Annotated in this window: 51 protein-coding genes and 3 pseudogenes (2 of these 54 only partly in view); 37 read left to right on the top strand and 17 right to left on the bottom strand. The window is 72.8% G+C overall.

Going from position 1 to position 56,212, the window contains the following annotated elements:
- A protein-coding gene (locus tag VKK44_RS17850; RefSeq protein ID WP_343442232.1) for a HAMP domain-containing sensor histidine kinase crosses the window boundary here: on the bottom strand, positions 1-1,233 show its 5' portion. The gene continues 156 nt to the left of window position 1, outside the view; only the first 1,233 of its 1,389 coding nucleotides appear in the window; it begins with the start codon at positions 1,231-1,233; the stop codon falls past the left edge of the window.
- A 29-nt stretch (positions 1,234-1,262) separates the two neighbouring features.
- A complete protein-coding gene (locus VKK44_RS17845; RefSeq protein ID WP_018784999.1) occupies positions 1,263-1,952 on the bottom strand; it encodes a response regulator transcription factor in 690 nt (229 codons plus the stop codon).
- A 73-nt stretch (positions 1,953-2,025) separates the two neighbouring features.
- Here VKK44_RS17845 and VKK44_RS17840 point away from each other — a divergent pair, with 73 nt between their 5' ends.
- Entirely contained in the window at positions 2,026-2,955 is a 930-nt protein-coding gene (locus tag VKK44_RS17840; RefSeq protein ID WP_343442231.1) for an ADP-ribosylglycohydrolase family protein, read from the top strand.
- 296 nt (positions 2,956-3,251) lie between these two features.
- On the opposite strand, the gene VKK44_RS17835 is transcribed toward VKK44_RS17840, so the two are convergent.
- Positions 3,252-4,211 (bottom strand): DUF1775 domain-containing protein, encoded by a 960-nt coding sequence (locus VKK44_RS17835; protein ID WP_343442230.1) that lies wholly within the window; start codon positions 4,209-4,211, stop codon positions 3,252-3,254.
- A 200-nt stretch (positions 4,212-4,411) separates the two neighbouring features.
- Here VKK44_RS17835 and thrS point away from each other — a divergent pair, with 200 nt between their 5' ends.
- Both thrS and VKK44_RS17825 read left to right on the top strand, forming a co-directional pair.
- Positions 4,412-6,430 carry a threonine--tRNA ligase gene (gene thrS / locus VKK44_RS17830; RefSeq protein WP_343442229.1) on the top strand — a complete coding sequence of 673 codons (2,019 nt, stop codon included), beginning with the start codon at positions 4,412-4,414 and terminating at the stop codon, positions 6,428-6,430.
- A gap of 62 nt (positions 6,431-6,492) precedes the next feature.
- Positions 6,493-7,041, top strand: a complete 549-nt coding sequence (locus tag VKK44_RS17825; protein ID WP_343442228.1) for an HIT family protein — start codon at positions 6,493-6,495, stop codon at positions 7,039-7,041.
- Positions 7,042-7,051: 10 nt separating this feature from the next.
- On the opposite strand, the gene VKK44_RS17820 is transcribed toward VKK44_RS17825, so the two are convergent.
- Complete coding sequence (locus tag VKK44_RS17820; protein WP_343442227.1) at positions 7,052-7,648, bottom strand: hypothetical protein; 597 nt, start codon at positions 7,646-7,648, stop codon at positions 7,052-7,054.
- Between the two features lie 23 nt (positions 7,649-7,671).
- On the opposite strand from VKK44_RS17820, the gene VKK44_RS17815 reads away from it, so the two are divergent.
- Positions 7,672-8,316: a CG0192-related protein gene (locus VKK44_RS17815; RefSeq protein WP_343442226.1), complete on the top strand. Its 645-nt coding sequence runs from the start codon at positions 7,672-7,674 to the stop codon at positions 8,314-8,316.
- A gap of 433 nt (positions 8,317-8,749) precedes the next feature.
- Positions 8,750-9,808 carry an aldo/keto reductase gene (locus VKK44_RS17810; protein ID WP_343442225.1) on the top strand — a complete coding sequence of 353 codons (1,059 nt, stop codon included), beginning with the start codon at positions 8,750-8,752 and terminating at the stop codon, positions 9,806-9,808.
- 115 nt (positions 9,809-9,923) lie between these two features.
- On the opposite strand, the gene VKK44_RS17805 is transcribed toward VKK44_RS17810, so the two are convergent.
- On the bottom strand, positions 9,924-12,086 hold the full coding sequence (locus VKK44_RS17805) for an elongation factor G-like protein EF-G2 (protein ID WP_343442224.1): 2,163 nt from the start codon (positions 12,084-12,086) through the stop codon (positions 9,924-9,926).
- A 252-nt stretch (positions 12,087-12,338) separates the two neighbouring features.
- Between VKK44_RS17805 and pgsA the strand changes: the two genes are divergently transcribed.
- From pgsA to pdxT, 6 genes are all read left to right on the top strand, one after another.
- Complete coding sequence (gene pgsA / locus VKK44_RS17800) at positions 12,339-12,959, top strand: phosphatidylinositol phosphate synthase (RefSeq protein ID WP_343442223.1); 621 nt, start codon at positions 12,339-12,341, stop codon at positions 12,957-12,959.
- Positions 12,956-13,891, top strand: coding sequence for a phosphatidylinositol mannoside acyltransferase (locus VKK44_RS17795; protein ID WP_343442222.1), 936 nt, complete (start codon positions 12,956-12,958; stop codon positions 13,889-13,891). The genes pgsA and VKK44_RS17795 overlap by 4 nt, the downstream gene beginning before the upstream one ends.
- 9 nt (positions 13,892-13,900) lie before the next feature.
- Positions 13,901-15,061: a glycosyltransferase family 4 protein gene (locus tag VKK44_RS17790; RefSeq protein ID WP_343442221.1), complete on the top strand. Its 1,161-nt coding sequence runs from the start codon at positions 13,901-13,903 to the stop codon at positions 15,059-15,061.
- Positions 15,062-15,143: 82 nt separating this feature from the next.
- Positions 15,144-15,647 (top strand): hypothetical protein, encoded by a 504-nt coding sequence (locus tag VKK44_RS17785; protein ID WP_343442220.1) that lies wholly within the window; start codon positions 15,144-15,146, stop codon positions 15,645-15,647.
- A 197-nt stretch (positions 15,648-15,844) separates the two neighbouring features.
- Positions 15,845-16,693, top strand: a complete 849-nt coding sequence (pdxS, locus tag VKK44_RS17780; RefSeq protein WP_458351679.1) for a pyridoxal 5'-phosphate synthase lyase subunit PdxS — start codon at positions 15,845-15,847, stop codon at positions 16,691-16,693.
- Positions 16,694-16,766: 73 nt separating this feature from the next.
- Positions 16,767-17,372 carry a pyridoxal 5'-phosphate synthase glutaminase subunit PdxT gene (gene pdxT, locus VKK44_RS17775; RefSeq protein WP_343442218.1) on the top strand — a complete coding sequence of 202 codons (606 nt, stop codon included), beginning with the start codon at positions 16,767-16,769 and terminating at the stop codon, positions 17,370-17,372.
- An 18-nt stretch (positions 17,373-17,390) separates the two neighbouring features.
- Here pdxT and VKK44_RS17770 read toward each other — a convergent pair whose 3' ends face one another.
- The 3 genes from VKK44_RS17770 to VKK44_RS17760 are packed head-to-tail and all read right to left on the bottom strand — an operon-like array spanning position 17,391 to position 20,246.
- Complete coding sequence (locus tag VKK44_RS17770; protein ID WP_343442217.1) at positions 17,391-18,773, bottom strand: type IV secretory system conjugative DNA transfer family protein; 1,383 nt, start codon at positions 18,771-18,773, stop codon at positions 17,391-17,393.
- A 10-nt stretch (positions 18,774-18,783) separates the two neighbouring features.
- The gene (locus tag VKK44_RS17765) at positions 18,784-19,323 is read right to left on the bottom strand and encodes a hypothetical protein (protein WP_343442216.1); all 540 of its coding nucleotides are present in this window, start codon (positions 19,321-19,323) and stop codon (positions 18,784-18,786) included.
- Positions 19,320-20,246: a hypothetical protein gene (locus VKK44_RS17760; RefSeq protein WP_343442215.1), complete on the bottom strand. Its 927-nt coding sequence runs from the start codon at positions 20,244-20,246 to the stop codon at positions 19,320-19,322. Before VKK44_RS17760 ends, VKK44_RS17765 begins: the two co-directional genes overlap by 4 nt.
- Before the next feature lie 484 nt (positions 20,247-20,730).
- On the opposite strand from VKK44_RS17760, the gene VKK44_RS17755 reads away from it, so the two are divergent.
- Positions 20,731-21,480: a YebC/PmpR family DNA-binding transcriptional regulator gene (locus VKK44_RS17755; RefSeq protein ID WP_343442214.1), complete on the top strand. Its 750-nt coding sequence runs from the start codon at positions 20,731-20,733 to the stop codon at positions 21,478-21,480.
- Between the two features lie 102 nt (positions 21,481-21,582).
- Here VKK44_RS17755 and VKK44_RS17750 read toward each other — a convergent pair.
- The 3 genes and pseudogenes from VKK44_RS17750 to VKK44_RS17740 all read right to left on the bottom strand — a co-directional run.
- Positions 21,583-21,822, bottom strand: a pseudogene (locus tag VKK44_RS17750) (hypothetical protein); the annotation flags it as partial.
- A complete protein-coding gene (locus tag VKK44_RS17745) occupies positions 21,819-21,995 on the bottom strand; it encodes a hypothetical protein (RefSeq protein WP_343442213.1) in 177 nt (58 codons plus the stop codon). The pseudogene VKK44_RS17750 and the gene VKK44_RS17745, both read right to left, overlap by 4 nt.
- Positions 21,992-22,180 carry a hypothetical protein gene (locus VKK44_RS17740; protein WP_343442212.1) on the bottom strand — a complete coding sequence of 63 codons (189 nt, stop codon included), beginning with the start codon at positions 22,178-22,180 and terminating at the stop codon, positions 21,992-21,994. The genes VKK44_RS17745 and VKK44_RS17740 overlap by 4 nt, the downstream gene beginning before the upstream one ends.
- Positions 22,181-22,375: 195 nt before the next feature.
- On the opposite strand from VKK44_RS17740, the pseudogene VKK44_RS17735 reads away from it, so the two are divergent.
- From VKK44_RS17735 to VKK44_RS17725, 3 genes and pseudogenes are all read left to right on the top strand, one after another.
- Positions 22,376-23,168, top strand: a pseudogene (locus VKK44_RS17735) (helix-turn-helix domain-containing protein).
- Positions 23,159-23,350, top strand: a complete 192-nt coding sequence (locus VKK44_RS17730) for a DUF397 domain-containing protein (RefSeq protein ID WP_343442211.1) — start codon at positions 23,159-23,161, stop codon at positions 23,348-23,350. Before VKK44_RS17735 ends, VKK44_RS17730 begins: the two are co-directional and overlap by 10 nt.
- A 65-nt stretch (positions 23,351-23,415) precedes the next feature.
- Positions 23,416-23,976 (top strand): GNAT family N-acetyltransferase, encoded by a 561-nt coding sequence (locus VKK44_RS17725; protein ID WP_343442210.1) that lies wholly within the window; start codon positions 23,416-23,418, stop codon positions 23,974-23,976.
- A 60-nt stretch (positions 23,977-24,036) separates the two neighbouring features.
- Here VKK44_RS17725 and VKK44_RS17720 read toward each other — a convergent pair whose 3' ends face one another.
- A complete protein-coding gene (locus VKK44_RS17720; RefSeq protein ID WP_343442209.1) occupies positions 24,037-24,981 on the bottom strand; it encodes a permease prefix domain 1-containing protein in 945 nt (314 codons plus the stop codon).
- A complete protein-coding gene (locus VKK44_RS17715) occupies positions 24,978-25,319 on the bottom strand; it encodes a PadR family transcriptional regulator (protein WP_107161211.1) in 342 nt (113 codons plus the stop codon). Before VKK44_RS17715 ends, VKK44_RS17720 begins: the two co-directional genes overlap by 4 nt.
- Positions 25,320-25,508: 189 nt before the next feature.
- Between VKK44_RS17715 and dnaE the strand changes: the two genes are divergently transcribed.
- From dnaE to VKK44_RS17690, 5 genes are all read left to right on the top strand, one after another.
- A complete protein-coding gene (dnaE, locus tag VKK44_RS17710) occupies positions 25,509-29,042 on the top strand; it encodes a DNA polymerase III subunit alpha (protein WP_343442208.1) in 3,534 nt (1,177 codons plus the stop codon).
- 38 nt (positions 29,043-29,080) lie between these two features.
- The gene (locus tag VKK44_RS17705; RefSeq protein WP_343442207.1) at positions 29,081-29,977 is read left to right on the top strand and encodes a hypothetical protein; all 897 of its coding nucleotides are present in this window, start codon (positions 29,081-29,083) and stop codon (positions 29,975-29,977) included.
- Between the two features lie 46 nt (positions 29,978-30,023).
- Positions 30,024-31,202 (top strand): YncE family protein, encoded by a 1,179-nt coding sequence (locus tag VKK44_RS17700; RefSeq protein ID WP_343442206.1) that lies wholly within the window; start codon positions 30,024-30,026, stop codon positions 31,200-31,202.
- Between the two features lie 59 nt (positions 31,203-31,261).
- The gene (locus VKK44_RS17695) at positions 31,262-32,650 is read left to right on the top strand and encodes a cation:dicarboxylate symporter family transporter (RefSeq protein ID WP_343442205.1); all 1,389 of its coding nucleotides are present in this window, start codon (positions 31,262-31,264) and stop codon (positions 32,648-32,650) included.
- Between the two features lie 548 nt (positions 32,651-33,198).
- A complete protein-coding gene (locus VKK44_RS17690) occupies positions 33,199-34,236 on the top strand; it encodes an aminotransferase class V-fold PLP-dependent enzyme (RefSeq protein WP_343442204.1) in 1,038 nt (345 codons plus the stop codon).
- 315 nt (positions 34,237-34,551) lie between these two features.
- Here the strand turns inward: VKK44_RS17690 and VKK44_RS17685 are convergent.
- A pseudogene (locus tag VKK44_RS17685) lies at positions 34,552-35,725 on the bottom strand (acyl-CoA dehydrogenase family protein).
- 138 nt (positions 35,726-35,863) lie between these two features.
- On the opposite strand from VKK44_RS17685, the gene VKK44_RS17680 reads away from it, so the two are divergent.
- The 7 genes from VKK44_RS17680 to VKK44_RS17650 all read left to right on the top strand — a co-directional run bounded on the left by VKK44_RS17680 (position 35,864) and on the right by VKK44_RS17650 (position 42,557).
- Positions 35,864-36,940, top strand: a complete 1,077-nt coding sequence (locus tag VKK44_RS17680; RefSeq protein ID WP_343442203.1) for an alcohol dehydrogenase catalytic domain-containing protein — start codon at positions 35,864-35,866, stop codon at positions 36,938-36,940.
- Between the two features lie 286 nt (positions 36,941-37,226).
- Positions 37,227-37,988 (top strand): ABC transporter ATP-binding protein, encoded by a 762-nt coding sequence (locus VKK44_RS17675; RefSeq protein WP_343442202.1) that lies wholly within the window; start codon positions 37,227-37,229, stop codon positions 37,986-37,988.
- Entirely contained in the window at positions 37,975-38,667 is a 693-nt protein-coding gene (locus VKK44_RS17670; protein WP_343442201.1) for an ABC transporter ATP-binding protein, read from the top strand. Before VKK44_RS17675 ends, VKK44_RS17670 begins: the two co-directional genes overlap by 14 nt.
- A 44-nt stretch (positions 38,668-38,711) precedes the next feature.
- Complete coding sequence (locus tag VKK44_RS17665) at positions 38,712-39,968, top strand: ABC transporter substrate-binding protein (protein WP_343442200.1); 1,257 nt, start codon at positions 38,712-38,714, stop codon at positions 39,966-39,968.
- Between the two features lies 1 nt (position 39,969).
- A complete protein-coding gene (locus VKK44_RS17660) occupies positions 39,970-40,851 on the top strand; it encodes a branched-chain amino acid ABC transporter permease (RefSeq protein WP_343442199.1) in 882 nt (293 codons plus the stop codon).
- Complete coding sequence (locus VKK44_RS17655) at positions 40,848-41,858, top strand: branched-chain amino acid ABC transporter permease (RefSeq protein ID WP_343442198.1); 1,011 nt, start codon at positions 40,848-40,850, stop codon at positions 41,856-41,858. The genes VKK44_RS17660 and VKK44_RS17655 overlap by 4 nt, the downstream gene beginning before the upstream one ends.
- Positions 41,859-41,933: 75 nt before the next feature.
- Positions 41,934-42,557 (top strand): transcriptional regulator, encoded by a 624-nt coding sequence (locus VKK44_RS17650; protein ID WP_343442196.1) that lies wholly within the window; start codon positions 41,934-41,936, stop codon positions 42,555-42,557.
- An 85-nt stretch (positions 42,558-42,642) separates the two neighbouring features.
- On the opposite strand, the gene VKK44_RS17645 is transcribed toward VKK44_RS17650, so the two are convergent.
- Positions 42,643-43,200 carry a TetR/AcrR family transcriptional regulator gene (locus tag VKK44_RS17645; RefSeq protein ID WP_343442195.1) on the bottom strand — a complete coding sequence of 186 codons (558 nt, stop codon included), beginning with the start codon at positions 43,198-43,200 and terminating at the stop codon, positions 42,643-42,645.
- Positions 43,201-43,255: 55 nt separating this feature from the next.
- Between VKK44_RS17645 and VKK44_RS17640 the strand changes: the two genes are divergently transcribed.
- From VKK44_RS17640 to VKK44_RS17630, 3 genes are all read left to right on the top strand, one after another.
- Entirely contained in the window at positions 43,256-44,317 is a 1,062-nt protein-coding gene (locus VKK44_RS17640) for an FAD-dependent monooxygenase (protein ID WP_343442194.1), read from the top strand.
- A 307-nt stretch (positions 44,318-44,624) separates the two neighbouring features.
- Entirely contained in the window at positions 44,625-46,190 is a 1,566-nt protein-coding gene (locus tag VKK44_RS17635) for an MFS transporter (RefSeq protein ID WP_343442193.1), read from the top strand.
- An 11-nt stretch (positions 46,191-46,201) separates the two neighbouring features.
- Positions 46,202-46,810, top strand: coding sequence for a TetR/AcrR family transcriptional regulator (locus tag VKK44_RS17630; RefSeq protein WP_343442191.1), 609 nt, complete (start codon positions 46,202-46,204; stop codon positions 46,808-46,810).
- A gap of 44 nt (positions 46,811-46,854) precedes the next feature.
- Here the strand turns inward: VKK44_RS17630 and VKK44_RS17625 are convergent, their stop codons facing one another.
- Together VKK44_RS17625 and VKK44_RS17620 are read right to left on the bottom strand one after the other, a co-directional pair.
- Positions 46,855-48,774 (bottom strand): helix-turn-helix domain-containing protein, encoded by a 1,920-nt coding sequence (locus VKK44_RS17625; RefSeq protein WP_343442190.1) that lies wholly within the window; start codon positions 48,772-48,774, stop codon positions 46,855-46,857.
- Positions 48,775-48,788: 14 nt separating this feature from the next.
- The gene (locus tag VKK44_RS17620; RefSeq protein WP_343442189.1) at positions 48,789-49,571 is read right to left on the bottom strand and encodes a 3-hydroxybutyrate dehydrogenase; all 783 of its coding nucleotides are present in this window, start codon (positions 49,569-49,571) and stop codon (positions 48,789-48,791) included.
- A gap of 184 nt (positions 49,572-49,755) precedes the next feature.
- Between VKK44_RS17620 and ruvC the strand changes: the two genes are divergently transcribed.
- From ruvC to VKK44_RS17585, 7 genes are all read left to right on the top strand, one after another.
- Positions 49,756-50,286, top strand: coding sequence for a crossover junction endodeoxyribonuclease RuvC (gene ruvC, locus VKK44_RS17615; RefSeq protein ID WP_343442188.1), 531 nt, complete (start codon positions 49,756-49,758; stop codon positions 50,284-50,286).
- On the top strand, positions 50,283-50,885 hold the full coding sequence (gene ruvA / locus VKK44_RS17610; protein WP_343442187.1) for a Holliday junction branch migration protein RuvA: 603 nt from the start codon (positions 50,283-50,285) through the stop codon (positions 50,883-50,885). The genes ruvC and ruvA overlap by 4 nt, the downstream gene beginning before the upstream one ends.
- A gap of 22 nt (positions 50,886-50,907) precedes the next feature.
- Positions 50,908-51,972, top strand: coding sequence for a Holliday junction branch migration DNA helicase RuvB (ruvB, locus tag VKK44_RS17605; protein ID WP_343442186.1), 1,065 nt, complete (start codon positions 50,908-50,910; stop codon positions 51,970-51,972).
- 138 nt (positions 51,973-52,110) lie between these two features.
- Entirely contained in the window at positions 52,111-52,455 is a 345-nt protein-coding gene (gene yajC / locus VKK44_RS17600) for a preprotein translocase subunit YajC (protein ID WP_107161256.1), read from the top strand.
- Between the two features lie 224 nt (positions 52,456-52,679).
- Positions 52,680-54,608 carry a protein translocase subunit SecD gene (gene secD, locus VKK44_RS17595; RefSeq protein WP_343442185.1) on the top strand — a complete coding sequence of 643 codons (1,929 nt, stop codon included), beginning with the start codon at positions 52,680-52,682 and terminating at the stop codon, positions 54,606-54,608.
- Position 54,609: 1 nt separating this feature from the next.
- Complete coding sequence (gene secF / locus VKK44_RS17590) at positions 54,610-55,797, top strand: protein translocase subunit SecF (RefSeq protein WP_343442184.1); 1,188 nt, start codon at positions 54,610-54,612, stop codon at positions 55,795-55,797.
- A 98-nt stretch (positions 55,798-55,895) separates the two neighbouring features.
- Positions 55,896-56,212, top strand: the 5' portion of a protein-coding gene (locus tag VKK44_RS17585) for an adenine phosphoribosyltransferase (protein WP_343442183.1). 250 nt of this gene lie beyond the right edge of the window; the window shows 317 of its 567 coding nt (coding positions 1-317); its start codon is at positions 55,896-55,898; its stop codon lies off the right edge, out of view.

Raw genomic sequence — 56,212 nt, 5'->3', positions numbered from 1 at the left:
GCTCACCGAGCCGTTGGCCTGCAACGCGACCCGCTTGGCGATGTCCAGCCCGAGCCCGGTCGAACCCTGGTCGCTCTCGCCCCGGCGCAGCGCCCGGTCCGGGTTGGCGATGCCCGGCCCGGCGTCGTCGATCCGGATCGCCACCCAGCCGTCCCGGCGGCTCACCGCCACCTCGAACGCGGTGCCCTGCGGCGTGTAGCGGAACACGTTGCCGATCACCGCGTCCAGCGCGGCGGCCAGCTCGGCCCGGGGCACCGGCGCCGGGATACGCAGTTGCGCACCGACCACCCGGTGCGGCCGGTTCTGGTCGCCGGCCAGCGCCGACCAGAAGACCATCCGGTCCCGCACCACCTCGCTGACGTCGCAGGACGCCGGCGCCGTCTCCTGGCTGACCGCCTTGCGGGTCGTCTTGATGAGCTGGTCGACCTCGCCCTCCAGCGTGACGATGGCCTGCCGGATCCGCCGGATGCCGCGCCGCCGGTCCAGCTCCGCCTCGCTGAACGTGCCGATGCTGGTGTCGTCGGACTCCAGGGCCTCCGCGTCCAGCCGCAGCGCGGTCAGCGGGGTCCGCAGCCGGTGCGACAGGTCGGCGACGAGTTCGTGCTCGTCGGCGCGGAGCGCCACCAGCCGCTCCGCCATCCGGTTGAACGCGTGCCCCGCCTCGGCCAGCTCCCGCGGGCCGGCCGGCTCGACGCGTACGCCCAGCTCGCCGTCGCCCACCGCGAGCGCCGCCTTGACCAGGTCGCCGGTGGCGTCCACGGCTCGGGCCGCCACCCGGTCGACCACGATCACCGCGGCGCCGACCAGGGCCAGCGCCACCGCGAGCAGCAACAGCCACCGCCCACCGCTGCCGTGGTCGAGCACCTCGTCGGGGACGAAGACCTCCACCACGGCGACCCGGTCACCGAGCACCACCGGGTCCAGCCGTAGCACACCACCGTCCACCTCGGTCACCACCGAGCGCCGTTGCGCCGCGGCGTCCGCCAGCGCGGACGCGTCCGCGCGACCGGCGGACTCGTCGGCGTCGATGCCGTGCACGACCGGCCGCAACGCCGGGTCGTCACCGCTGGCCGCCACCGCCCGCCGGACCACCTCCGGGTCGGTGCTGACCGCCAGCGCGCCGGTGACCAGCGCGCCGCGCCGGGCGGCGTCGGCGAGCTTCTCCTCGCGGGACTGGTCCGACAGCGTGATCCCGAGCGGGATGAGGAAGGCGAGCGCGACCAGGCTGCACATTCCGGCGGTGAGCCAGGCCAGCGCCGTCCTCAGTCCGGTGCCACCAGCCGGAAGCCGACCCCCCGCACGGTGCGCAGGTAGCGCGGCTTCGCCGCGGACTCGCCCATTTTGCGGCGGAGCCAGTACAGGTGAACGTCGATGGTCTGGTCCTCGCCGACCGATGGCTGCCGCCATACCTCCTCCAAGAGTTCCCGCCGGGACACTACCCGGCCGGGACGCGCGGCGAGATACGCCAGCAGGTCGAATTCCTTGCGGGTCAGGGCCAGTGACTCCCCGTCCAGCACCGCGCTGCGCTCGCCCACGTCCACCCGCAGGCCGCCGACGGTGTGCACGGCCGGTTGCACGGTACGGCTGGCCCGGCCGGCCCGGCGCAGCACGGTGGTGATCCGGGCGTCCAGGTGCGCGCCGGTGAACGGCTTGACCATGTAGTCGTCCGCGCCGGCCCGCAGCAACCGGACCACCGACTGCTCGTCGTCGCGGGCGGTGGCGATGATGATCGGCACGTCCGTGATGCCGCGCAGCATCCGCAGCGCGTCCGAGCCGTCCAGGTCCGGCAGGCCCAGGTCGAGCACCACCAGGTCGGGCGTCTCCGCGGCGACCCGGCGCAACGCGTCCAGCGCCGTGCCGACCGCGTGCACCGCGTGGCCCCGGTCGGTCAGCGACCGCAGCATCGCGCCGCGCACGACGTGGTCGTCTTCGACCAGCAGGACGGTTGCCACGTCAGCACCGTACTCGGCGTGGCAAGTCGGTCGCGTTGCGGCAGGCTGGTGAACCGGGCAAGCTGGAACGGCGATGACGTTCACCCTCTTTCCCGACACCCGCCTCACGCTCGCCCGCGACGCGCTGGCCGGCCTGTCGGTGGGCGACGCGCTCGGCTCCCAGTTCTTCGTGCCCGGCCGGCACCCGGCCGACCTCGCCGCGGGCCGGCTGCCCGCGCCGCCGTGGGAGTGGACCGACGACACCGAGATGGCCTGCTCCGTGGTGGCCGAGCTGGCCGGCGCCGAGCGGATCGACCGGGACCGGCTGGCGCTGGCGTTCGCCGAGCGCTGCGAGCCGTACCGGGGTTACGGACCGGGCGCGGTGACCGTCCTGCGGCTGATCCGCACCGGCACGCCGTGGCCGGTGGCCGCCGCGTCGGCGTTCGACGGGCAGGGCTCCTGCGGCAACGGCGCGGCCATGCGGGTGGCCCCGCTCGGCGCCTGGCACGCCGACTCCACCCGACGCGCCGCCGACCAGGCCCGCGCCTGCGCCGAGGTGACCCACGCCCACCCGGAGGGCGTCGCCGGCGCGGTGGCGGTGGCGGTGGCCGCCTCGCTGGCCGCCCGGGCCCGCCTCGACGGCGACCGGCCCGAGCCGGCCCGCCTGCTCACCGCCGTGGCCGGCGCGCTCGACCCGGCCGGCGAGGTGCACCGGGGCGTCCGCCGGGCCGCCGCGCTGCTCGGTCACCCGGTCGCCGACGTGGTCGACGCGGTGGGCAACGGCTCGCGGACGACCGCGCAGGACACCGTCCCGTTCACGCTCTGGGTCGCCGCCACGCTGCTGGCCGACTACCCGGCCGCGATCCGCGTCTGCGTCGAGGCGGGCGGCGACGTGGACACCACGGCCGCGATCGTCGGCGGCGTCGTCGCCGCGTACACCGGGGTCGGCACGCCCGGCGGCGTCCCGGAGGGCTGGCTGACGGCGCGCGAGCCGCTGCCCGGCTGGCTCACCGCCCCGGCCTGACCCCGCCCCGTCGGCGCTCCGGCGAGGCGCGCCCGGCGCCGATCCGCGCCCGTCACGCTCCTCGCACCCAATGTGCCGCCCGCGCCCGTCACGTCCGCTGTGCCGCCCGCGCGTGGTGCCGCCGGCGGCTGCCGCCAGCCCTACCATCACCGTCAGTGACGGGCCGGTGGGGCATGGTGCGACGAAGCGATATACCTCAGCGTCATAATTATGACGCTGAGGTATATCGCTTGGCGGACTTACTATCCCCGCGGCGCGACACGCCGACGAATCGCCGTCCCGACACGCCCGCGCGTTCACGCGGGCGGGCGCGCGCCGCCGACCGGGACGGGCTCGACCATGGTCACGCCGTCGCCGTCGCCGTCGCCGTCGCCCGTCGCGCTCCGGTGCGCGGTACCGGCCGGGGGTGCCTCGGCGGTGGGGGAGTCGGCTCCGGGCGACAGGGTCATGGTGCCGCTTCGGCGGCGGCTGAGCAGCCAGCCGATCACCCCGCCGCCGGCCAGGCCGGCGAGCAGGCCACCGCCGAGCAGCAGGTCCGCGCTCGGCCCGTCGTCGGCTGCCGGCGCCGCGGCGGTCACGTCGGCCGGCGCCGGGTCGCCCGGCGTGCCGTGGCCGCCGTGCGCGCCACCGACCGCACCGGCGCCACCGACCGCACCGGCGCCACCGACCGCACCGGCGCCACCGACCGCACCGGCGCCACCGCCGTGCGGGGCGGTGCCCGGCAGCGGCGGCAGCAACGCGACCGTCGGCGCCGGGTGCGCGCCACCGGCCGGGTCCGCCCAGCGGACCACCGTGCCGTCGGCGTACGTCTGCACCACGGTGAAGGTCAGCCGGTCGGTGGCCGGCATCGGCCCCATGCCCAGCGACAGCCGGGCCGCCCCGGTGCCGCCACCGGGCACCCGTAGCCACGTCACCGCGTGGGTCACCTGGTTCAGTTCGGCGGCGTGAATGCCGGCCACCGGCTGGTCGAGCGTGCGGGTGGTGATGGTCGGCGCCCAGTCCGGCACGGACAGCGGGTAGACCTCGCCGATCGGCGCGTCCGCCGGCATGGTCAGCTCGACCTTGCTGGTCCGGGTGCCGGGCCGGTCGGCGGGCACCACCACCGACAGCTCGATCGCGTCGCCCTGGTGCACCTCGCCGGGGGAGGTCGTGACGCTCACGCCGGCGGCGGCGGCCGGGCCCGGCCCGCTCACCGCTCCGGCCAGCGCGGCGGCCAGCAGCGCCGCCGCCCACCGGCCCTGACGGGTCATCCTCATCGTCGTCCCCATCCTCGTCGACGGGGGTCGGTTCCGGCTCCGCCCCCACCCGGTAGTTCGGCCGGGACGACGGAAAGGTTCAACGCGGCGCGGAACTCGTCACCGGCGGGCCGGCGTCGGCGACGGCGTGGTCCGGCTGACCGATAGCATCGCAGGGGCCGGTCCCCGGCAGATCCGCACCGTCGACGACAGGAGTCACCGTGTCCGCACCCCGTACCCCCGCCGTGGCCGACCCCGTCGTCGTCGCCGCCGGGACCACGGCGGCCGACGCGGTGGCCGCGGCCGGCCTGCCCACGAGCGGGCCCAAGGCCGTCGTGGTGGTCCGCGACCCGCGCGGCCAGCTCCGCGACCTGGACTGGGTGCCCGCCGAGGAGACCACTGTCGAGCCGGTGGCGCTGAACAGCCCGGACGGCCTGGAGGTGCTGCGGCACTCCACCGCGCACGTGCTCGCGCAGGCCGTGCAGGACGTCTTCCCCGAGGCGAAGCTCGGCATCGGCCCGCCGATCGAAAACGGCTTCTACTACGACTTCGGCGTCGACAAGCCGTTCCAGCCCGACGACCTGGCGAAGCTCGAGAAGCGGATGCAGGAGATCGTCAAGTCCGGCCAGCGGTTCCGCCGGCGTCGCTTCGCCAGCCTGGACGAGGCCCGGGCCGAGCTGGCCGCCGAGCCGTTCAAGCTGGAGCTGATCGAGGTCAAGGGCGAAGGACTGGACTCCTCCGAGGTGATGGAGGTGGGCGGCGGCGAGCTGACCATCTACGACAACCTCGCCGCGAACGAGGAGAAGGTCTGCTGGTCGGACCTGTGCCGTGGCCCGCACCTGCCGAACACCCGGCTGATCGGCGCGTTCAAGCTGATGCGCTCGGCCGCCGCGTACTGGCGGGGCTCGGAGAAGAACCCGCAGCTCCAGCGCGTCTACGGCACCGCGTGGCCGACCCGCGACGAGCTGAAGGCGTACCTGAAGCTGTTGGAGGAGGCGGCCCGGCGCGACCACCGCAAGCTCGGCGCTGACCTCGACCTGTTCAGCTTCCCCGACGAGATCGGCTCCGGCCTGCCCGTCTTCCACCCCAAGGGTGGCGTGCTCAAGCGGGTGATGGAGGACTACGTCCGCACCCGCCACATCGAGGAGGGCTTCCAGTACGTCGGGACGCCGCACATCTCCAAGGAAGGTCTCTTCCACACCTCGGGACACCTGCCCTACTACAAGGACACGATGTTCCCGCCGATGGAGATGGAGGGCAGCGACTACTACCTCAAGGCGATGAACTGCCCGATGCACAACCTGATCTACCGGTCGCGCGGGCGGTCCTACCGGCAGCTCCCGATCCGGTTGTTCGAGTTCGGGTCGGTCTACCGGTACGAGAAGTCGGGCGTGATCCACGGGCTGACCCGGGTGCGGGGCTTCACCCAGGACGACTCGCACTCCTACTGCACCCGCGAGCAGGCACCGGCGGAGATCAAGCACCTGCTGGGCTTCGTGCTCAGCCTGCTGCGTGACTTCGGCATCGACGACTTCTACCTGGAGCTGTCCACCCGCGACGACACCCGGCCGGACAAGTTCGTCGGCACCGACTCCGACTGGGCGACGGCCACCGAGGTCTTGGAGCGGTGCGCGCTGGAGACCGGCCTGGACCTGGTCCCCGACCCGGGCGGCGCGGCGTTCTACGGCCCGAAGATCTCGGTGCAGGCCAAGGACGCCATCGGCCGCACCTGGCAGATGTCGACGATCCAGTACGACTTCAACCAGCCGAAGGGCTTCGGTCTGGAGTACCAGGCCGCCGACGGCACCCGGCAGCAGCCGGTGATGATCCACTGCGCGAAGTTCGGCTCGATCGAGCGGTTCATCGGCGTGCTCACCGAGCACTACGCGGGCGCGTTCCCGGCCTGGCTCGCGCCGGTGCAGGTGGTCGGCATCCCGATCCGCGACGACCACGGCGACTACCTGGAGGAGTTCGCGGCGACGCTGCGGCGGCACGGGATCCGGGCCGAGGTGGACCTGGGCGACGACCGGATGCAGAAGAAGATCCGCAACGCGCAGCAGCAGAAGATCCCGTTCATGGTGATCGCCGGCGACGACGACGTGGCCGCCGGCACGGTCTCGTTCCGCTACCGGGACGGCTCGCAGCGCAACGGCGTGCCGCTGGCCGAGGCGGTGGCGCACGTCCGCGAGGTGGCGGAGTCCCGCACCAACAGCGGTCCGTCCGCTCCGGTCGAGGGGTAGGGCGGGGCTCTCGGGGTGCACGGGTTCAGCGGGGGACCAGCCCGGATCGTAGGATCGCCGGTGTGACAGGGGTGGAGCGGCACGCGGACAGTGGCCTGGCGGACGGGCTGGACCGGCTCTGGACGCCGCACCGGATGACCTACATCTCCGGCGACGACCGGCCCGAGGGCGGGTACGAGAAGCCGACCGGCTGCCCGTTCTGCCTGGCCCCGGGCCGGCCGCCGGAGGAGAGCCTGGTGGTCGCCCGGGGCGAGCACGTCTTCGCGGTGCTCAACCTCTACCCGTACAACCCGGGCCACCTGCTGATCTGCCCCTACCGGCACGTGGCCGACTACACCGAGCTGGACGCGCCGGAGACGACCGAGTTGGCCGCGTTCACCAAGGACGCCATGCGGGTGGTCCGGCGCACCTCCAGCGCGCACGGGTTCAACCTGGGCATGAACCAGGGCGGCGTGGCCGGCGCGGGCATCGCCGCTCACCTGCACCAGCACGTGGTGCCGCGCTGGGGCGGTGACGCCAACTTCATGCCGGTCATCGGCCGCACCAAGGTGCTGCCGCAGTTGCTCGCCGACACCCGCGAGCTGCTCGCCGCGGCGTGGCCGGCGGCCTGACCGGCGTCGTTCAGCGCAGCCGGCCCCGTACCCGGGCGAGCCGGCGGCGGGCGCCGGTGGCGGTCCGCTGGGCCGCCGCGGCCCGGTCGGCGGCGAGTTCCGCGCGGACCGCGAGCTGACGCAGCCGACGTTCCACCATCCGGTCGCCGTGCCGCGCGATCCACAGGCAGACCCCGGCCAGCGGCAGCTCGACCAGCACCGCCAGCACCACCGACACCACCAGGTCCGGCCCGGGCGGCGTGGTCGTCACGTCGAACCAGGCGTCCACCGCGAGCATGGTCGCGGTGGCGGCGGCGGCGAGCACCACCTGCCGGTTTCCCCGGTACGCGTGCCAGGCGGTCAGCCCGAGCAGCGCCACCAGTCCCAGGTCGAAGCCGACCCAGGCGGCCCGGTAGTGCACCGTGACCTGGTGCCGGGGCAGGGTGAACGCCAGGTAGCCGATCCAGGGCAGCGTGAGCACGGCCAGCGTCACGAACGTGGGTGCCACCCAGCGCGGCGCCGGGCGTACCCGCGCCGCCTCGTCGACCTGATCCACCGACGTCTCCATCCGCGCCTCCCGGCCCCGGTGGTGCCCGCCCCCCGGGGCCCGGCAAACCCCGACGGTCATCCCTCGACACTACGATCTTGCGCATGGCCCTGCTGCACCGCGCGGAACTGCGCCCCTCGAAGTTGGAGTTGCTCGCCGAATGGCTGCCCGGCCGGCCCTGGTTCGCCGGTGAGGCCGGCGCGCCGGTCACCCGGGTGGCGGCCTACCGGTTCGACGACCCGGCCGGCGAGGTGGGCATGGAGACGCTGCTCGTGCGCGCCGGTGAAGGGCCGGTGCTCCAGGCGCCGCTCACCTACCGCGGCGCCCCGCTGGCCGGCGCGGACCGCTTCCTGGTCGGCATCGTGGAGCATTCGGTGCTCGGCCGCCGCTGGGTGTACGACGCCTGCGGCGACCCGGTGTACCCGCCGGCGCTGGCCGCCGCGGTGTTCGCCGACGCGGGCCAGGCGGAGGAGTACTTCGAGGCCGACGGCGAGCGGCAGGTGCGGCCCCCGAGCATGGCCGTGTCGGGCAGCCGCACCGACCGGGCGCTGCCGGCCGGCCCGGCCGACGAGGTGGTGGACGCCGACCCGACGGTGATCCGCGTGGGCGGGGTCGAGCTGGCCCTGGTCCGCCGGCCCACCGCGGCCGACGTGCGGACCGGTGTTCCGGCCGACGTGTCGGCGGCGGGGCGCCTCGTCGGCGCGTGGCCGGGCGGGGACGCGCCGGTGCTGCTGGCCTACGCCCGCTGAACCCGGGCGTCGCCCCGTCCCCCGCCCGCCGTTGCTCGCCCGCGCCCGCCCGCCGTCGCCCGCCCGCGCCCGCCCGCCGTCGCCCGCCCGCCCGCCCGCGCCCGCCTGCCGTCGCCCGCCCGCCCGCGCCCGCCTGCCGTTGCTCGCCCGCGCCCGCCTGCCGTCGCCGCCCCGCGGTCGCTCGCCCCGCGGTCGCTCGCCCGCCTGCCGCCGAGTGCTGCCGGCCGGGGATCGCGAGCGGCTGCCGGGTACCGCCGGCTCGGATGAACACATCACTGCGGAGCGATATGACGAGGAGTCATATTTATGACTCTGCGGTATATCGGTCGCACCGCGACCTTCGCTTCCGAGGACGTCACGCAGTGTGACGACCCGCGGATACCTGCGGTGACGAACCCGCCCGCGGGGGCCGGGAAGGTGACAGGATTCGGCGATGGCAGTCAGCACGCGGTCGCTCGGCCGCAGCGGCATCGAGGTGAGCGCGCTCGGCATGGGGTGCTGGGCGATCGGCGGCCCGTGGGCCGAGGGCGCGCGCCCGTTGGGCTGGGGCGCGGTCGACGACGACGAGTCGGTGCGGGCGGTCCGTCGTGCGCTCGACCTCGGGGTGACGCTCTTCGACACCGCCGACACGTACGGGGCCGGGCACGGCGAGCGGGTGCTCGGGCGGGCGCTCGCGGGCCGGCGCGACGAGGCGGTGATCGCCACCAAGTGGGGCTACACGTTCGACGAGCGCACCCGGCAGGCCACCGGGGAGAACGCCTCGCCACAGTACCTGCGCCGGGCGGTGGTCGACTCGCTGCGCCGGCTGGACACCGACCGGATCGACCTCTATCAGCTCCACCTCGGTGACCTGCCGCTGCCCCGGGCCGAGGCGCTGGTCGGCACGCTGGACGAGCTGGTGGCCGACGGCCTGATCCGGGCGTACGGGTGGAGCACCGACCGGGCCGACCGGGCCGCAGCCTTCGCCCAGGTCGCCCACGGTGCCGCCGCCGTGCAGCACGCGTTGTCCGTGCTGCGGGACGCCCCGGCCATGCTGGCCGCCTGCGACAAGCACGACCTGGCCAGCCTGGCCCGGGGGCCGCTCGGGATGGGGCTGCTCACCGGCAAGTACACGCCGGAGTCGACGCTGCCCCGCGACGACGTGCGCGGCCTCGGGTCGACCTGGCTGGAGTGGTTCCGCAGCGGCCGGCCGGCCCCGGAGTGGCTGCGTCGGGTGGGCGCGGTCCGGGACGCGCTCACCGCCGACGGCCGCACGCTGGCCCAGGGCGCGCTCGGCTGGATCTGGGCGCGCAGCGACCGGGCGGTCCCGATCCCCGGCGCCCGCACGGTCGCCCAGGTGCAGGAGAACGCCGCCGCGCTGGCCCGGGGTCCGCTCGCCCCGGACCACTTCGCCGAGGTCGAGCGGCAACTCGCGGCGGTACGCTCGGCCGCCCGCCGGGACGCCGACCGCCCCCACTGGCCGATGCCCCCCGTCCCCACCGTCCGCCCCTGACCCGCCCTCCCCATACCCCCGCGCCCCGCTGTTTCACGGAAAGAGTGGCCATCCCGTCGAGAATGGCCACTCTTTCCGTGAAACAGCACGCGCACCCCCGAGGGGTGCGGGTGGGTCAGGGGTGGGGGGTGGCTTCCTTTACGGCCTGGTCGGCCAGGTGTGGGGGCATCGGGTCGTGGCGGGCGAACTCGCGGCGGAACGTGCCGGTGCCGGCGGTCATCGCGCGCAGCTCGACCGCGTACCGCAGCAGTTCGGTGGCCGGCACCTCGGCGCGCACCAGCGTCCGGCCCTCGGCGTCCGGGTCGGGCTCGGTGCCGAGGACCCGGCCGCGCCGGCCGGACAGGTCGCCCATGACCGCGCCGACCGAGGAGTCGGGCACCCGGACGACGATCTCGTCGACCGGTTCCAGCAGCGTCGGCCGCCCCTTCTCGGCGGCGTCCCGCAGCGCCAGCGCGCCCGCGGTCTGGAACGCGGCGTCGGACGAGTCGACGCTGTGCGCCTTGCCGTCGACGAGCGTCACCCGCAGGTCCACCACCGGGAAGCCGGCGAGCAGGCCGCGTTCCATCTGCGCCCGGACGCCCTTCTCCACCGACGGGATGTAGTTGTGCGGGACCGCGCCGCCGACCACCCGGTCGACGAACTCGAACCCGGTGCCCCGGGGCAGCGGTTCCACCTCGATGTCGCAGACGGCGTACTGGCCGTGGCCGCCGGACTGCTTGACGTGCCGGCCGTGCCCCCGGGAGGCTGCGGTGAACGTCTCCCGCAGCGCCACCCGGACCGGCTCGGTGTCCAGCTCGACGCCGCCGCCGCGCAGCCGGTCGAGCACCACGTCGGCGTGCGCCTCGCCCATGCACCAGAGCACCAACTGGTGGGTCTCCGGGTTGCGTTCCAGGCGCAGCGTCGGGTCGCCGGCGACCAGCCGGGACAGGTTGCGGGCCAGCGCGTCCTCGTCGGCCCGGCTGCGCGCCGCGATCGCCACCGGCAGCAGCGGCTCGGGCATGTCCCAGGGCGCGATCAGCAGCGGATCGTCCTTGGCGGAGACGGTGTCGCCGGTCTCCGCGCTGCCCGACTTGGTGATCGCGCAGAGGTCGCCGGCCACGCACACCGGGACCTCGCGCAGCGTCGCGCCGAGCGGGCTGTAGACGTGCCCGACCCGCTCGTCGGCGTCGTGGTCGGGGTGGCCGCGCTCGGCCAGGCCGTGCCCGGACACGTGGACCACCTGATCGGGGCGGAGCGTGCCGGAGAAGACCCGGACCAGCGAGACGCGCCCGACGTGCCGGTCCACCGTCGTCTTGACCACCTCGGCGACCAGCGGGCCGTCCGGGTCGCAGGTCAGCGGCGGTCGGGGCGAGCCGTCCAGCCCGGTGACCGCCGGCAGGTCGTGCTCCAGCGGCGACGGGAACGCCGAGACCAGGCCGTCGAGCAGCGCGTCCAGGCCGACGCCGGTCTCCGCGCAGACCGGCACCACCGGGTAGAAGTGGCCGCGGGCGACCGCCGTCTCCAGGTCGGCGATGAGCACCTCGGGGTCGATTTCCTCACCGCCGAGGTAGCGGTCCATCAGGGTCTCGTCCTCGCTCTCCGCGATGATCCCCTCGATCAGCTCGTCGCGGGCCTCCTGGATGGCCGGCAGGTGCTCCGGGTCCGGCTCGCGCACCGCCGGCGGCAGCCCGCCGGAGTAGTCGAACACCCGGCGGGTGATCAGGCCCATCAGGCCGGCGACCGACTCACCGTCGTCACCCAGCATCGGCAGGTAGAGCGGGAGCACGTTGTCGCCGAAGACGCGCTGGCAGAGCGCCACCGCCTCGTCGAAGTCGGCACGCGGGTGGTCCAGCCGGGAGACCGCCACGGCGCGCGGCATGTCCACCGCGGCGCACTCCTCCCAGAGCGCGGCGGTGGCGGCGTCCATCCCGTCCACCGCGGAGACCACGAACAGTGCGGCGTCGGCGGCGCGCAGCCCGGCGCGCAGCTCGCCGACGAAGTCGCCGTAGCCGGGCGTGTCCAGCAGGTTGACCTTGACGTCGCGGTGGGTCAGCGGGGCGCAGGCCAGGCTCACCGAGCGCTGCTGGCGGACGGCCGCCGGATCGTGGTCGCAGACCGTGGTGCCCTCGGTGACGGCGCCGGCCCGGCCGATCGTGCCGCTGGCCGCGAGCAGCGCCTCGACCAGCGTGGTCTTGCCCGCGCCGGAGTGCCCGACGAGCACCACGTTGCGAACCCTGCCGGGCTCGGTCACCACCGGCGCGCCGCCGGTGACACCCTTCTCGTGACTCTTCTGCGCCATCGCGGCGCACCTCCCTCAACCGGTGGTGGTGGCGACCGCCGCGGGCGACGGGAGCGGACCCCCGGGACGGGCGCCGCGGCGATATCTTCCGGTGGACTGCTGCGGGGCGGGAACGCCGACCGTGATCCGGTGAACTGGCTCACCTCCCACGCTCGATCTCACACCCGTGCCGGTGTCGGCACAAGGTCCGCCGGGCGGGTCGTCCGCCCGGCTGTGTCCCCGGTCCCGGCCGGCCGTTATCGTGGGACCGCCATGGCGAAGATCTTCCAAGTGACGGCCCGAGCGGGCATGACCCGCGTCGTGGAGCCGATCGCGCGCGGATTGCTCCGCGCGGGCGTGTCCCCCAACGCGGTCACCGTGACCGGCACCGTCGGCGTGCTCGTCGGCGCGTTCGGCTTCGGCGCGCGCGGCCATCTGGTCGCCGGCGCGCTGATCGTCACGGTCTTCGCCCTCACCGACCTGCTCGACGGCACGATGGCGCGGATGAGCGGCGGCTCCACCCGGTTCGGGGCGTTCCTCGACTCGAGCATGGACCGGGTCGCCGACAGCGCGGTGTTCGGCGCGGTCGCCTACTGGCTGGCCACCCAGCAGCAGTACTCGGGCGTGGCCGCCGCGCTGGTCTGCCTGGCCGCCGGCGGCCTGGTCTCCTACGTGAAGGCCCGCGCCGAAGGGCTGGGCATGACGTGCAACGTGGGCATCGCCGAGCGCACCGAGCGGCTGCTCATCGTGGGCGTCGGCGGCGTGCTCACCGGTGTCGGGCTGGACCGGGCTCTGGAGGTCGCGCTCTGGCTGCTCGCCGCCGTCTCGATCTTCACGGTCGGGCAGCGGATGGCGCACGTGTACCGGCAGGCCCAGCGGGTCGGCGCGGAGTGAACCTCACCGAGGCGGGCTACGTCGCGGGCTGGCGCGTGATCCGCGCGCTGCCCCGGCCCGTCGCGGCCGCGGCCTTCCGGGCGGGCGCCGACCGCGCCCACCGCAAGGACGGCGGGGGTACGCGTCGACTGCGCGCCAACCTGCGCCGGGTGGTCGGTCCGGAGCTGCCCGACGCGGAGCTGGACGCGCTGGTGCGCGCCGGCCTGCGCTCGTACGCCCGCTACTGGCTGGAGGCGTTCCGGCTGCCCGGCCTGAGCCGGGCGGAGATCCTCGCCGGGTTCCGCCTGGACGGCGCGGAGAAGCTCGCCGCCGACGTGGCGGCCGGGCGGGGCGCGGTGGTGGCGTTGCCGCACGCCGGCAACTGGGACGCCGCCGGCGCCTGGGTGGCGGCCACCGGCTGGCCGATCACCACGGTCGCCGAGCGGCTCAAGCCGGAGGGCGTCTACGAGCGGTTCGTCGCGTTCCGGGAGGGGCTGGGGATGGAGATCCTGCCCACCCACGGTGGCCCGCGCCCGGCGTTCGACGTCCTGGTGGACCGGCTGCGGGCCGGCGCGGTGGTGCCGCTGCTCGCCGACCGGGACCTCTCCGCCCGGGGCGTGGAGGTGGACTTCTTCGGCGGCCGGACCCGGATGCCGGCCGGCCCGGCGCTGCTGGCGCTGCGCACCGGCGCGCCGCTCTACGTGGCCTCGATGTGGTACGAGCCGGACGCCCCCTGCGCCTCGATCGAGGGTCCGCTGGCGCTGCCGGAGGAGGACAGCGCGCCGCTGGACGCCCGGGTCCGGGTGGTGACCCAGCGGATAGCCGACGGTCTGGCGGCGGGCATCGCCCGGCATCCGCAAGACTGGCACATGTTGCAGCGGATGTGGCTGGACCAGGGACCGGCCGGGGCGCCGGCGTCGGCGCAGCCGCCGGCCACCACCGGGACGGTCTAGGGGGACGCCATGCGGATCGGCATCGTCTGCCCGTACTCCTTCGACGTGCCGGGCGGCGTGCAGAACCACGTCATGGACCTGGCCGAGGCGCTGCTCGGGCTGGGCCACGAGGTGAGCGTGCTGGCCCCGGCCGACGAGGACGCGACGCTGCCGCCGTACGTGGTGTCGGCGGGGCGGGCGGTGCCGCTGCCGTACAACGGGTCGGTGGCGCGGATCGCGTTCGGCCCGGTCTCCACCGCCCGGGTGCGCCGCTGGATCAACCGGGGCGACTTCGACGTGCTGCACGTGCACGAGCCGCTCACCCCGAGCCTGTCGATGCTGGCGGTGCTCTGCGCCCGTGGCCCGGTGGTGGCCACGTTCCACACCGCGATGACCCGGTCCCGGGTGCTCTCCGCGGCGCAGGGCGTGCTCCAGATCCTGCTGGAACGGATCACCGCCCGGATCGCGGTCAGCGCGCTCGCCCGCAAGGTGCAGGTCGAGCACATGGACGGCGGCGCGGTGGAGATCCCGAACGGTGTGGCGGTGGCGAAGTTCGTCGGCGTCGAGCCGCTGCCCGGCTGGCCGGGGGAGTGCGCGCCGGGCACCGGCGGCACGCTCGGCTTCCTGGGCCGGTTCACCGAGCCGCGCAAGGGCTTCCCGATCCTGCGCGACGCGTTCGTGGCGCTCGCCCCGCACCGCCCGGGGCTGCGCCTGCTGGTGGCCGGGCCGGGTGACGCCGACGAGCTGTTCGGCCGGTTCCCGGCCGAGCTGCGCGACCGGGTCACGTTCCTCGGCCTGGTCTCCGAGGCGGACAAGGCGCGCATGCTGCGCAGCGTGCACCTCTACGTCGCACCGAACACCGGCGGGGAGTCGTTCGGGATGATCCTCACCGAGGCGCTCGCCGCCGGGACCGCGGTGGTCGCCAGCGACCTGGACGCGTTCCGCCGGGTGCTCGACGGCGGGCGGGCCGGGCGGCTGTTCCCGACCGGGGACGCGGACGGCCTGCGGACCGTGCTGACCGAGCTGCTCGACGACGCCGGCCAGCGGTCCGGGTTGGCCGCCGCCGGCGACCAGGTGGTGGCGAATTTCGACTGGCCCGTGGTTGCCCGCCGCGTTCTGGAGGTATACGCAGCCGCGATCGAGGCCACCGACGGCCGGGTCATGGACCAGGAGTGGGCGGGGCTGGGCTGACCACGGTGGCCGGTGGGGCCGCTGTGACGAGCGTGTCGACCGGTGCCCACGCCGGCCGGCCGGGATGAGGAGCAGCACTACGATGCCGGGCATGTGGTGGGTGGTGGGCACGGCGCTGGTGCTCGGGCTGGTCTCGGCGTACCTGATCTGGACCGCCGGCCGGGTGCAGCGGCTCCAGGTCCGCGCGGAGTCGGCGGCCCGCGCGTTGGACGCGCATCTGCTGCGGCGCGCCGCCGCCGCCGCGGTCCTGGCCGAGCAGCGGTACGGCGTGGAGCTGTACGCGGCCGCCCGGATCGCGCTGGACGCCGTCCCGGAGGAGCGGGAGGCCGCCGAGAACGACCTGACCCGGCAGTTGCGCGCGGTGCGGTTGGACCCGGACGACCCGGCCTGCGGCGCGGTGGTGGCGGCGAGCCGGCGGCTGGCGTTGGCCCGGCAGGTGCACACCGATCTGGTCCGGGACGCCCGTTCGGCGCGCAGCCGCCCGGTGGTGCGCCTGTTCCGGATGGGGCGGGGCCGCGAGTGGCCCCGCTACTTCGACATCGACGACCCGACACTGGTCCCGCGCGCGGACGTCACCACCGGCTGAGACGCGGCCGGCGGGGTCGTGACGGCGGCCACAGGGCAGGCCACCGGGGGTGCGATTGGCTGTCGGAGCGGCGTGGCGGCGGTCGTAGCATTTCCGCACAGCCACCCCGACCGCACGCCGAGGAGCGATGACCCGTGTCCGAATCCACCGCACCGACCGCTGACCCCACCGTCGGCACCGCCCGCGTGAAGCGGGGGATGGCCGAGATGCTCAAGGGCGGCGTGATCATGGACGTGGTCACCCCCGAGCAGGCGAAGATCGCCGAGGACGCCGGCGCGGTGGCCGTGATGGCGCTGGAGCGGGTGCCGGCGGACATCCGTGCCCAGGGCGGCGTGTCCCGGATGAGCGACCCGGACATGATCGACGGCATCATCTCCGCCGTCTCGATCCCGGTGATGGCCAAGGCCCGGATCGGGCACTTCGTGGAGGCGCAGGTCCTCCAGGCGCTCGGCGTGGACTACGTCGACGAGTCCGAGGTGCTGACCCCGGCCGACTACGCCAACCACATCGACAAGTGGGCCTTCACGGTGCCGTTCGTGTGCGGCGCGACCAACCTGGGTGAGGCGCTGCGCCGGATCACCGAGGGCGCCGCCATGATCCGCTCGAAGGGCGAGGCGGGCACCGGGGACGTCTCCAACGCCACCACCCACATGCGGAAGATCCGGCAGGAGATCCGCCGGCTCCAGACGCTGCCGGCCGACGAGCTGTTCGTCGCGGCGAAGGAGCTCCAGGCCCCGTACGAGTTGGTCAAGGAGGTCGCCGAGCGCGGCAAGCTGCCGGTCGTGCTGTTCACCGCCGGTGGCATCGCCACTCCGGCGGACGCGGCCATGATGATGCAGCTCGGCGCCGAGGGCGTCTTCGTCGGCTCGGGCATCTTCAAGTCCGGCAACCCGGCCCAGCGGGCCGCCGCCATCGTCAAGGCGACCACGTTCCACGACGACCCGGACGTGCTGGCGAAGGTGTCCCGTGGGCTGGGCGAGGCGATGGTCGGCATCAACGTCGACGAGATCCCGCAGCCGCACCGCCTGGCCGAGCGCGGCTGGTGAAGGTAGGGCCGGGCCCCCTGTCAACGCCTCCGGTAGAGGCGGGGCCCCTTGTCGACACCGCGGGAGGAGCGACGTGACCGTACCCGTGATCGGGGTGCTGGCCCTCCAGGGCGACGTGCGCGAGCATGTCGCGGCGCTGGCCGGCGCGGGCGCCGACGCCCGGCCGGTCCGCCGGCCGGGCGAGCTGGACGCGGTCGACGGCCTGGTGGTGCCCGGCGGCGAGTCGACCACGATCAGCAAGCTGGTGGACATCTTCGAGATGCGCGAGCCGATCGACAAGCGGATCGCCGACGGCATGCCGGTCTACGGCTCCTGCGCCGGCATGATCATGCTGGCCACCGAGGTGCTGGACGGCCGTCCCGACCAGCGCGGTTTCGCCGGCATCGAGATGACCGTGCGGCGCAACGCGTTCGGCCGTCAGGTCGACTCGTTCGAGGCGCCGGTGGCGATCGCCGGGGTCGACGGCGACGCGTTCCACGCGGTGTTCATCCGCGCGCCGTGGGTGGAGCGCGTCGGCGCGGGCGTGGAGGTGCTCGGCCGGGTCACCGACGGCCCGGCCGCCGACCGGATCGTCGCGGTCCGCCAGGGAAACCTGCTGGCCACCTCGTTCCATCCGGAGCTGACCGGCGACCTGCGGCTGCACCGGCTCTTCGTGGACCTCGTCCGGGCCGCTTCCTGACGCGCCACCCGGCGTCGGTCAGTGGTGTCGCGGATTGGGTGCGGCCCACTCCCGGAGCACCGGGTCGGTGAGGTGGTTGAAGCGTTGTATCCGGGTCGGCTGCTCGCTCTTGAAGGCGACCACCTGCTCGCCGGGGGACAACTGCAACAGCTCGCCCACGTTGACGCCGAGCCGTCGGGACAGCTCGGCGGCGGCGCCGAAGTTCGCCGGGCTGAACACCTGGAGCACGCCGGAGTTGTTGATCATCGTTTCGCCGACGCCCTTGTAGATGCTGGTGAGCTGCGCCAGGTCCTGCCAGAACGTCCAGGTGCGCAGCCCGTAGCCGCGCAGCAGGGTGATCGCGTCCTGGAGCAGGGAGAACCGGCCCAGTTGCGCCGCCTCGTCGATGAGGAAGAGCAGGCGCGACTGGTTGATCGTCCGGCTGTTCATCACGTAGTAGAGCAGGCAACCGATCCACGCCCGGAGCAGGCGTTGGTGGGTACGGAGCTTGTGCGGCGGAACGACCACGTAGATCGAGATCCGGCGGTCCGGGTCCACCAGGTGGGCGAGCGGAAAGCTGGTGCGGTCGGTGGCCTCCACCGTCCGCCGGGAACTGAACGGCGCGAGCTGCTGGGCCGCGGTGACCACGATGCTGGGGAAGGTCTTCTGCTGATCGACGCCGAGCAGCATCTGGAACTCCTGCCGGGTGCCGGCCGGCATCCGGCCGTCCCGGTCGTTGTCCAACGCCTCGGCCAGATACATCACCAGGTCGCTCTGGAACAGCCGACTGCGCAGCTTCTGGAGGGTCAGCGAGGAGGCGCCCGTCGGTTCGGCCTCCGCCTCCGCGGTGATCAGGTGGGTGGTCAGCCCGGCGATCAGGAGCTGGGCCATCTCGTCCCAGAACGGCTCGACTGTCGACTTCTCGCCCCCCATCAGCAGGTCGGACAGGAGCCGCCCGAAGTCCTCCGGCTCTTCGGCGTCCTCGTTGTCCCGACCGAGTTCGGCGAACACGTCGAAGGGGTTCAGGGCGCCGCGGTCGGCTCGGCTGCCGTTGCTGGCGCCGAAGGGATCGAGCAGCACGATCTCGTGGCCCAGCGCGTCGCGCCGGTGGGCGTGTGTGACGTCGTAGTTCTCCCCCTTCGGGTCGAGCACCACCACCGAGCCCTCGTAGCTGAGCAGGTTCGGGATGATGACGTCGCGGCCCTTGCCGGCGCCGGTGGGGGCGATGGTCATGAGATGGCTGTCGTCGTCCGAGGCGACCACCGGGCCCAGCGCGTCGTCCGCGATGATGTGTTCCTCGCGCAGGCCGAGTCGGATCCGGGCGTCGGTGACGCTCGGTCGGCGCGGCGCGAACTGGCTCCTCGACTTCGACTCCGGATCGAGGTGGCGGGCCAGGAAGCGTCCGATGATCAGCTTGGACACCGTGATCCCCTCACGCTCGACGACGGGTGATGTGGGCGGGCGTGAAGCCGGTCATCGTGCCGCTGCCGGACCCGGCCGAGATGCGAAGGTTGAGCGGTTTGTCGTGTTCGTTGCCGAGCACGTCGTAGTAGCGGATCCGGAGCACCAGCGAGGCCAGCTCGGGGATGCCCGGCGGGTCGCTGAACCGCAGCCGCTGTTCGATGTCCGTCATCGGTTGCACCGCGTCCGCCTTCGGCTCGCCCAGCGGCACGAACTCCAGCGCCGAGTGGTCCAACGTGATCTGGTCGATCCGCAGGCCGAGCATGGGGCCGGCGCCGACGTTGCGCAGCCGGACGGAGAGCACCACCAGCTCCTGCCCGCGCCAGGTGAGCCGGGAGTCCTGAATCATGGCGACCGGCACCACCGACGCCTCCAGCTGTTCGCCGGCGATCCGCGCCTCCCGGGCCGTGGCGCGGTTGTTCTGCCAGGAGAGGATCAGGGCGACGACACTCAGGGTGAGCGTGACGGCCAACCCGACGACCTGGAGCGTGTTGAGCGATTCCTGACTCATGGCATCGTGCCGACGGCACAGGAGAAGTTCCATTCCCGGAAGAAGTCCGCCATGAAACCCTTCACCACCCGGTCGCGGAAGAAGTCGCGGTACGGCACCTCGTAGTTCTCCAGCAGGAAATCCGGACGGGGCGCGATGCGGGCACCCGGCTCCGCATTGTCCGAGCCGATCGTCTCGGCGATGGAGTGGAAGTCCAGCCAGATGCCCCGGTAGCCCTGATTGGCCGGAGCCTGGATGTCGTAGACCTCCCGCAGGTGCACGCCGGGGGAGGCCTCCCGGAAATTGGAGATCTTGATGTCGAGCCGACCGGTGCGCAGCGAGCTGGCCGCGTCCTGGCCGGTCGGCACCGGACGGAACCGGCCGTCCTCGTCGGGTCGGCGGGACAGCAGCGGTCCGATCAGTTCGTGGCTGCTGACCGGTTTCTGCCGGTGCACCGGAATGAAGTCGTAGACGATCATCGAGAAGCGGTAGGCGGCGCGCAGGGGTTGCAGATCGAAGTCGGAGTGCAGCACCTCGGACAGGTCGATCGCGATTCGGGAGACGAGCCCCCGGATGTACGGCATCAGGAGCCGGTACCAGTTGTGGAACAACCGCAGCGACGATCCCGAACGGCTGAGGGTGATCCGCAGGTCCCGCCGGATGTCGATGCGGAAACCGAAGGAGGGCTCCTTGTAGACCACGCCGACGTCCCCGTCGCTCCAGTCCAGCCGCAGCGTGTCCACCTCGTGCAGCTCGCTGGCCTCCAGCACTTCCGCCACCGCCCGGTAGAGTCGCGCGCCCAGTTCACGCCGCAACGCGTCCAGTCCTTGGAGGTCCCGCGCCGCGGGCAGTTCGACGATGAGGGAGAAACCATTCAGGGCGTCCACGCCCTGGGGCCCCAGCATGTCGATTCCGGCGGAGAATTCGTCGAACGTCTCGAGCACGCTTCCTCCGCTCATCGCTTTCGGAGATTTGGAGGCTAGCCGGATGCCAATCGGCTCCGTAGGACCGGACAAGGCAGGAGAGACTGGCCCGTCGTTGGGCCCGGTTGGCTGTTCGGTTGAGCGTGTGCCGCCGGCCGAGCCAAAGACGCAGGTCGACGCCAATACGCGACATGATCGCCATCCGACGGGTGGCGTGGTGTCCATCGGGCGCGGCGGCCCGGGGCGTACCCGAATGATTGTCGGATCTCCGTCATCCGCCCGGCGCGGCGGTGACTCCGGCCCGGTTGCCGCATCCGGCCGGCGGGTGTGCGACGCCCGGGGCGCGGCCTCGGTAGGATTGCCGACGGTTCGGCAGGGCCGTCACCGCCCCAGCCCATCACGCGGAGCCGTCGGGGTGCTGCGGCTCGCGGCGCCCGGTCCCCGGGCGGTGGGGTGCCGGCGCGAGCAGTCGACGCAGGCGTGGGTCAACAGACGGAGGTATCAGATGTCCGGCCACTCAAAGTGGGCGACCACCAAGCACAAGAAGGCCGTGATCGACGCCAAGCGCGGCAAGATGTTCGCCAAGCTGATCAAGAACGTCGAGGTGGCGGCCCGCACCGGCGGCGGCGACCCGGCCGGCAACCCGACGCTCTTCGACGCCATCCAGAAGGCGAAGAAGAACTCCGTCCCGAACGACAACATCGACCGCGCGGTCAAGCGGGGCTCCGGCCTGGAGGCCGGCGGCGCCGACTGGCAGACGATCATGTACGAGGGCTACGGCCCGAACGGCGTGGCGATGCTGATCGAGTGCCTGACCGACAACCGCAACCGCGCCGCCACCGAGGTCCGCACCGCGCTGACCCGCAACGGCGGTTCGCTGGCCGACGCCGGCTCGGTGTCCTACATGTTCTCCCGCAAGGGCGTGGTGATCGTGCCGAAGGCCGGCACCTCCGAGGATGACGTGATGATGGCCGTCCTCGACGCCGGCGCCGAGGAGGTCAACGACCTCGACGAGGCGTTCGAGGTGATCTCCGAGCCGGGTGACCTGATCGCGGTCCGGACCGCGTTGCAGGACGCCGGCATCGAGTACGAGTCGGCCGAGTCCTCCCTGATCCCCAGCGTGAACGTGCCGCTGGACGAGGAGGGCGCCCGCAAGATCTTCAAGCTGATCGACGTGCTGGAGGACTGCGACGACGTGCAGAACGTCTACGCCAACTTCGACGTCTCCGACGAGGTCATGGCCGCGGTCGGCTGACCCCCTTCTTGATCGACACCAGCTCGGCGTAGTGGCGGTATCCCAGACCCGGGATACCGCCACTACGCCGTACCGGTGCGTTGCCGCGTCGGTTGGTGGGCTGGTGGGCTGGTGGGCTGGTGGGCTGGTCGGCGACAGTCGGCGCAGGGCCGCCGGCCGGACGAAGACGGTCCGGCGGGCGATAGCGTCGCCGGTGGCGTCCAGCTCGTAACCCTCCAGCCAGGCCCACCCGTCGTACGTGGTCCAGTCCAGCGTCCTGATCACGCGGAACATGATCGGCCGGACGAACTGGACCGAGGCCGCCCGGCTGATCTCCAACAGCTCCCCGGCACGCGGCGTCACCCGCGCTTCCGGTCCCGCCACGCCCGGAGCGTCTCCCCGGCCCGGGTGAGCCGTTCGCAGCCGCCGTCCGGCCGGCACCGGGAACACACGTCCCGATGGTGCAGGTCGACGACGTAGCCGGCCATGACGACGGCGAACGGCGGCTCGGGCAGCCGCTGCTCCGCCCCCGTCACGAGGCGCTCCGCGCATGCCTGGTGTCGTGGCCGGCTCGTCCGTCCCGGGGCCGGTCCGAAGGACGGTCGTCGGCCGACGCCTCCGGACCGTGTGTGCCGTAGGCGCCGCCCCGGTGCGCGTACGCCGGGCACTGCACCACGTCGACGGGCTCGTCCTGCCGCTGGAACCACTTCCACCGACCCATGTCCACCTCCGATGAGGTTGCTAGCCGGGAGCCGGCCTTCACTGTTGGTCTTCGGTATGAAACTCTGCGTGTTGACAGATCGGTCGCGGAAGCAATCCGGCGCTTGTGGAGTGACGCTGGCGGGAGGCTTCTCCACTGGTGAGAGGCGCTGAGGAGATGGGGCTGGGGATTGGGGAAAGATTGGGGACCGTGACCATGACTGCGGCGGAGATCCTGCTCGACGAGCTGCGCCGTCTCCGGACGACGCGAGGGCTCAACCAGGAGGAGTTCGGTCGACTGATCAGCTACTCCGGCACGCATGTCAGTGCCGTGGAGACTGGAAGCAGGCCGCCCACCACCGACTATGCGGCGGCTATCGACAGGGCGCTGCAGACGGGTGGCATCTTCGGACGGTTGCTCGATCGGCTGTCAGTTCTGGACCTGGCCCCGCCTTGGCTCCGCGAATGGATCAGTGTCGAGGAGCAGGCAACGGCCCTGCGCTGGTACGAACCCGCGTTCGTGCCGGGACTGCTGCAGACCGAGGGGTACGCACGGGCGATCCTGCACGCGGGAGGCCATCTCACCCCTGAGCAGATCGAACAGCGGGTTCGCTCCCGTATCGACCGCCAGTCGATCCTGAATCGGGAGAATCCGCCTCGCCTCGTGGTGGTGCTCGACGTGGCCGTCCTGCGGCGCACCGTCAATGACAGCCGAATGATCATGCGGGAACAGTCGGAACACCTGGCTGCGGCTGCTGAGCTGCCGCACGTCCGGATACATGTCGTGCCCGAGGAGACCGGGCTCTACCCTGGGCTGCAAGGCGGCTTCATCCTGGCGACCATGCCGGACGATTCCGCCCTCGGCCGACAACCAGGTCCGATCGGAGACGGTCAGCGGTTCGGCCGAGATTGCTGAGCTTCAACGCACCTGGGAGAGCGTCGTCCGGGACGCCCTTCCCCGGAAGCTTTCCCTGGCACTGATCAAGGAGGCGGCACTGACATGGACCTGACCAACGCCCGGTGGCGTACGTCAACGAAGTCCGGGACGAACGGCGGGAACTGCGTCGAGGTCGCCGACAACCTCCCCGGTGTGGTCGCCGTTCGGGACAGCAAGGATCGGCAGGGCCCGGTCCTGGCCTTCACGCCACGCTCCTGGCAGGCGTTCGTCTGCCACGCGAAGTCGGTCGCCTGACCCGCTGGCGTCACGCCCGCCGAAACCGGGCTGACCGGGGCGCCGGCAGCCCGTAGCCTGCCGGGGTGCTCGTACCCGATCTGCCGTTGCGCACCGCGCGCCTGGTGCTGCGTGCCTTCACCGCCGACGACCTCGCCGTGGTCCGGGACTACCGGGGCCGCCCGGAGGTCACCCGGTTCCTCTACCACCAGCCGTACGACGACGTCGCCGCCCGGGCGGCGATCGACCGGCTGGTCCGGCGCACCGCGCTGCGCGCGCCGGGCGACGTGCTCAACCTGGCCGTGACGCTTGCCGACACCGGCGTGTTCGTCGGGGACGTGCTGCTTACCTGGACCAGCGCGGAGCACCGGCAGGGCGAGATCGGTTACGTGGCCCATCCCGACCACACCGGCCACGGCTACGTGACGGAGGCGGCCCGGGAGTTGTTGCGGCTGGGCTTCGAGGGCCTGGGCCTGCACCGGATCGTCGGCCGGTTGGACGCCCGCAACACCGCCTCGGCCCGGGTGCTGGAACGGCTGGGCATGCGTCGCGAGGCGCACCTGCGGGAGAACGAGTTCGTCAAGGGCGAGTGGACCGACGAGGCGGTCTACGCCCTGCTGGCGCGGGAGTGGCGGGCGGCGGGCTGACCGCCGCGTACCGGACGGCCCGGCGCACCCTCGACGGGCGGCGCCGGGCCGGCGGAGGTCTCAGCGGGCGGCGCGCCGGGCCTTGACCAGGCTGTCGACCACGTCCCAGGCCGCGATGACCACGGTGACCACGACGGCGACGCGGGCCACGTCGTCCGCCCCGCCGTCGCGCAGCCAGGTGAACCGTTCGACCAGCTCCGGGTTGAGCAGCCGGTCGGTGAGCAGCAGCCAGACCACCGGGCCCGCGAACGCCAGGTTGAGCAGCGCGTTGACCGCCACCAGCGGCCAGGTCCAGCGGCCGGCCCGGTACTTCGCGACCTCCAGGCCGACGGTGGCGAGCAGCACCACGATCAGGGCGGGGAGCCAGAAGCTCCACAGTGCCGGGTCGAGCACCGGCAGCCGGGAGCCGTCGTCGGTGGCCCACCGCTGGAAGTGCTGCCCGACCAGGACCGCGACGGTGCCGAGCAGGAAGACCACCGAGGCCACGCTGTCCGGCTGGCTGATCTGCCGGTCGCGGCTCTCCTCGGGGAGCTGGTCGACGGTCCACTCCGGCAGGCCCAGCGGCGCCCGGGTGCGTTCCAGGACGGCGAAGCTCAGCGTCACCCAGAACGCGACCTGCACCGCGGTCTGGAGCGCGACCGAGATCGCCGCGCCGATGGCCCGGCCGGGCTCGTCGCCGACGGTGGCCGTGACGAGACCGGTGATCACGCCGACCGCCGCCGGGATCCAGGTGAGCAGGGTGCGCAGCACCCGCCACCAGAGCAGGTAGTAGCGCGGGCCGATGAGCTGGAGCGTGCGGTCGCTGTAGCGGGCGGCGAGCTGCTCGGGGCGGCCCATCTCGGTGAGCACCTCGCGCTCGGCGGCGGCGTGGTCCTGCCCGCCGGCGGTCCGGTCGTCGATCATGTCGGCGATGGAGGCGCGCAGCTCCTCGGCGAGCTCGGCGCGGCGCGGCGCGGGCACGGTCCGCAGCGTGGCCGCCAGGTAACGGTCGGTCAGGGAACTCATCGCCCTACTCCTTCGATCAACTGGGTGACGGACGTCCGCACCGCGGTCAGGTCGTCGAGCAGGCGGCCCAGCACCGTCTCGCCGTCGTCGCTGGTGCGGTAGAACTTGCGCGGCCGGCTCTCCTCGGTGTTCCACTCGCTGGTGAGCAGGCCCTGTTCCTCGAGCCGGCGCAGCAGCGGGTAGAGCGTGTTGGCGTCGACCGCGAAGCCGTGCGCGGCCAATCGTTGCAGCAGGGCGTAGCCGTAGTCGGGGCGGCGCAGGGCGACCAGGCTGGCCACCACGACCGTGCCGCGTCGCAGCTCCTGGAGATGGGTCCGGAGGACCTCGTCGCTGACCATGCGTCACACGATACTGTGTGCCACACACTATGGCAACCAGATACAGCATCGTGTGGCGTACGTGCGGAGTCGCCGGAGAGACGGCCACCACCACCGCCCGCGTGGCCAATGGAGCCGCCGAGATCACCTCGGTAGGGTGGGTCGGTCGACTCCGACGCAGCTTGATCCACAACCCGGGGGGCGCCACGCATGGGCGATTCGTTCGCGCATCTGCACGTACACACCGAGTACTCGATGCTCGACGGTGCGGCCCGCCTCAAGGACCTGTTCGCCGAGGCGGCGAGGCTCGGCATGCCGGCCGTGGCGATCACCGACCACGGCAACATGCACGGCGCGAACGACTTCTACAAGCAGGCGATGGCCGCCGGGGTCAAGCCCATCCTCGGCGTCGAGGCGTACGTCGCGCCGGAGTCGCGCTTCCACAAGGCGCGGGTCAAGTGGGGACGCCCCGAGCAGAAGAGCGACGACGTCTCCGGCAACGGCGCCATCACCCACATGACCATGTGGGCGGCGAACCGCACCGGCCTGCACAACATGTTCCGGCTCAACTCCCGCGCCTCGATGGAGGGCCACTACGTCAAGTGGCCCCGGATGGACATGGAGCTGATCGCCGAGCACGCCGAGGGCATCATGGCCACCACCGGCTGCCCCTCCGGCGCGGTGCAGACCCGGCTGCGGCTCGGCCAGTTCGACGAGGCGCTCAAGGTCGCCGCCGCGTACCAGGACATCTTCGGCAAGGAGAACTACTTCCTGGAGATCATGGACCACGGCCTCGACATCGAGCGCCGGGTCCGCGACGGGCTCACCGAGATCGCCCACAAGCTCGACATCCCGCCGGTGGTCACCAACGACTCGCACTACACGCACGAGGCGCAGGCCGAGGCGCACGACGTGCTGCTCTGCGTGCAGACCGGCAGCAACGTCGCCGACCCCAACCGGTTCCGCTTCGAGGGCGGCGGCTACTTCGTCAAGTCCGCCGACCAGATGCGCGCGGTCGACTCGTCCGAGCTGTGGCAGCAGGGCTGCCGCAACACGCTGCTGGTGGCCGAGAAGGTCGATCCGACCGGCATGTTCACGTTCCACAACCTGATGCCGCGGTTCCCGATCCCGGACGGCGAGACCGAGGAGTCCTGGTTCCGCAAGGAGACGTTCGCCGGGCTCAAGCGCCGCTTCCCGAACGGCATCCCGGAGGGCCACGTCGTCCAGGCCGAGTACGAGCTGGGCGTCATCATCCAGATGGGCTTCCCGTCCTACTTCCTCGTGGTCGCCGACTTCATCCAGTGGGCGAAGAACCAGGGCATCGCGGTCGGCCCGGGCCGCGGCTCGGCGGCCGGATCGCTCGTCGCGTACGCGTTGGGCATCACCGACCTCGACCCGATCCCGCACGGTCTGATCTTCGAGCGGTTCCTCAACCCGGAGCGCGTCTCGATGCCGGACGTCGACATCGACTTCGACGAGCGCCGACGCGGCGAGGTCATCAAGTACGTGACCGACAAGTGGGGCGAGGACAAGGTCGCGCAGATCGCCACGTTCGGCACGATCAAGGCGAAGGCCGCGATCAAGGACTCGGCCCGGGTGCTGGGCTTCCCGTACGCGGTCGGCGACCGGATCACCAAGGCCATGCCCCCGGCCGTCATGGGCAAGGACATCCCGCTCTCCGGCATCTTCGACCCGAAGCACCCGCGCTACGCCGAGGCGGGCGAGATCCGTGGCCTCTACGAGACCGACCCGGACGTCAAGAAGGTCATCGAGACCGCGAAGGGCATCGAGGGCCTGATCCGCCAGACCGGTGTGCACGCGGCCGGCGTCATCATGTCCGCCGAGCCGATCATCGAGCACATCCCGCTGATGCGACGCGACGCCGACGGCGTCATCATCACGCAGTTCGACTACCCGACCTGCGAGTCGCTCGGGCTGCTGAAGATGGACTTCCTCGGCCTGCGCAACCTGACCATCATCGACGACGCGGTGAAGAACATCCAGCTCAACCACGGCAAGGAGCTGGACCTGCTCGGCCTGCCGCTGGACGACAAGGCCGCGTACGAGCTGCTCGCGCGCGGCGACACGCTCGGCGTGTTCCAGCTCGACGGCGGGCCGATGCGCTCGCTGCTGCGGATGATGAAGCCGGACAACTTCGAGGACATCTCCGCCGTGCTGGCGCTCTACCGGCCCGGCCCGATGGGTGTGGACTCGCACACCAACTACGCGCTGCGCAAGAACGGCCTCCAGGAGATCACCCCGATCCACCCGGCGCTGGAGGAGCCGCTGCGCGAGATCCTCGCCCCCACCCACGGCCTGATCGTCTACCAGGAGCAGGTGCAGCGCGCCGCGCAGATCCTCGCCGGCTACACGCTCGGCCAGGCCGACCTGTTGCGCCGCGCGATGGGCAAGAAGAAGAAGGAGATCCTGGACAAGGAGTTCGTCCCGTTCCGGGACGGCTGCCGCGCGAACGGCTATCCCGACGACGCCATCCAGGCGGTGTGGGACGTGCTGGTCCCGTTCGCCGGCTACGCGTTCAACAAGGCCCACTCCGCCGCGTACGGCCTGGTGTCGTACTGGACCGCCTACCTCAAGGCGCACTACCCGGCGGAATACATGGCGGCGCTGCTCACCTCCGTCGGTGACGACAAGGACAAGATGGCGCTCTACCTGTCCGAGTGCCGCCGGATGCGGATCCAGGTCCTGCCGCCGGACGTGAACACCTCCGCCGGCCCGTTCACCCCGGTCGGCAAGGAGATCCGGTTCGGCCTCGGCGCGGTCCGCAACGTCGGCGCGAACGTGGTCGCCTCGATCATGCGGTGCCGCGAGGAGAAGGGCGAGTACGCCGACTTCTACGACTTCCTGTCCAAGGTCGACGCGGTGGCCTGCAACAAGAAGACCATCGAATCGCTGATCAAGGCCGGCGCGTTCGACTCGCTCGGCCACCCGCGCAAGGCCCTGCTCGCCGTGCACGCCGACGCCATCGACGCGTACGCCGACGTCAAGCGCAAGGAGGCGGTAGGCCAGTACGACCTGTTCGGCGCCGGCTTCGGCGACGCGGACACCGGCGGCAGCACCACCGTCATGCCGGTCATCGCCGACAGCGAGTGGGACAAGCGCGACAAGCTGGCGTTCGAGCGCGAGATGCTCGGCCTGTACGTCTCCGACCACCCGCTGTTCGGCCTGGAACACGTGCTCGGCGCGGCGGCCGACACCACCATCGCCGCGTTGTCCGAGGAGGGCACCGTGCCCGACGGCGCGGTGGTCACGCTCGCCGGCATCCTCTCCGGCGTCCAGCGCCGGGTCACCAAGCAGGGCCGGGCCTGGGCCTCGGCCACGCTCGAAGACCTCGCCGGCGGCGTCGAGACGCTGTTCTTCCCCAACACCTACGAGGTGATCGGGCAGTACATCGCCGAGGACGCCATCGTGGTGGTCAAGGGCCGGGTGGACCGTCGGGACGACACCCCCCGGATCATGGCGATGGACATGTCCATGCCGGACGTCACCAGCAACCCGGCGAACAAACCGGTCACGCTGACCATCCCGGTGCACCGCTGCACCCCGCCGCTGGTCGAGCGACTCAAGGAGACGCTGGTGCTGCACCCCGGCGACACCGAGGTGCACGTCAAGCTGCTCAACGGCGGCAAGGTCACCACGTTGCGTCTCGGGCCGTTCCGGGTCGCCGCGACCACCGCGCTGATGGGGGACCTGAAGAGCGTGCTGGGCCCGGCCAACGTGAGCTGACCGGGCGGCCCGGGTGGTGATCGGGCATCATCGAAGGGATGCCGCCCGATCATTTGCTGCACGTGCGTGACCTGGTGCCCGACGCGCTAACCTGCCTGCGCGAATGCCGGTCGGCGCCGGCCGACCGCTGGCCGCGGCATTGGCGGTCCAGCTACCTGGACCGGCACCCGGACGTGTTCCGGGTGCTCGACCGGGACGGCGACTGGTCCGCACCGGCGGCCGTGACCGCCGCCGTGGCCGGGCTCCGCGACCGGGTCGCCGACCTGGCCGCCCGCGCCGAGGCGGTACGCGACCTGCTGCCCGCCGGCGTCGCGGACGCGGCCGGGGCGCTGGGCTGGTCCGGTGCGGGCGGGCCGGTCGAGTGCGTGGTGCTGGTCGGGCTGCACCAGGCCAACGGCTGGGCTGACGACCTGGGCGGTCGCTACGCGCTCTTCCTCGCCGTCGAGCGCCTCGGCCCACCGGACGACGACGGGCTGCTGGTGCGGCACGAGGCCGCGCACGTGGTGCACGACCGCCGGGCCGGGATCCGCGGCTGGCCCGAGCACGGGGTGGCGACCCATCTCTTCGCCGAGGGGCTGGCCACCCAGGTCACCGCCGAACTCGACCCGGGCCGGCCGAGCGAGGCGTACCTCTGGTTCGGTCGTCCCGGCCACCGGGCCTGGCTGGACGAGTGTCGCCGCCGCTGGCCGGAGATCCTGGGTCGGGTCCGGGCCGACCTGGACGCCACCGACCCGGACCACCACGCCGCCTACTTCCTCAAGCGGGACTCGCCGCTGCGTGGCGACCTGCCCGGGCGCTGCGGCTACCTGGTCGGCCTGGCGGCGGTGCGGCGGCTGCGGGAGCGGCACGGCCTGGCCGAACTCGCCGGCTGGCCGCTGCCTCGGGTACGCGCGGAGATGGCGGCCACGCTCACGGACCTGCCCGCACCCGGCTGAGCGAATCACCGAGATTATTTAATCGTAAATGCCCTATATTGGGGAGATGACGCCTCGGTCGCTCCTGGCGCTCTCGTCGGCCCTGCTCCTGTCGGCGGGGCTCATGGCGTGCACTGATCGCCCGCCCGGGGAGGAGGCCCTGACCGGCCCGTCCGATGGCGGTCCCGCCCGGACGATCGGTCCGTTGGTGACCGGCATGCCGGCGTACCCGACGCCCGGCGACGTGTATGCCGCCGCCGGTCCCGACAAGCTCGTCCCGCGCGTGCGCGACGACCGACCCCTGGTCTACGTGCCGAACACCAAGAGCAACGACGTCTGGGTGATCGACCCCGCGACCTACCAGGTGGTGCGGAAGTTCCCGGGTGGCCCGGAGCCCCAGCACGTCGTGCCCTCCTACGACCTGCGCACGCTCTATGTGGCATCCAGTCAGATCCCCAACGGCGGCCTGGTGCCGATCGACGCGCGCACCGGCGAGCCAGGCCGGTTCAGAAAGCTCGAAGACGTGTACAACCTCTACTTCACCCCGGACGGCAAGCAGGCGATCGTGGTGGCCGAGGCGTACCAGCGGCTGGACTTCTACGACGTGGCCACCTGGCAGCGGGCGCGGTCGGTCCGGTTCCCCGAGTGCGGCGGCATCAACCACATGGACTACTCCGCTGACGGCAGGACCATGCTGTTCAGTTGCGAGTTCGCCAACCGGATGCTGGTGCTCGACACCACCACGCTCCGCAAGGTGCGCGAGTTTCGGCTCACCGAGACGAGTGACGGCATGCCGCAGGACACCCGGCTGACACCGGACGGGCAGCACTTCCTCGTGGCAGACATGCGCGCCAACGGCGTCTACGTCTTCGACGGTGGGGCGACTCGGCAGACCGGCTTCATCCGCACCGGGCGTGGCGCGCACGGTATCTACTTCAGTCGCGACGCCCGGCATGCCTACGTCACCAACCGCGACGAGGGCAGTGTGACAGTGCTCGACCTGCCGGGTCTGCGATCCACCGCGACCTGGCGGATTCCCGGCGGCGGCAGCCCGGACATGGGCGGGCTCTCGTCAGACGGGAAGCGCCTCTGGCTCTCCGGGCGGTACCACGACGAGGTGTACGTATTGAGTACGGAGAACGGCCAACTGCTGGCCCGTATACCGGTCGGCAGGGGGCCGCACGGCTTGACCGTCTGGCCGCAGCCCGGCCGCTACTCGCTCGGGCACACCGGCAACATCCGTTGACCGCGGCCGGGCCACGCCGTGATCGTGCGGTTCACTGAGACCTGCCTCACAGTATGGAGATGGACACCACCACCTCCGCCCCCGAGGACGTCCGGCCCGCCCGCCGCGACCGGACCCGGTACCTCTACCTGGCGGTCATTCTCGCCGTCGTCGCCGGCATCGTGGTCGGCCTGGTCGCACCGGACGTCGGCAAGGCGCTGAAACCGCTCGGCACCGGCTTCGTGAACCTGATCAAGATGATGATCAGCCCGGTCATCTTCTGCACCATCGTGCTCGGCGTCGGTTCGGTCCGGCAGGCGGCCAAGGTCGGCAAGGTCGGCGGCCTCGCGCTCGGCTACTTCCTGGTCATGTCCACGGTGGCGCTGGCGATCGGCCTCGTGGTCGGCAACCTCATCCACCCCGGCGCCGGCCTGGACCTGGGCCCGGACGTGGCCGACGCCGGCCGGTCGGCGGCCGGTGACGAGAGCGCCGGCACTGTCGACTTCCTGCTCGGGATCATCCCGACCACGCTGGTCTCCGCGCTGACCGAGGGCGAGGTGTTGCAGACGCTGCTGGTGGCGCTGCTGGTCGGCTTCGCGGTGCAGGGCATGGGCCGCCGGGGCGAGCCGGTGCTGCGGGCGATCGGCGTGCTCCAGCGCCTGGTCTTCAAGGTGCTGGCGATGATCATGTGGCTGGCGCCGATCGGCGCGTTCGGCGCGATGGCGGCGGTGGTCGGCGCCACCGGCGTGGACGCGCTGAAGAGCCTGGCGCAGATCATGCTCGGCTTCTACGCCACCTGCCTGATCTTCGTGATCGTGGTGCTCGGCCTGCTACTGCGCCTGATCGCCGGGATCTCGATCTTCTCGCTGCTGCGCTACCTGGGCCGCGAGTTCCTGCTGATCCTCTCCACCTCGTCGTCCGAGTCGGCGCTGCCCCGGCTGATCGCGAAGATGGAGCACGTCGGCGTCAGCCGGCCGGTCGTCGGCATCACGGTCCCCACCGGCTACTCGTTCAACCTCGACGGCACCGCCATCTACCTGACCATGGCCGCGCTCTTCGTGGCCGACGCGTTGGGCAAGCCGCTCGCGGTCGGGGAGCAGATCTCGCTGCTGGTGTTCATGGTGATCGCGTCGAAGGGCGCGGCCGGCGTGACCGGCGCCGGGCTGGCCACGCTGGCCGGCGGCCTCCAGTCGCACCGGCCGGACCTGGTCGACGGCGTCGGCCTGATCGTCGGCATCGACCGGTTCATGTCCGAGGCCCGGGCGCTGACCAACTTCGCCGGCAACGCCGTGGCGACCGTGCTGGTCGGCACCTGGACCGGGGAGTTCGACCGGGACCAGGCCCGCGCCGTGCTGGCCGGCGACCGCCCGTTCGACGAGAACAGCATGCTCGACGAGGACGACGACGAGCGCCCCGCCGAGGACGCCCCGCCCGGCGCCGAGCGCCCGCTCGCGGGCTCCACCGCCTGACCCGGCCTGGCTGGGCCTGACCCGGCCTGGCTGGGCCTGACCCGGCCTGGCTGGGCCTGACCCGGCCTGGCTGGGCCTGACCTGGTCCGGTCCGGCTGGGCCTGACCTGGTCCGGTCCGGCTGGGCCTGACCTGGTCCGGCCCGGCCTCTCGCGACCCGGCGCAGCGCAATCTGGCCGGCCCGGCCCAACCGGAGCCCTGACCGACTGGAGAGCCCGACCCGACTGGACCGGTCTGCCCGGCGAGGCCAGACCTGCCCGGGACAGGTCCCAGCGAGTTGCCTCTCCGTCATATTTATGCCCGAGAGGCATATCGCTCTCGGTCGACCCTTCCTCGCTGCGGCACCGACGCCGTCTCCCTCGCGCGATCATGCACTTTCCGCCCGGGCGAAACGGATGAAGCTCGCACCGAAGGGGCCGGGACTGCAAGATCGTCGATCGGGCCGGGGGAGGGAGCGGGGCGGGAAGTGGGCGGGAAGTGAGCGGGGTGGGCCACGGGGGTGGGATTGGCGGTGTCGGATGGGCGGTGGGGGTGGCTAGCGTCGGTGGCATGGAGCTGGAGCAGGCACGGAAGTTGTGGCAACCGGAGCCGGGCTGGTTGAACACGGCGACCTACGGGTTGCCGCCCGATCCGGTGTGGACGGCGATGCAGCAGGTGCTCGCCGACTGGCGGACCGGCCGGGTGTCGTTCGAGGTGTGGGACGAGTCGGTCGGGCGTTCCCGGGCCGCGTTCGCCCGGCTGGTCGGCGTGGACGCGGCCGACGTGAGCATCGGCGCGGCCGTGTCCCAGTTGGCGGCGCCGATCGCGGCGTCGTTGCCGCCGGGGGCCACGGTGGTGGTGCCCGAGGCCGAGTTCACCTCGATCCTGTTCCCCTGGCTGGTGCAGGAGGAGCGCGGCGTGCGGGTGCGTACCGTGCCGCTCGACGGCCTGGTCGACGCCATCGACGCGGACACCGACCTGGTGGCGTTCAGCCTGGTGCAGTCCGCCGACGGCACGGTCGCCCCGTACGACGAGATCGTCGCGGCGGCCCGGGCGCACGGCGCGCTGGTGGTGGTCGACGCCACCCAGGCCTGCGGATGGCTGCCGTTCGCGGCGGACCGGGCGGACGCGGTGCTGGTGGGGGCGTACAAGTGGTTGATGGCGCCGCGCGGCACGGCCTTCGCCTACCTGGCCCCGGCGTTGCGCGAGCGGATGCGTGCCGACGCCGCCGGTTGGTACGCCGGCCGCGACCCGAGCGCCTCCTTCTACGGCCTGCCGCTGCGGCTGGCCGACGACGCCCGCCGGTTCGACATCTCCCCGTCCTGGCTCTGCTACGCCGGCGCGGCTCCGGCGCTGGAGCTGCTCGCCGAACTCGACCCGGCGGCGGTGCGCGACCACGACGTGGCGCTGGCCAACCGGTTCCTGGCCGGGCTGGGCCGACCGCCCGGCGACAGCGCGATCGTCACCGTCGCGGTGCCGGACGCGCAGGAGAGGCTGGCCCGGGCCGGCGTGCGGGCGGCGGTGCGGGCCGGCCGGGTCCGCGCCTCGTTCCACCTCTACACCACCGAGGCGGACGTGGACCGGGCGGTCGAGGCGCTGACCGACTGACCCGGGCGGAGCGGCCGGCGTCCCTCTCCGGGCACACCGGCCGCTCCGCCCGTGTTCAGGAGCAGATGCTGAAGGTCGCGGACGTGTAGGAGAGCAGGGTCCTGGAGCCGACGACGCCTCGCTGACGAGACCCCGGGCGCTCTGCCACTGCTTGGTGGCGGCCGTCGTCGCCGGCCCGAACCGGCAGTCGACGCCGGAGCGGGCGAGGTACCCGTCGGCCCACAGGATCATCTGCCACATGACGACGACGTTGCGGTGCGAGCGCGTGTCGTGCGCGTCTCCGGTTGCCGTCCGTCAGGGTTCGGACACTCCGGCTCAGGCCAGGTGGCCGCCGATCCTCGTGTAGCCGCGCAGCAGGTCCCGCGCGATGATCAGCCGCTGCATCTCGTCGGTGCCCTCGAAGATGCGGTACAGCCGCACCTGCCGGTACCAGCGCTCGATCGGCAGCTCCCGGGTGTAACCCATGCCGCCGTGGATCTGGAGCACCCGGTCCACCACGCGGTTGACCATGCCGGCGCCGTAGAGCTTGCCCATCGAGGAGGCCGTGCCGGGGGTCCAGGCCCGCATCGACCGTCCAGGCCGAGCGCAGGATCAGCCAGCGGGCGGCCTCCAACTCGGTCTCCGAGTCGGCGATCATCCACTGGATGGCCTGGTTGGTGGCGATCGGGGCGCCGAACGTCTCCCGGGTGTTGGCATGGTCGATCGCCATCTGGAGGGCCCGTTCGGCGATGCCGACCGCGTGCGAGGGGATGGTGTAGCGGCCCTTGCCGATCCACTCCATGCCGAGCGTGAAGCCCTGCCCGATCTCGCCGAGGATGTTGCGGTGCGGCACCCGTACGCCGTCGAAGACGAGCGAGGCGGGGCCGCCCTCGCCCATCGTCTGGATGAACTCCGACCGCCAGCCCATCGCGCGGTCGACCAGGAACGCGGTCGCGCCGCCGCGCCGGGCCCCCTTCTCCGGGTCGGTCACCGCCACCACGATGGCGAAGTCGGCGTCGTTGCCGTTGGTGATGAACGTCTTCTCGCCGTCGAGGATCCAGTCGTCGCCGTCGCGTCGCGCGCGAAGCTTGATGTTCGCCGCGTCCGAGCCGGCCCCCGGCTCCGTGATGGCGAAGCAGGAGATCCGGTCCCCGGCGATGGTGGGAAGCAGGAACTCGTGCTTCTGCTCCTCGGTGGCGTGGAACAGGATGTTGTCGGCCTCGCCGCCGAAGCGGAACGGCACGAAGCTGCGTCCCAGCTCGGTCCAGATCAACGACTGGATGACCGCCGGCAGCGCCATCCCGCCGTACTCCTCCGGGGTGGCCAGCCCCCAGAAACCGAACGTCTTCGCCTTGAGCTGGAGTTCGCGCAGCTCGGAGCGGTCCAGGCCGGGGCGGTGGTCGCGTTCGCGGCGCAGCAGCTCCGACTCCAGCGGCATCACCTCGCGGGTGACGAACGCGCGGACGGTGTCGCGGATCGCGCGTTCCTCGTCGGACAGGGCGAAGTCCACGGTGCCTCCTCGGCTCGGCGTCGGCTCCAAACTAGTCGGGGGTAGCGTCGAGACCCCACCGCCGGTCTCCACCCCGAAGGACGCCATGTATCCCGCCGTCGCGCCGCCCACCCCGCCGTCGCCGAAGGCGCTCCGGCGATGAGGGCGCTCGTGGTACGCGGCCAGGGCGCGACCCCGGCCGTCGAGGAGGTGCGCCTGCCCGCACCCGGCCCGGGTGAGCTGCGGGTCCGGATCCGCGCCGCCGGCCTCTGCCACTCCGATCTGGCCATGGTGAACGGCACGCTGACGCCCGGGTACCCGCTGGTGCTGGGGCACGAGGCGACCGGCGTGGTGGCCGAGGCCGGGCCGGGCACCGCGCTGCCCGTGGGCACGCCGGTGGTGCTCAACTGGGCGCCCGCCTGCCGTGACTGCTGGCACTGCCGGCACGGCGAGCCCTGGCTCTGTGTCGCGAACAGCGCCCCCTCGGTGCCGCGCGGCGAGACCGCCGCCGGGGAGCCGGTGCAGGTCACGCTCGGGCTCGGCGCGCTCGCCGAGGAGGTGGTGGTGCCGGAACGGGCGGCCGTGCCGGTGCCGGCCGGGCTGCCGCTGGCGCAGGCGGCGCTGCTGGGCTGCGCGGTGCTCACCGGCACCGGCGCGGTCCGCAACACCGCCCGGGTCGCCGCCGGTGAGTCGGTCGCGGTGATCGGGCTGGGCGGCGTCGGGCTGGCCGTGCTCACCGCCGCCCGCCGGGCCGGCGCGTCGCCGATCCTCGCCGTCGACGTGGTGGCGGCCAAACGGGAGCTGGCGCTGGCCGCCGGCGCGACCGACTTCCTGCGCTCCGACGACACGCTCGGCAGGCAGATCCGGGCCCGCACCGACGGGCGCGGGGTGGACCACGCGTTCGAGTGCGTGGGCCGGGCCGCCACCATCCGTACCGCCTGGCGGGCGACCCGGCGCGGGGGAGCGGTCACCGTGGTCGGCATGGGCGGCCGGGACGACCTGCTCAGTCTCTCCGCGCTGGACATCTTCCACTCGGCGCGGACGCTGCGGTCCTCGGTCTACGGCTCGACCGACCCGGACCGCGAGGTGCCGGAGCTGGCCGCCGCGCTCGCCGCCGGCGACCTCGACCTGGCGCCACTGGTCAGCGGCACGGTGTCGCTGGCCGAGGCGCCCGCGGCGCTGGACCGGCTGGCCCGGGGCGAGGGCGCCCGCTGGGTGGTCACGTTCCCGGACTGAGCCCGCCCTCGACCAGGACCGCGACGCCGTACGCCGTCGGCCGGTGCGCCCGCCCCCGGTCGCGGTCACGGTGCCGGGCCACATGTCGACGGCTGCCGATGGGTCGGGAGTGGCCGGCACCGGCCCGGCGCCTGTGGAGGTCCGCCCCGTGCCGCGCGGGGGGAATGTGTGGCGCATCGACATGGCTCGACCCGTTCGGCGCCCCGTAGGTTTCCTGCACGCGACGGCCCTGTGACCCCGGTCACCGACCCGGCCGTGGCGGACGGACCTGCGGAGGGGTGAGGCGATGGCCGGGCAAGCGATCCTGTCGGCCCGTGGGCTGACCCGGGACTTCCGGGGTTTCCGGGCCGTCGATCGCGTCGACCTGGACGTGGCGGCGGGCACCGTGCACGCCCTGGTGGGCCCGAACGGCGCCGGCAAGACCACGCTGTTCAACCTGCTCACCGGCTTCCTGCCGCCCAGCGGCGGACGGATCGAGCTGGACGGCCGGGACGTCACCGGGCTGCCCCCGGAGCGGGTCGCCCGGCTCGGCGTGGCCCGGTCGTTCCAGATCACCAGCCTCTTCCCGCAGCTCGGCGCGCGGGAACACGTCGAGTTGGCGCTCCAGTCGCGCAGCGGGCTGGGCTGGCGGTTCTGGCGGTCGGCGAAGCTGATGCGCCGCTACCGGGAGCGGGCCGACGAGCTGCTGGCCATGGTCGGTCTCGCCGACCTCGCCGAGGCCCCGGCCGAGGCGCTCGCGTACGGGCGCAAGCGGGCCCTGGAGCTGGCCATCGCGTTGGCCCTGGACCCGAAGGTGCTGCTGCTCGACGAGCCGACCGCCGGGATGGGGCTGGAGGACGTCGACCGCACCGTCGAGCTGATCGCCACCGTCCGCACCGGCCGGACCGTGGTGATGGTCGAGCACAACATGAGCGTGGTGGGCCGGCTCGCCGACACGGTCACCGTCCTCCAGGCCGGCACGGTGCTGGTCGAGGGGCCGTACGAGCAGGTCCGCGCCGACGAGCGGGTCATCACCGCCTACCTGGGAGCCACGGATGCTGCGCATTGAGAACCTGTCCGCCTGGTACGGCGAGGCCCAGGTGCTGCGCGACGTGAGCCTGGAGGTGGCCGCCGGCGAGGTGGTCACGCTGGTCGGGCGCAACGGCGCCGGCAAGTCCACGCTGCTGCGCTCCGTGATGGGGCTGCACCCCGGCCGGCGTGGCACGGTGCGCCTCGACGGGCGGGACATCAGCCGCTTGCCGGCGTACAAGCGGGCGCGGGCCGGGCTCGGCTGGGTCCCCGACGACCGGGGCGCGTACGCCACGCTCACGGTCACCGAGAACCTGACACTGCCGCCCCGGGTCGGCCCGGACCCGTGGCCGCTGTCGCGGGTGTACGAGGCGTTCCCCGCGCTGCACGCCCGGCGTGACTCGGCCGCGACCATGCTCTCCGGCGGCGAGCAGCAGATGCTCGCGCTGGCCCGGGTGCTGCGCATGGGCGCCCGGCTGCTGCTCTGCGACGAGCCCACCGAGGGGCTGTCGCCGCTGCTCGTGCAGCAGGTCGGCGACCTGCTGCGGGAGGCCAAGCAGCACGGCGTGACCGTGCTGCTGGTGGAACAGAACCTGCACTTCGCCACCGGTGTCGCCGACCGGCACTACCTGCTGGCCGAGGGCCGGATCGCGGAGGCGATGGAGAACGCCGAGGTGCGCTCGCGGGAACGCGAGCTGCTGGCGTACCTCGGGATCTGACATTCGACGGCCGAACCCGCGCGGACCGCGCGGCGACGAAGGGGATGACCATGCGTAGGAGCGTGGGTGTGGCCGCCGCCTCGGCGGCGGCGCTGCTGGTGGCCGGCTGCGGCGGCGGTGGCCCGCAGTCCGGCGGTGACTCGAAGCTGACCGGCGACAAGATCGTGCTGGGCGTGCTCAACGACCAGTCGGGGGCCTACTCGGAGCTGTCCGGGCGCAACTCGGTCAAGGCCGTGGAGATGGCCATCGCCGACTTCAAGGCCAAGCACGGCGACGACGCGGTCACCAAGAACATCAGCGTGGAGACCGCCGACCACCAGAACAAGCCGGACGTGGCCAACAGCAAGGCCCAGGAGATGGTCGACCGCAAGGGCGTCGACGCGATCCTGGACGTGCCGACCTCGTCGGCCGCGCTGAAGGTCGCCGACGTGGCCAAGGAGAAGAAGAAGCTCTACTTCAACATCGGCGCGGCGACCACGGACCTGACCGGCAAGAGCTGCAACAAGTACACGTTCCACTACGCGTACGACACGTACATGCTGGCGCACGGCACCGGCACGGTGACCACCGAGCAGGTCGGCAAGAACTGGTACATCCTCTACCCGAACTACGCGTTCGGGCAGGACATGCAGAAGAGCTTCACCGCCGCCATCACCGCGGCCGGCGGGCAGGTCGTCGGCTCCGACGGCGCGCCGTTCCCGAACACCAGCGGCGACTACTCGTCGTTCCTGCTCAAGGCGCCGACGTTGAACCCGAAGCCGCAGGTGCTGGGCACCATGCAGGCCGGCGCCGAGCTGGTCAACGTGGTGAAGCAGTACAACGAGTTCAAGCTGCGGGAGAAGGGCGTCGGGCTGGCCGTCGGCCTGATGTTCATCACCGACATCCACTCGCTCACCCCGGCCGCGCTGGCCGGCACGACCTACACCGACGCCTGGTACTGGAACTTCGACCAGCAGAACCGGGAGTGGGCGGACCGGTTCCAGTCCGCGACCGGCACCCGGCCGTCGTTCGCGCACGCGGCGAACTACTCCGCCGCCATGCAGTACCTGGAGGCGGTGCAGGCCGCCGGCACCGACGACGCCGACGCCGTGGTCAAGGAGCTGGAGGGCAAGGACGTCAACGACCTGTTCCTGCGCAACGGCAGGATCCGCGCGGAGGACCACCGGGTCGTGCACGACGCCTACCTGGCCCAGGTGAAGCCGCAGGCCGAGGTGAAGGAGCCGTGGGACTACGTGAAGATCCTCAAGACCATCCCGGCGGCCGAGGCGTTCCGCGCCCCGTCGGCCGACTGCAAGCTCTGACATGTCCGGCTTCCTGCAGAACACGTTCAACGGGCTGGTGGGCGGGGCGTTCTACGCCCTGCTCGCCCTCGGGCTCGCGGTCATCTTCGGCATGCTCCGGGTGGTGAACTTCGCCCACGGCGCGTTCTACATGCTCGGCGCGTTCGGGGCGTACGTGCTGCTGGCCGAGGCGGGCGTGCCGTTCTGGGCCGCGTTGGTGATCATGCCGCTGGCGCTGGGCCTGCTCGGCATGGCGCTGGAGCGGGCGGTGATCCACCGGCTCACCCGGCTCGACCCGCTCTACAACTTCCTGCTCACCTTCGGCCTGACGCTGATCCTGCAGGACCTGGTCAAGTCCCGGTACGGCGTGCAGTCCAGCCCGTACGCCACGCCCGCCGAACTGAGCGGGACCGTCGACTTCGGGCTCTTCGACTTCCCGACGTACCGGGTGTTCATCCTCGGCTTCACCGTGCTGCTCTGCGTGGCGGTCTGGTGGGTGCTCGGGCGGACCCGGATCGGCATGGTGGTCCGGGCGGCCACCGAGCGGCCGGAGCTGACCCGGGCGTTCGGCATCGACGTGGGGAAGTGGGTCACCCCGGTGTTCGGCTTCGGCATCGCGCTCGCAGGGCTGGCCGGGGTGCTCGCCGCCCCGATGCGGGCGGTCAACCCGCTGATGGGCGCCGACCTGATCATCGTGGTCTTCGCGGTGGTGGTGATCGGCGGGCTCGGCTCGATCTTCGGCTCGGTCGCCGCCGGCTTCGGCATCGGCCTGATCCAGGCGTGGGGCGAGGCGTACCTGTCCGACTACCCGCTCGTGTCGCAGACCGTCGTGTTCGTGGTGATGGCCGCCGTGCTGCTCTGGCGCCCGGCCGGCCTGTTCGGCCGTGAGGAGGCCCCGGCATGACCGGTGTGGTGGACACCCCCGTCGCGAAGTCGGCAGCGCGGTCCGGGCTGCTCGCCGTCGCGCGGGCTCCCGGCTGGGTCCGGTACGCGCTGCTCGCCGCCGGCCTGGCCGTGGCGCTCTGGCTGCCCAACGGGCTCTACCCGGCGGTGGCGGTGGACATCCTCTGCTGGGCGCTGTTCGCCGTCTCGGTGGACCTGCTGCTCGGCTTCACCGGCCTGATGTCGTTCGGGCACGCCGCGTTCTGGGGCACCTCGGCGTACGTCACCGGGCTGGTCGCGATCCACGCCGGCCTGCCGTTCCCGGCCGCGGTGCTGGCCGGGGCGTTGGCCGCGGCGCTGCTCGCGCTGCCGATCGGCTACCTCGCGGTGAAGCGCACCGGGATCTACTTCGCGATGGTCACGCTGGCGTTCGCGCAGATGGTCTACTACGTGGCCAACGAGTGGCGGTCGGTGACCCAGGGCGAGAACGGCCTCCAGGGCGTGCCGCGCGCGTTCTTCGGCGCCGACCTCACCGACGACTACTACTTCTACTACGCGATCCTGCCGGTCGTGCTGCTCGGCCTGCTCGCCGCCTGGCGGATCGTGCACTCGCCGTTCGGCCGGGTGCTGGTCGGCATCCGGGACAACCCGGCGCGGGCCCGCGCGCTGGGCTACCCGGTGCACCGCTACAAGCTGACCGCGTTCGTGCTCTCCGGGTTCCTCGCCGGGCTCGGCGGCGGCCTGTTCGCGGTCGGCCACCGGTTCGTCTCGCTGGACGTGCTGCACTGGACCACCTCCGGCAAGGCGGTCATCGTGGTGGTGCTCGGCGGGATCGGCACGCTGTGGGGCGGCGTGCTCGGCGCGGCGCTGGTGGTCCGGCTGGAGGACTGGCTGTCGTTCTCCGGGTTCGAGGCCATCGGGCTGGTCACCGGCGGCATCTTCGTGCTGGTCGTGCTGCTGTTCCGGCGGGGCCTGTGGGGCAGTGTCGCGCACCTGCTGCGGCGTCGGGGAGCCGCCCGGCGCGGATGAATCTCCCGGTGGCGCATCCGGATCGGGTCGCCCGGACGAACCCCCAGGTAGCAGAGCTACCCGGGGGTACGACCGTTGCTGACCGAGAACATGCCGGCCGGGGCCGCCGAGTCGGCCCGTAAACGGCTCATCGCCGCCGCCGAGGACCTGGACGACAACCAGGTCGCCGGGCTGGTGCTCGACCTGGCCGCCGAGGTCGGGGTCGCGCCCGTATGGGAGCAGGTCTGCCTGCCGCTGCTGGGCGCGCTGCGCGGGGACAGCGCCGCCGAGATCGCGGTGGAGCACGCCCTGTCCGAAGGCGTCCGGGTCGGGCTGGACGTCTTCCGTCGGGAACCGACGCGACCGCTGCCCGTGCAGGGGGTGCTGCTCGCCGGCGCCGAGCACGAGACGCACTGCCTCGGGCTGCACGCCCTGGCCGCGGCGCTGCGCGAGCGCGGTCGGGGCTGCCTGCATCTCGGCTCGGCGCTGCCCTGGTCCGCGCTGGCCAGCGCCGTGGCCCGGGTCCGGCCCCGGGTGGTGGTGGTCTGGTCGCAGACCCCCGTGACCGGTCGGGCGTACCGCCTGGTCCGGCTCCGGCGGGACGTCCCGGACGTCCGTCTGCTCGCCGCCGGGCCGGGCTGGATCGAGCCGTTCCCGCCGGGCCCCGCCGCCCCGCACCGCCTCACCAGCCTCACCGAGGCCGCCACCGCCTGCCTGTGAGGCGGGGCCCCCGCTTGACGCCTCCGTAGAGGTGGGCGCCCCGCTTGGCGGGCGTATCGTCGGTGGGCGCGCCGTCGGCGGGCGTTCAGCCGGCGCGGAAGCCGTGCAGCAGGGCGGCCACCGCCGACTCCGGATCGAACGCCTCCTCGGGGGCGGCGAGCTGGTTGCCGAGGAGCCCGTCGACCAGCGCGAGCAGGCTCCGGAAGTGGGTCGCCGGATCGGTGGAGCCGAGCGCCGCGACCAGCGGCACCCCCCACTCGGCCAGCCGTGCCCGCCCGGCCTCGATGGCGGGCCGCAGTTCGGGCCGCACGGCCGCCTCCACGAACAGCGCGTACCGGGCCAGCGTGACGACCCGCTCCTCCTCGGTGAACCGGCGGATCAGCCGGCCGAGCACGCGGGTGAAGCCGGCGACGTCCCCGGGCGGCAGATCGACGGCGAGCCGCTGCCAGGCCAGCGTCTCCACCTCGACCAGCCGGGCGAAGACGCCGTCGACGAGCGCCTCCCGGGTGCGGAACCGGTTGGACGCGGAGCCCTCGGGCAGGCCCGCCTCGGCGTCCACCGCCCGGTGGGTGAGCTGCCGCGGACCCCGGGTGCCGAGCACCCGGATGGCGGCGTCGAGCAGGAGCTGCCGGCGATCGGTCACCGGGTCAGACTACAGGTGTAGTGAATGCGACTACATCTGTAGTACGGTGGCTGGCATGGCGGGTCGGGCGGCGGTGGTCGGTGGCGGCGTCGGAGGGCTGGCGGCGGGCATCGGGTTATGCGCCGCCGGCTGGGAGGTCACGGTCCTGGAGCGGTCCGCCGGGCTGCCCGAGACCGGGACCGGCCTCGGCATCTGGCCCACGGCGATGCGCGCGTTGGACACGCTCGGCGTCGGCGACGAGGTGCGTCGGCGGGCCCGCCGGCAGGCCGGCGGGTCGATCCGGCGACCGGACGGACGCCGCATCGCCACCATCGACGTCGACCGGCTGGAGCGGCGCCACGGCGAGCCGGTCCACCTCATCACCCGGCCGGCGCTGCTCGCGGTGCTGTCCGGCGCGCTGCCCGGACCGGCGCTGCGGTTCGCCGCACCGGTCGTCGACCCGGGTGCGCTCGTCGACGCGTACGACCTGGTGGTCGGCGCGGACGGGATCAACAGCGTGGTCCGCGTCGCGCTGCACGGGCAGCGCTGTCCGCTGCGCTACGCCGGCGCGGTGGCCTGGCGCGGGGTGGTCGACGTGGAACTGTCCGAGGGGGGTGAGACCTGGGGGCGGGGCCGCCGGTTCGGCCTCACGCCGATCGGCGACGGGCGGACCAACTGGTACGCCTCGGTGCGCCTCCCGCAAGGGCATCCCGCGCCGGTGGACGACGTCGCCGAGCTGCGCCGCCTCTTCGGTGACTGGCACCCGTCGGTGCGCCGGGTGCTGGACGCCCTCACCCCGGCCGGCGTCCTGCGGCACGAGATCCGCGACCTGACGCCGCTGCCGTCCTACGTGGCCGGCCGGACGGCGCTGCTCGGCGACGCCGCGCACGCCATGACCCCCGACCTCGGGCAGGGCGCCTGCCAGGCGCTGATCGACGCGGTCGCGCTGGCCGACTGCGTCCGCGACGCCGACGACCTGCCGGCCGCGCTGCGGGCGTACGACAGGCGCCGCCGCCGGCCCACCCAGCGGATCGCGGCCGGCGCGCGGTGGGCGGGGCGGCTCGCCCAGGCCCGGCGGCTGCTGCCGGTGCGGGACGCGGTGCTCCGGCTGGCGCTGGCCGCAGGCCCACCGGCCTGACGTCCCGACGCCCCCGCCCCCCGGGGCCGCGACGCCCCGGCGCCCTGTTTCACGGAAATAGTGGCTAACTGGGCCCCGAAGGCCACTGTTTCCGTGAAACAGGCGCATGGGGCGGCGCGTGGCGGCGGGGCGGGGCGCCTGAGGTCCCGGTGCGGCCCGCATTCGGGGGCGAGCCCGCGTCGGCGTGACCTGGCGCACATTCGATACGGACCTGTTCCGTATCGAAACTCGCTCACTTACGCTCGGCAGCGTTACGAGTCTGCCCCGTATCGTATTCGGACGCGGGTGAGCCGGGGGGAGAACCCACATGGAAGCGCACGAAAACACCGGACATCCGAGGAGGTGGGCGATCCTGGGGGTGCTGGTGATCAGCCTCCTCGTGGTCGTCCTCGACAACACCATCCTCAACGTCGCCCTGCGCACGCTCGCCGACCCGGTGCACGGCCTCGGCGCCAGCCAGGGCGACCTGGAGTGGGCGATCAACTCCTACACCCTCGTCTTCGCCGGCCTGCTCTTCACGTTCGGCGTGCTCGGCGACCGGTTCGGCCGCCGGCGCTTCCTGATCCTCGGGCTGGCGCTGTTCGGGCTGGCGTCGCTGCTCTCCGCGTACGCGCAGGACCCGGCGCAGCTCATCGGCGCCCGGGCGCTGATGGGCGTCGGCGGCGCCGCCATCATGCCGGTGACGCTCTCGATCATCTCCAACGTCTTCGACCCGCGCGAGCGCGCCCGCGCGATCGGCGTCTGGGCCGGCGCGGTCGGTCTCGCCGTGGCCATCGGCCCGGTGCTCGGCGGCGCCCTGCTGGAGCACTTCTGGTGGGGCTCGGTCTTCCTGATCAACGTGCCGGTGGTGGTGATCGGCGTGGCGCTGGTGGCGCTCCTGGTCCCCGAGTCCCGCGACCCCGCGCCCGGCCGGGTGGACGTGCTCGGTGTGCTGCTCTCCGTGGTCGGCCTGGTCGCCCTCACCTACGGCATCATCGACGGCGGCGAGCACGGCTTCGGCCGGCCGCAGGTCTGGGCCGCGATCGTCGGCGGGCTCGCGGTGCTCGGCTGGTTCGTCGCCCACGAGCTGCGCAGCGACCACCCGTCGCTGGACGTGCGGCTGTTCCGGGTGCCCCGGTTCGCCGCCCCGGTGGCCCTGGTCGGGCTGGTCTTCTTCGCCGCCATGGGCGTGATGTTCTTCGGCGCGTTCTACCTCCAACTGGTCCGCGGCTACAGCCCGCTGGAGAGCGGCCTGCTCTTCCTGCCCTTCGCCGCCGCCCAGCTGATCTTCGCGCCGCGCAGTGCCGCCATGGTCCGCCGCTACGGCGGCCGGGCGGTCGCCGCGGTCGGGCTGCTGCTGACCACGGTCGCGCTCGCCGCGTTCGTGTTCATCGACGCGGACACGCCCATCTGGATCTTCTCCGCGGTGGGCTTCGTGCAGGGCGCCGGAATGGCCAACATCATGCCGCCGGCCACCGAGTCGATCATGTCCGCGCTGCCCCGGGAGAAGGCCGGCGTGGGCTCGGCGGTCAGCAACACGGTCCGCCAGGTGGCCGGCGCGCTCGGCGTGGCGGTGCTCGGCTCGGTGCTCTCCGCCGTCTACCGCGACCAGGTCGCGCCCGCGGTGTCCGCGCTGCCCGCCCCGATCCGCGACGCGGCCCGGGAGTCGGTCTCCGGCGCGTACGCGGTCGCCGACCGGCTCGGCCCGGCCGCGCCGCGGCTGATCGACGCCGCCAACGACTCCTTCGTCTCCGCGATGCACTGGGCCGCCGGCATCTCCGCGCTGGTGGCGGCGCTCGGCGTCGTGATCGTGGTGCGGTGGATGCCGGGCCGGCCGGTCGTCGCGCCCGACTCCGCCCCGGCCACCGAGCCGGAGTTGGCCGGGACCGCGTAGGTTCGTGGACAATGTCTGACATGACGTCCACGACGGGTGCTCCGCGATCGCCTGGTCGACCGCGGAGCACCCGCGCCGACGAGGCGATCGTGGAGGCCGCGCTCGACCTGCTCGCCGAGGGCAGCACGCTCGAGGCACTCTCCATCGAGGCGATCGCGACCCGGGCCGGGGTCGGCAAGGCCACCATCTACCGCCGCTGGTCGGGCAAGGAGGCGCTGCTGCTGGATGCGCTGCGCCGCCTCAAGGGCGTCCCGCCCCGCCCCGGTGGGCGCTCCGTCCGGGACGACCTGGTGCTGCTGGTCGGCGCCGTGGGCCAGCACGTCGACCCCCGCGTCCGCAAGATCATGCCCTGCCTGGTGCCCGAGGTGAGCCGCAGCTCCGCCCACCGGCAGGCCTACGAGGCGATCATCGAGCCCCGGCGACAGGCGATGCGCGAGGTGCTGCGCCGCGCGATGGACAGCGGCGAGCTGCGCGCCGACCTCGACATCGAGGTGGCCATGGCGTTGCTCACCGCGCCGATGCTCACCCAGCGCATGCTGCACTGGCACCCCGAACTGGACGAACGCATCCTGCCCGAGCGGATCGTGGACGCCGTCCTGGACGGCCTGCGCGCCCGCTGACGCCCGGCCGGCCCGCGCGCCCGCCGCCCGGGAGCGCGTCGATGTCAGCCGGCCGGGCTGCGCAGCCGGTGCAGGCGCAGCGCGAGCTGCACCTCCAGCGCCCGCTCCGGCTTCTGCCAGTCGGCGCCGAGCAACTGCCCGACCCGCTCCAGTCGCTGGGTCACGGTGTTGACGTGCACGTGTAGCTGCTCGGCCGCCCGCGCCAGGCTGCCGCCCACCCCGAAGTACGCCTCCAACGTCTTCACCAGCGCGGTGCCCCGCCGGGCGTCGTAGTCGACCACCGGCCCCACCGTGGCGGTGAGGAACCGGGCCACGTCCCGGTCACCGGCGTCGCCGACCGCCCCGAGCAGCAGCCCGACGAAGCCCAGCTCCGCGGTGCTCGCGCCCTGCCCGGCCCGGCCCAACGCGCCGAGCGCGGTCAGGCAGCGCTCCGCCTCGGCGAACGTGACCGCCAGCGACGCCGGACCGGTCGACGGCCCGCTCGCCCCGGCGGTCACCGGCCGGCCGGTCACCCGGGACAGGTCCCGGGCCACCGCGCGGGCCGCCCCGCCGGCGTCCCGACCGGGCAGCATCAGCACCACCCGCCCGTCGCGCGCCGCGGCCAGCCCGCCCCGCGTCGAGGCGTACGAGGTGGCCCAGGAGAGCACCCGCTGCCGGGCCGAACCCGTCTCGGCGAACGCGTCGTCACCGACCGCCACCAGCACGTGCGGGGCGTCCAGGTCCACCCCGATCCGGCGGGCCCGGCTGCGCAGCGCGTCGGCGTCCCGCAACGGCCGGGCGATCAGGTCGTCGAGCAGCTCGCCCCGGACCCGCCCCTCCGCCTCGGCCACCGTGCGGCGGAACAGCAGCAGCAACGCGGTCACCAGCGCGGCCCGCTCCAGGATGCGCTGGTCGGCGTCGACCAGCTCGTCGTCCGGACGCAGCACCAGCGCGCCCAGGTTCTCCGCGCCGGCCACCACCGCGGCGTACCAGAGCGGACCCCGGCGTACGCTGCGCCCCTCGGTGCGCGACGCGGCGACCGCCTCCACGATGTCCGCCCGGTCCGGCTCGTCGATCTCGCCGACCCGGGCCAGCCGCCGCCCCTCGGCGTCCAGCGCCAGCAGCGCGCCGCCGAGCACCTCGGTCACCGCCGCCGCCACGTCCTCCATCCCGCCGCCGCGCACCACCAGCGCGGTCATCCGGTCGTGCGCGGCGGCGGCCCGCTCCACCGAGCTGCTGTGCGCCCGGATCGTGCCGTTCGCCGACGACAGCTCCGCCAACGCGGCCCGCGTCTCGGCCAGCAGTCGGGCGGTGTCGATCGCCACCGCGGCGTGCGCCCCCAGCGAGACCAGCAGCGACACCTCCTCCCGGGCGAACGGGCGGGCCGAGCGGTTGGCCGCGTACAGCACGCCGATCACGCTGGAGCCGAGCCGCAGCGGCACGCCCAGGATGGCCACCAGGCCCTCCTCGCCCACCCCGCCGTCGATCTCCCCGGTGTGCCGGAACCGCTCGTCCTCCTGGTAGTTCGAGGTGACGTACGGGGTGCCGGTCTGCGCCACCAGGCCGCCCAGCCCGTCGCCCATCTCCAGCCGCAGCCGCTGGAACCGGGCCGAGATGGAGCCGTCGGTGACCCGCATGTACGTGTCGCCGCGCTCGTCGTCGTTGAGCGTCATGTACGCCACGTCGGTGCCGAGCAGGATCCGGGCCCGGTGCACGATCGCGCGCAGCACGTCGTCCAGGTCGCGCAGGCCGGCCAGGTCGCTGGCGGTGTCGTACAGGCCGGACAGCTCGGTCTCCCGGCGACGGCGACGCTCCAGCAGCGCCCGGACCCGCAGCGCCACCACCTTCGCCTGCTCCAGCTCGGCCAGCCGGTCGGCGGGCAGGCCGGCGGCGCGCGCGGCGACCAGCGGGCCCTCGAACTCGACCGCGGCGGCCTCGCGCGCCAGCAGCTCCAGGAACTCCACCGGCGACGACATGACCGACATTGTGCGCGGCGCCACTAGTTGGCCGTCCAGCCCCCGTCGAGGGCGATCGAGGCGCCGGTGAGGAACGCGGCCGGCGGCGCGCACAGGTACGCCACCAGCTCGGCCACCTCCTCCGGCTCGATCAGCCGCTTGATCGCCGCCCGGGCCAGCATGATCTTCTCGATCACCTCGTCCTCGCCGATGCCGTGGCTGGCCGCCTGGTCGGCGATCTGGCTCTCCACCAGCGCGGTCCGCACGTACGCCGGGTTGATGCAGTTGGCCGTCACGCCGTGCGCGGCGCCCTCCAGCGCGACCACCTTGGACAGCCCTTCCAGGGCGTGCTTGGCCGAGACGTACGCCGCCTTGAACGGCGAGGCGCGCAGCCCGTGCACCGAGGAGATGTTGACGATCCGGCCCCAGCCGTTCGCGTACATCCGGGGCAGCGCCCGGCGGATCAGCAGGAACGGCGCCTCCACCATCACCCGCTGGATGTACTCGAACCGCTCGACCGGGAACTCCTGCACCGGCGCGACGTGTTGCAGCCCGGCGTTGTTCACCACGATGTCGGCGTCCACGTCGAGCCGGTCCACCGCCTGCGGGTCGGCCAGGTCGATCCCCTCGGCCCGGCCGCCGGCCTCGGCGGCGACCGCCTTGGCCGCCTCCACGTTGCGGTCCAGCACCAGCACGGCCGCGCCGGCCGCCGCCAGCCGCAGGGCGCAGGCCCGTCCGATGCCGCTGCCACCACCGGTCACCAGCGCGTTGCGACCGGAGAGGTCGACGTGTACGACGTGGGGGACCGCCACGGGTTCTGCCGTCATGGCGCAAGAAGTTACGAGCCGTGTGGCCCCGGGCACATGGGGCGGCGACACATACTCGACCGCTTCGGTGTGTGGTGCGTGCCGCGCCGGTCCGTCCCCGGCGTGTCCGCCCGTCCGCTGGTCGGACCCGGCCAGTAGGGTGTGTCGAACACACGTACTGCTGACGGCTCGGGGAGGAGGCGGCGTGCGCGTGCTGGGCGTCGACCCGGGGCTGACCCGGTGCGGGGTCGGCGTGGTCGAGGGCGTGCCCGGGCGTCCCTGCACGCTGGTCGCCTACTACGTCGTCCACACCGATCCCGGGGACGACCTACCGCTGCGCCTGCTGCACCTGGACCGGTCGCTCACCGACCTGGTCGCCACGCACCGGCCCGACGCGGTCGCCGTGGAACGCGTGTTCAGCCAGCACAACGTGCGCACCGTGATGGGCACCGCCCAGGCGAGCGGCATCGCGGTGCTCGCCGGCGCCCGGGCCGGGCTGCCGGTGAAGACCTACACCCCGAGCGAGGTGAAGGCGGCGGTGACCGGTTCGGGTCAGGCGGACAAGAAGCAGATGACCACCATGGTCACCCGCCTGCTGCGGCTGGCGGAGCCGCCGAAACCGGCCGACGCCGCCGACGCGCTGGCGCTGGCGATCTGTCACGTCTGGCGGGGCGGCACCCGGTCCAAGCTGGCCGCCGCCGCCGACCAGGCCCGACGAGGAGGGGCGCGACGATGATCGCGAGTGTGCGCGGCACGGTGACCGCGACCGGTCCGGACCACGCGGTGGTGGAGGTGGGCGGCATCGGCCTGGCCGTCCAGTGCGCCCCCGGCACCATCGCCGACCTGCGGGTCGGCCAGCCGGCCCGGCTGGCCACCAGCCTGGTGGTCCGGGAGGACTCGCTCACCCTCTACGGCTTCGCCGACGACGACGCCAAGCAACTGTTCGAGCTGCTCCAGACCGCCAGCGGCGTCGGGCCCCGGCTGGCCCAGGCGGTGCTCGCCGTGCACACCCCGGACGCGGTCCGCAAGGCCATCGCCAACGCCGACCTAGCGGCGCTGACCCGGGTGCCCGGGATCGGCAAGAAGGGCGCCGAACGGCTCGTGCTGGAGCTGCGCGACCGGGTCGGCCCGGTGGCGATCGGCCCGGACGGCGCGGGCGGGGTGACCGCCGGCGCCTGGCCGGAGCAGGTCCGTCAGGCGCTTGTCGGGCTCGGCTGGTCGGCGGCCCAGGCGGAGCAGGCGGTGGTCGCGGTCGCGGAGACCGTCGACGGCGAGACCCCGCCGGTGCCGGTCCTGCTGAAGCAGGCCATCCGCCTGCTGGGCCGCACCCGATGACGCGCGCGGCGGGAGCGCGTGGATGAGCAACGACAACCTGGTCTCGGCGTACGTCAGCGACGCGGAGCTGGACGCGGAGGCCAGCGTCCGGCCGAAGCGGCTCGCCGAGTTCATCGCCCAGGACCGGGTCCGCGACCAGCTCGACCTGCTGTTGCAGGGCGCGATGCGGCGCGGCTCCCCGCCGGACCACATCCTGCTCTCGGGCCCGCCCGGGCTCGGGAAGACCAGCCTGGCCAACATCGTGGCGGCCGAGCTGGGCGCCGGCATCCGGGTGACCAGCGGGCCGGCGATCGAGCGGTCCGGCGACCTGGCCGCGATCCTGACCAGCCTCGCCGAGGGCGACGTGCTGTTCATCGACGAGATCCACCGGATCGCCAAGCCGGCCGAGGAGCTGCTCTACAGCGCCATGGAGGACTTCCGGGTCGACGTGGTGGTGGGCAAGGGTCCCGGCGCGACCGCCATTCCGCTGGACGTGGAGCCGTTCACGCTGGTCGGCGCCACCACCCGGTCGGGCCTGCTGACCGGCCCGATGCGTGACCGGTTCGGCTTCGTCGCGCACCTGGACTTCTACTCCCCGGCCGACCTGGAGACGCTGCTGCACCGGTCCGCCCGGATCCTCGGCGTGCCGATCACGCCCGACGGCGCGGCGGAGATCGCCGGCCGGTCCCGGGGCACGCCGCGGATCGCCAACCGGCTGCTGCGCCGGGTCCGGGACTACGCCGAGGTCCGCGCCGACGGGGTGGTCACGGTGGAGACCGCGCGGACCGCGCTGACCGTCTACGACGTGGACGCGCTCGGCCTGGACCGGCTCGACCGGGCGGTGCTCAAGGCGCTCGTGGACCTGTTCCGGGGCGGCCCGGTCGGGGTCTCCACCCTCGCGGTGGCGGTGGGGGAGCAGCCGGACACGGTCGAGGAGGTCTGCGAGCCGTTCCTGGTGCGGGCCGGGCTGCTGGCCCGGACGCCCCGGGGCCGGGTGGCGACCGAGGCCGCCTGGCGGCACCTGGGACGCAACCCACCGAATGGTACATTTGGCATGGATGCCCCTCCGGGGCCCGATCTGTTCTCGACGCAGACCGACCGGCCGTGATCCTAACGTGATCTGTGCCGCATTCGGTCTTCTCAGGAGCAGGGACTAGACTTCGCCGCGGTCTGTACAGGACGTGAGAATCCGCCTCCGTTGCGGTGCCCCCCGGGGCCGGCGGGGGCCAACCGGAAGGTCTACACCGTGCTTTACGCAGCAGCGAGTGGCGGGGGAGCCGGCGGTCTGACGCCGATCCTCATGATCGCTCTGCTCTTCGTCGTCATGTACTTCATGATGATCCGTCCGCAGCAGAAGCGCCGCCGGGAGGCGGAGCAGATGCAGTCCGCTCTCGCCCCGGGCGACGAGGTGGTCACCATCGGCGGCCTGCACGGCACGGTCACCGTGGTCGAGGACGAGACGGTCCTGCTCGAGGTCGCCCCCGGCGTGCAGACCCGGTACGCGCGTCCCGCCGTGGCCCGGGTGGTCAAGCGGGCCGAGGCGCCCGAGGCCGAGACCATCAGCGAGGAAGCCGAGCCGGTCAAGGAGTGACCAGCCGCCCCGGACGGGGCAGCGGAACCACCCCGATAAGTGGATAGTTGGGTCGGCGTCCGTCGTCGGCACGCGGCCGGACCCGCGCGACGCCCCCGCGTCACGCCCGGGTCGGCGTGCCGTGCGCCGACGCCGGCCAGCCGGAGCAGTCGGGCGGACACCCCCGGCCCGACAGTTGTCGCCGCCGTGGAAGCGGCGCGACCGTACAGGGAGACAGGACAGCCGTGGCACCACCTCAGGGACAGATGCGCCCCGGACGGCAACTCGCCGTGCTCGGGTTCATCTTCGTCGTCCTCTATCTTTTGGTGTTCTTCTCGGGCGGCGCCAGCGGTAGCTGGAAGGACCGGCTGGAGCCCCGGCTCGGCCTGGACCTCATCGGCGGCACCCGGCTGACGCTCGAGGCCACCAACAGCGTGGACGGCAAGCCGCCCACCGCCGAGAACCTCGAAGAGGCGCGGCAGATCATCGAGAGTCGGGTCAACGCCTACGGCGTGGCCGAGGCGGAGGTGGTCACCGAGGGCAACCGGAACATCGTCATCTCCCTGCCCGGCCAGAACCGCAGCCTCACCGACGTCGGTGAGGCAGCCGAGCTGCGCTTCCGCAAGGTGCTCAAGGCCACCGACGGCAGCGGTGCGGCGACCGCGCCGGCGCCGAGTCCCAGCGCCTCCGTGGCCCCGTCCGGCAGCGCCAAGCCCTCGGGCAGCGCCTCCCCGAAGCCGTCCGGCAGCGCGTCGCCCAAGCCGAGCGCGAGTGCCAAGGTCACCGCGTCGCCGAGCGCCGGCGGGCAGGGCGGCATGGCCCCCGCGCCGAGCGCCAGCGCGACGCCGACGCCGTCGGCCCCGGCGAGCGCCGCGCCGAGCGCCAGCGCCAGCGCCGAGCCGGTGCCGCAGAGCATCGAGCAGCAGCGCAAGGCCGTCGAGCAGAAGGTGGGCGCGCCCGCTTGGGCCGCCGCCTCCGGGCTCCAGGCCCCGGCCGACCTCACCGCCGATCCGTCGCTGGCCGGCAAGCTCAAGCCGTTCGGCACGCTCTCCCCCCAGGAGATCGCGGTGCTGCCGGTGGAGATGCAGTTCAACGTCCCCACCATCACCTGTGCCCAGCTCGACAAGCGGCCGGCCGGCTCGGTCAAGGACCCGAAGCAGAAGGCGGTGGCGTGCGAGTCGGGCGCCAAGTACCTGCTCGACGTGGCCAAGGTGGAGGGCACCGACGTCAAGAACGCCTCCGCCCAGCTCGACCAGACCAGTGCCTGGGTGGTCAGCCTGAACTTCACCGGCAAGGGCCAGGAGAAGTGGACCGCGCTGACCCGCGAGTCGTTCACCAACGAGGGTCAGGCCTGCGACCAGACCGCGCTCGGCCAGGACGGCAAGTGCCGGGTCGCCGTGGTGCTGGACAACGAGATCGTCTCCTCGCCGGAGATTCAGGCCGTGCTCACCGGTGACTCGCAGATCACCGGCAGCTTCGACAACAAGTCCGCGAACGCGCTGGCCAGCCAGCTCCGCTACGGCGCGCTGCCGCTGACGTTCGAGCCGCAGGAACAGCAGAACGTGACCGCGACGCTGGGCGACAGCCACCTCAAGGCCGGTCTGCTGGCGGCCGGCATCGGCATGCTGCTGGTCATCATCTACTCGTTCTTCTACTACCGGCTGCTCGGCTCGGTCATCTTCCTCAGCCTGGTGCTCTCCGCGTTGCTGGTCTTCGGCGCGCTGGTGGTGCTCGGCCGGTCGATCGGCTTCACGCTCACGCTCGCCGGCATCGCCGGCATGATCGTCTCGCTCGGTGTGGCGGCGGACTCGTTCGTCATCTACTTCGAACGCCTCAAGGACGAGATCCGCGAGGGCCGCAGCCCCCGCAGCGCGGTGCCCCGCGCGTGGATCCGGGCCCGCCGGACGATCATCTCGGCGAACGCCATCACGTTGATGTCGGCCGTGGTGCTCTACATCGTGTCGGTCGGCGCGGTGAAGGGCTTCGCCTTCGCGCTCGGCCTGGCGACCGTGCTCGACCTGGTCGTCGTGTTCCTCTTCCGTCACCCGATCATGACGATGTTCGCCCGTACCCGGGCGTTCCTGTCCCCGCGGGTCAGCGGTCTGGGCCGGGCGCTGCCGGCCCGGTCGGCCGAGTCGGGCACCGCCCGCAACCCGCGCGTCAAGGAGGCCTGAGATGGCTAAGAGTGGTCTGGCCGCCCGGCTCTACCGTGGCGAGGCCGATCTCAACATCGTCGGCAAGCGCAAGCTGTGGTTCGGCGTGGCCGGCGCGCTGGTGCTGATCGCGGTGCTGAGCTTCGCGTTCAACGGCTTCAAGCTCGGCATCGAGTTCGCCGGCGGCAACTCGTTCCAGGTGCCGGCCAGCGTCGGCACGCTCGACCAGGCCGAGCGCACCATCGACGACGTGCTGGCCAAGGAGGCACCCGGCGTCGAGGTGGTCACCGCGCAGAAGGTCGGCGGGGCCGGCGGCGAGACCTACGAGATGCGCACCGGGCAGCTCAGCCAGGAGCAGGCCAACGCGGCCAAGACCGCGATGGCGCAGGAGTTCGGCATCCAGCCCGACCAGATCAGCGGCAGCCAGGTCTCCGAGGCCTGGGGCAGTCAGGTCACCTCCCGCGCGTTCCTCGGTCTGCTGATCTTCCTCGCCGTGGTGTCGATCTACCTGGTGCTGCGCTTCGAGTGGCGGATGGCGGTCGCCGCGATCGTCTCGCTGCTCACCAACCTGATCCTCACCTCCGGCATCTACTCGCTCGTCGGCTTCGAGGTCACCCCGTCGACGATCATCGGCTTCCTCACCATCCTGGGCTTCGCGCTCTACGACGTGGTGGTGGTCTTCGACAAGGTGCAGGAGAACACGCGGGGCATCACCGCGAACAACAACCTCACCTACGGCGAGGCGTCGAACCTGGCGCTCAACCAGAGCCTCATGCGCTCGCTGAACACGTCGGTGGTGGCGCTGCTCCCGGTCGGCGGCCTGCTGTTCATCGGCGCCGGCCTGCTCGGCGCCGGCACCCTGAAGGACCTGGGCCTGGTGCTCTTCGTCGGCATGGCGGTGGCGTTCCTCACCTCGATCCTGCTGGCCACCCCGCTGCTGGTGCTGCTGAAGAACCAGGACCCGCGGATCAGCGCGCACAACAAGCGGGTGCTCGCCCGCCGGGCAGCCGTCGCCCGGGGCGAGATCACCCCGAAGGGCGCGTCGCGCCCCGCGCCGACCGGCGACCAGCCGATCGAGGCGGACGCGGCGCTGGCCGGCGCCGCCCCGAAGGTCGGCTCCCGGCCGGCCGGGAAGCGCCCCAGCGGCGCCCGGGGCGGTCGGCCCAGCGGCGGCGGGGGTAACCGGCCGGGCGGCGCGAAGCGCCGCTGACCGCAGGCCCGAAGGGGAATCGACCGGACGGCGTCCGTCATGCTGTTACCACGACATGACGGACGCCGTCGTCGTTTCGAGAGGACATGGGACGCACCGTGACGGAGACGCACACCACCGAGGTACGGGGAGACAGCGGCCCGGAGGTCGCCCGGCTGGTCGCCAGCCGGCTGCTGGACGTGCCGGACTTCCCCAAGCCGGGGGTCATGTTCAAGGATCTGATGCCGCTCTTCGCCGACGGCGTGGCGTTCCGCGAGGTGATCGACGGGATCATCGCGTACCACGGTCCGGAGTCCTTCGACGTGGTCGCCGGCATCGAGGCGCGCGGGTTCGTGCTGGCCGCCGCCGTCGCGTACGCCACCGGGGTGGGCGTGGTGCCGGTACGCAAGGCCGGCAAGCTGCCCCGCGCGACCCA

Source organism: Micromonospora sp. DSM 45708 (assembly GCF_039566955.1).
In the GTDB taxonomy this organism is placed as follows: Bacteria; Actinomycetota; Actinomycetes; order Mycobacteriales; family Micromonosporaceae; genus Micromonospora.
This window is presented reverse-complemented; position numbering and strand designations above follow the sequence as displayed.

Excerpts from the sequence above, each read along its gene's own strand:
- VKK44_RS17840 (WP_343442231.1), top strand. The coding sequence starts at position 2,026 with ATGACGTTCACCCTCTTTCCCGACACCCGCCTCACGCTCGCCCGCGAC.
- VKK44_RS17835 (WP_343442230.1), bottom strand. The coding sequence starts at position 4,211 with ATGAGGATGACCCGTCAGGGCCGGTGGGCGGCGGCGCTGCTGGCCGCC.
- VKK44_RS17820 (WP_343442227.1), bottom strand. The coding sequence starts at position 7,648 with ATGACCGTCGGGGTTTGCCGGGCCCCGGGGGGCGGGCACCACCGGGGC.
- VKK44_RS17815 (WP_343442226.1), top strand. The coding sequence starts at position 7,672 with ATGGCCCTGCTGCACCGCGCGGAACTGCGCCCCTCGAAGTTGGAGTTG.
- VKK44_RS17810 (WP_343442225.1), top strand. The coding sequence starts at position 8,750 with ATGGCAGTCAGCACGCGGTCGCTCGGCCGCAGCGGCATCGAGGTGAGC.
- VKK44_RS17805 (WP_343442224.1), bottom strand. The coding sequence starts at position 12,086 with ATGGCGCAGAAGAGTCACGAGAAGGGTGTCACCGGCGGCGCGCCGGTG.
- pgsA (WP_343442223.1), top strand. The coding sequence starts at position 12,339 with ATGGCGAAGATCTTCCAAGTGACGGCCCGAGCGGGCATGACCCGCGTC.
- VKK44_RS17790 (WP_343442221.1), top strand. The coding sequence starts at position 13,901 with ATGCGGATCGGCATCGTCTGCCCGTACTCCTTCGACGTGCCGGGCGGC.
- VKK44_RS17785 (WP_343442220.1), top strand. The coding sequence starts at position 15,144 with ATGCCGGGCATGTGGTGGGTGGTGGGCACGGCGCTGGTGCTCGGGCTG.
- pdxS (WP_458351679.1), top strand. The coding sequence starts at position 15,845 with ATGGCCGAGATGCTCAAGGGCGGCGTGATCATGGACGTGGTCACCCCC.
- VKK44_RS17765 (WP_343442216.1), bottom strand. The coding sequence starts at position 19,323 with ATGAGTCAGGAATCGCTCAACACGCTCCAGGTCGTCGGGTTGGCCGTC.
- VKK44_RS17755 (WP_343442214.1), top strand. The coding sequence starts at position 20,731 with ATGTCCGGCCACTCAAAGTGGGCGACCACCAAGCACAAGAAGGCCGTG.
- VKK44_RS17740 (WP_343442212.1), bottom strand. The coding sequence starts at position 22,180 with ATGGGTCGGTGGAAGTGGTTCCAGCGGCAGGACGAGCCCGTCGACGTG.
- VKK44_RS17730 (WP_343442211.1), top strand. The coding sequence starts at position 23,159 with ATGGACCTGACCAACGCCCGGTGGCGTACGTCAACGAAGTCCGGGACG.
- VKK44_RS17720 (WP_343442209.1), bottom strand. The coding sequence starts at position 24,981 with ATGAGTTCCCTGACCGACCGTTACCTGGCGGCCACGCTGCGGACCGTG.
- VKK44_RS17715 (WP_107161211.1), bottom strand. The coding sequence starts at position 25,319 with ATGGTCAGCGACGAGGTCCTCCGGACCCATCTCCAGGAGCTGCGACGC.
- dnaE (WP_343442208.1), top strand. The coding sequence starts at position 25,509 with ATGGGCGATTCGTTCGCGCATCTGCACGTACACACCGAGTACTCGATG.
- VKK44_RS17705 (WP_343442207.1), top strand. The coding sequence starts at position 29,081 with ATGCCGCCCGATCATTTGCTGCACGTGCGTGACCTGGTGCCCGACGCG.
- VKK44_RS17700 (WP_343442206.1), top strand. The coding sequence starts at position 30,024 with ATGACGCCTCGGTCGCTCCTGGCGCTCTCGTCGGCCCTGCTCCTGTCG.
- VKK44_RS17695 (WP_343442205.1), top strand. The coding sequence starts at position 31,262 with ATGGACACCACCACCTCCGCCCCCGAGGACGTCCGGCCCGCCCGCCGC.
- VKK44_RS17690 (WP_343442204.1), top strand. The coding sequence starts at position 33,199 with ATGGAGCTGGAGCAGGCACGGAAGTTGTGGCAACCGGAGCCGGGCTGG.
- VKK44_RS17680 (WP_343442203.1), top strand. The coding sequence starts at position 35,864 with ATGAGGGCGCTCGTGGTACGCGGCCAGGGCGCGACCCCGGCCGTCGAG.
- VKK44_RS17675 (WP_343442202.1), top strand. The coding sequence starts at position 37,227 with ATGGCCGGGCAAGCGATCCTGTCGGCCCGTGGGCTGACCCGGGACTTC.
- VKK44_RS17670 (WP_343442201.1), top strand. The coding sequence starts at position 37,975 with ATGCTGCGCATTGAGAACCTGTCCGCCTGGTACGGCGAGGCCCAGGTG.
- VKK44_RS17665 (WP_343442200.1), top strand. The coding sequence starts at position 38,712 with ATGACCATGCGTAGGAGCGTGGGTGTGGCCGCCGCCTCGGCGGCGGCG.
- VKK44_RS17660 (WP_343442199.1), top strand. The coding sequence starts at position 39,970 with ATGTCCGGCTTCCTGCAGAACACGTTCAACGGGCTGGTGGGCGGGGCG.
- VKK44_RS17655 (WP_343442198.1), top strand. The coding sequence starts at position 40,848 with ATGACCGGTGTGGTGGACACCCCCGTCGCGAAGTCGGCAGCGCGGTCC.
- VKK44_RS17640 (WP_343442194.1), top strand. The coding sequence starts at position 43,256 with ATGGCGGGTCGGGCGGCGGTGGTCGGTGGCGGCGTCGGAGGGCTGGCG.
- VKK44_RS17635 (WP_343442193.1), top strand. The coding sequence starts at position 44,625 with ATGGAAGCGCACGAAAACACCGGACATCCGAGGAGGTGGGCGATCCTG.
- VKK44_RS17630 (WP_343442191.1), top strand. The coding sequence starts at position 46,202 with ATGTCTGACATGACGTCCACGACGGGTGCTCCGCGATCGCCTGGTCGA.
- VKK44_RS17625 (WP_343442190.1), bottom strand. The coding sequence starts at position 48,774 with ATGTCGGTCATGTCGTCGCCGGTGGAGTTCCTGGAGCTGCTGGCGCGC.
- VKK44_RS17620 (WP_343442189.1), bottom strand. The coding sequence starts at position 49,571 with ATGACGGCAGAACCCGTGGCGGTCCCCCACGTCGTACACGTCGACCTC.
- ruvA (WP_343442187.1), top strand. The coding sequence starts at position 50,283 with ATGATCGCGAGTGTGCGCGGCACGGTGACCGCGACCGGTCCGGACCAC.
- ruvB (WP_343442186.1), top strand. The coding sequence starts at position 50,908 with ATGAGCAACGACAACCTGGTCTCGGCGTACGTCAGCGACGCGGAGCTG.
- secF (WP_343442184.1), top strand. The coding sequence starts at position 54,610 with ATGGCTAAGAGTGGTCTGGCCGCCCGGCTCTACCGTGGCGAGGCCGAT.